Source organism: Erythrobacter sp. SCSIO 43205 (genome assembly GCF_019904235.1).
Lineage (GTDB): Bacteria > Pseudomonadota > Alphaproteobacteria > Sphingomonadales > Sphingomonadaceae > Erythrobacter.
Window position 1 is genome coordinate 3319710 of sequence record NZ_CP063202.1, and the last position, 56957, is coordinate 3376666.

Here is a 56957-nt window from a genome sequence, read left to right on the forward strand (position 1 = left end):
GGTTCGACCAACCTCCTCACCCTCGCCTTTCAACCGCCCTTTCTAGCGGCAACGCTGTGCCTGATCTTTGCGATGATCATTGTTGGTTGGCGCGCGTTCTTACGTTTCGGTCCGGTGACGGCGGGGAAACGCGAGGAAAGCTTCGGCAAATCGCAACTTGTTAAAAACGGCGCTGGCCTGATCGTGCGCGCACGGCGACTACCGTTGCTGGCGAGCCCCTACATCGCGCTCAGCACCCGCAAATTGGGCAGCGCGCTCGGGCTCGCCAAACCCGATGCAGGTGCAATCGATGCCGCTCTGCGGCAGCGGCTGCCCGATGAAGAGCCCTTTTCAAACCGCGTCGCCAATCTTCAAAACGCCAGCCGCGCAGGCGATATCCTGCGCGCCGCGCGCCACCTGAACGAACTCGTCACCAAGACAATGGGGAAATCTGATAAATGAGCACGCCTGAAAACACACAAGCGGCTGCTATGTCTTTAAGCGACCTGCGCGCGCTGGCTGATAACATCCGCGCCGAAGTGGCAAAGGCAATCATTGGCCAAGAGGCGATGATTGACCAGTTACTCGTCGGCATGATCGCGCAAGGCCACGTGCTTTTGGAAGGGCCTCCGGGAACGGCGAAGACATTTCTGGCGCAGGCTTTTTCTACCGCTCTTGGACTTGAGTTTGGACGCATTCAGTTTACGCCCGATCTTTTGCCGGGCGATATTCTCGGCTCGAACCTCTTCAACTTTCAAACCAGCCAGTTCACGCTGACGAGAGGTCCGATTTTCTGTGAGCTTCTGCTCGCCGATGAAATCAATCGCACGCCGCCCAAAACGCAGGCCGCTCTGCTTGAAGCGATGCAGGAACGGCGCGTGACACTGGATGGGGAAACCCACCAATTGCCCTCGCGATTTATGGTGATTGCAACTCAGAACCCGATTGAAAACCAAGGCGTCTATCCCTTGCCAGAGGCGCAATTGGACCGCTTCTTGTTCAAGCTTCTCGTGCCTTATCCCGATGAAGGCGAGGAGGCGCGGATTGTCGCCAATTTCGGTTCGCGCCAAGGACCGCAGCACCCTGCCGACCTTGGCGTAAGCGCGGTTGCCAATGCCGATGTTCTGACAAGCGCCACGGCTGCGCTCTCCCAAGTCACCCTCGCCGATGACATCGCAAGTTATGTCGTCAGGCTTGTGCGGGCGACGCGCGATCACGCAGACCTTACCGTCGGCGCATCCCCTCGTGCAGCCGTCATGCTTGCAGGCGCGGCAAAGGCACGCGCAGCTCTTGATGGGCGCGATTATGTGATCCCCGACGATGTAAAAGCGCTCGCGGTTCCTGTGCTGCGTCACCGCCTGACCTTGAGCCCCGCTGCCGAAATCGAAGGCCGGGATCTGGAGGCTCTTGTTGCAGAGCTGATCGAAATGACTGAGGCGCCAAGATAGGCAGCGCCCCAGCCATGGCCCAATTTACCATCAAAGTGCCCTTACCCCCGCTGGTCCCGACAGAGCGCGCCGCCTGGAGCATTGCCGCGCTCGCGCCTGTCGCGGTGGTGATCGGCGCGCTTTCGCCACAATACTGGGTCATCGCACCGATTTTGGCGGTGGCATTGATCGCGCTCATCATCCTTGATGGCGTTATGGCTGGCCAGGTCGAGCAATGGCACATCATTGCGCCCGCAGACACCGAAGTGGGGCAGCAAACCGCTCTTGACGTTCACGCGCGATTCCTTCGTGGTGGGGGAAGAAGTCACGAAGCGGCTCTCGAATTCGACCCGCGCTTGGGGGCTGATGGCTGCGCGGTGATAAAACTGCTGCCCAGCGACGTACCAAACGAATTTAGTGGCACCGAAAGCGTTTATCCCACACGGCGCGGGACCGCTCCGATCACGCGCGGGTGGTTAAGATGGCGCGGGCCATTGGGACTTGGCGCGCGGCAACAAGCAAAAGAGTTCGCCGAGCACGAGGTCCGCATTTGGCCCGACTTGTCGCCGGTGCGCTCCAAAGAGCTGCAAACTTTCCTCAAAGATGCGCAAAACGGTCTGATTGCGCGGCGCATCAGGGGGGAAGGCACACAGTTTGAAGCATTGACCGAATACGAGCCGGGCATGGACCGCCGCCGCATTGATTGGCGGGCAAGCGCGCGTCACATTGCCCTTTACGCCCGCGAAAATGAGAGCGAGCGCAATAATCAGATCGTCTTCGCCTTCGATTGTGGTCAAGCGATGTGCGAACCCGTCGACGGCTTGCCGCGCATCGACCGCGCGGTGTCGGCTGCGCTGACCTGCGCCTATGTCGCGCTGAAAAGCGGCGATAAAGCCGCACTTTTCGGCTTTGCGCAAAGCCCGCAAGTGATGACCCCATTCGTCTCGGACAGCCGCGCTTTCCACCGCTTGCAATCGGCCGCTGCTGCGCTCGACTATGAACCGGCTGAACCCAATTTCACCCTTGCGCTTGCAACCCTCACCTCCAAGCTTCGGCGCCGCTCTTTGATCGTGCTCTTCTCTGATTTCACCGACCCGACGGCGGCTGAACTCATGGTTGAGAGCATGGGACGGCTGGTCAAAAAGCACCTGCTTCTCTTCGTCACTATCCAGGACAGCGAGCTTGAAACCTTTATCGAGGAAGAGCCCGGCGACATCGCCACCCTCGCCCGCAGCGTCACCGCAGACACTCTGCTGCAACAGCGCCGCATTGTGCTTCAGCGGCTTCGCCAGATGGGCATCGACGTGATTGAGGCGCCTTACGACAAGCTCGGCTATGAACTGATCGACCGATATTACGCGATCAAGAACAGCGAGGCGATCGGATGAAGGCGCCCATTCTCTCGTCCTGGTTTGGCAAGTCTGCCGTTACCGCCCCACCCGACATCGAAAGCGCAGCGCTTCGCTCTGACCGTTTTCGATTGGAGCGTGAAGGCGATTGGCAGCGCCTCGAAGACATCGTCAAGCGCATGGAAAAAGGCGGCCTTCGCAGGATCAGCGACGATGAGCTTTTGGCGCTCCCTACGCTTTACCGCACCGCCGCCTCCAGCCTGTCGGTCGCGCGCGAAACATCGCTCGATGCGGCAACGCTGCGCTACCTCGAAGCATTGGTCCAACGCGCCTGGTTCCAGGTTTATGGCCCGCGCAAAGGGTTTTTCGCCTGGTTCAAAGAGTTCATCCTTGGCGGGTGGAGCAGAGCCGTGCGCGAGATATGGCTCGATGTCTGCATCGCCTTGTTCGTAATGGTGGCGGGCACGCTTGTAGGATGGCTGCTCGTCTCGCAGAACTCGGAATGGTATTATCGCCTTGTGCCGGGCGGCTTTGCTGACACGCGCGTTCCCGGTGCAAGCCGAGAGGTTTTGATGGACACTCTCGGCACAGAAGACAGCGCCGACCGCCTTTCGATCTTTGCCGCCAGCCTGTTCAGCAACAATGCGGGCGTTGCCATCCTCGCCTTCGCGCTTGGCTTTGCATTTGGTATCCCATCGCTGCTCTTGCTGGTGCATAATATGGCGCTTCTGGGTGCGATGATGTGGCTGTTTGTGGGAGCCGATCTTGGTGTCGAGTTCACCGCCTGGCTGAGCGTGCATGGAACGACTGAGCTTTTCGCCATCCTGCTAGCTGGCGCAGCCGGGCTCCATATCGGGAGGTCCATGGCATTTCCCGGCGACAAATCCGTGCTCGAGGCAGCGTCCGCGAGCGGCCGTCGCGGTGCAGTCGTGATGGCGGGCGTGGTCTTTATGATGGTGATCGCAGGGCTCTTGGAAGCCTTCCCGCGCCAACTCGTCGGCAGTGTCGAGGGGCGCTTTACAATTGGAGGCGCGTTCCTCGTCTTCTGGTTGACCTACTTCTTCCTCTATCGCCCGGCGCGTGCGGAGGACGGGATATGAGCGCTGCCACTTCGCTTCGCGGGCTCACCAATCGCCCGAAACAGGAGCGCTATCTTGTAACGCCGGAGGGGATTGAGATACCCATCATGCTCGCCTCCAAGGGCAGCCGCTTGGGCGCGATCATTCTCGATTTCCTGTTCTTTTTCGTCGTGATTTATGCCGTCGTCTATTTCCTTATCTTCGTTGGCGGCGGCGTGTTCGATGCCGTTGGTGACTCAATGGAAGGAGCAACGGGAGCATTTGAGTTTCTCTACATCCTCTTCATCCTGTTCCTCTTTTTCATGCGCTATGGCTATTTTATGGCGATGGAGTTGGGCCCAAGAAGCGCCACGTGGGGAAAGCGCATTGTCGGGATCAGGGTCGCGGCAAGGGACGGCGGGAGGCTCACCCCGGAGGCGGTGATCGCGCGAAATCTCTTACGCGATATTGAGCTGTTTATGCCGCTTGTCTTCCTCATCTTCGCCCCCTCCGGCGAGCAGGGCAATTATGGGATCGCAGGTGCGATCTGGTTCGCCATTTTCATGTTCTTCCCCTTCTTCAATAAAGATAATTTGCGCGCTGGCGATATCATCGCGGGCACTTGGGTGGTCGAAGCGCCGCGTACAAAGCTTGCCGAAACTCTCTCGACCAGCGGCGCTGCTGCCTCGGCTGGATCGAGCACGCTCACTGGTGCGAAATACGAATTCGGAGAGGCCGAGCTTTCGGTCTATGGCGAGCACGAATTGCAAGTGCTCGAACGCCTGCTGCGCGAAGACAAGGACGACGCGCTTGGACCTGTGCACGAGACAATCTGCCGCAAGATCGGTTGGGATCCGGGCGCAGGTGATGAAAGAGCGTTCCTTGAAGCCTTTTACGCGCAGCTTCGCGCCAAACTTGAAGGCGATATGCGCTTTGGCAAACGGAAGGCGAACAAACACGCGTGAGGTGGTTTGCTCATGATTTTTGATCGACGCGAGGTTTTAGGCGGCGCATTGGCCCTAGGCGGTTTGGTTGCGAGCGGTTGCTCTGCGCGATCAATGACGAGCGATGCACCGGACTTCGCGAGCCGACTCAGCGCCATCGAAAGCGCCAGCGGCGGCACTTTGGGGGTCGAGTTTTTCGACACCGCCAGCGAACGCTCGGCCGGAATCAATCGCGATATGCGCTTTGGGCACTGTTCCTCTTTCAAGCTTTCACTTGCGGCGATGATCCTTGCCCACGATGCAAGCGGTGAGGACAGCGCAGACCGCCACATCACATGGACCAAAGACGATCTGATGTTCGTCTCTCCCTTCACCGAAAAGCGCGTTGATGAAGGTGCGACCCTGCGCGAATTGGCTGAATTCACGCAGAAATATTCCGACAACGCGGCAGCCAATATCCTCCTGCGTGAGCTTGGCGGGCCAGCGGCGCTAACCCAGTTCTGGCGCTCGATCGGTGATGATGTGAGCCGCCTTGATCGCACCGAGCCTGCTCTAAACGCAGTGCCTCCGGGGGAACTGCGCGACACCACCACGCCTGCTGCCATGGCGAGGACCGTCGCGGCACTTGCTTATGGTGATGTGCTTCCACAAAATCACCGCACAGCCTTGCGGCAATGGATGATCGATACACCGACCGGATTGCGGCGCGTGCGCGCAGGGCTGCCAGATGGTTGGGTGGCTGGCGACAAGACCGGCACGGGCCTGATGGCGGATACCGCTGGCATCTATGTCGATATCGGCTTTGTCGAGCCACCGGGCGCTGCGCCGATCACCTTTGCGACCTATTTCCGCCCGCCGGGCAGCGACAACTCATTCGACCGCGCGCACGAAGCGCCCTTGGCGCAAGTGGGTGAGGTGCTGGCTGAGTTTGCCACGACTTAGGTCAGCCTTAGTGATCCGGGGTGGCTGAGGTTCCAGCCTCTTCCCCGCCAAAAATCGCCACTTCATTGAGCCCCTCGCTGTTCGCGCGGCCCCGGTACATACCGGCGGTGTTGAAGCTGAAGATCGTGTGGCCTTGTGGGGTTGCGAGTATGATACCGCCATCGCCGCCGAGTTCTTTGACTTCTTCCATCACGGCATCGGCCACACGCTGAGAGGCGGCTTCGCTGATGATTGCGCGCGGATCACCCGGATTAGCGAGCAGATCAAGCGCAGTCTGGGTCGCGCGTAACCCTGTGCAAATCTCCTGCGCTACGCCGACGCGGATGAAGTACTCCCCCCATCCCGTCGCTGACACCGCACAACTGCGATTATCCGCATAAGTCCCGGCGCCAATCACAGGCGCATCGCCGATCCGGCCCCAGCGCTTGCCCGTCATCCCTCCGGTCGAGGTGCCAGCAGCGAGATCGCCGTTCTGGTCGAGCGCCACCGCGCCGACCGTGCCAAATTTCAGATCCACATCGAGCGCAGAGAGCTCGCGCGCTTTCATCCGCTCAAGGCTTTCGCGGCGGCCCTCGGTCGCGAACCACTCAGGCGGCGTCACTTCAAAGCCCTGCCGACCGGCAAATTCTTCTGCGCCCTCCCCCATCAAAAACACGTGCGGGCTGTCGGTGCGCACTTTGTCGGCAAGAAGGATCGGATTGCGAACCGTCTTCACCCCAGTCACAGCGCCCGCACTGCGATCGCGGCCATCCATGATCGAGGCATCGAGTTCGTTTTTGCCTTCCCAAGTGAACACCGCGCCGCGCCCTGCGTTGAAGAGAGGATTATCCTCCATCGGGATAATCGCCGCTTTCACCGCATCCATCGCGCTGCCACCGTTTGCGAGCACCTTTTTGCCTGCATCCAATGCCTCTTGCAGCGCCGCCTCATAGGCCGCGCGTTGCTCTGGCGTGATGTTCTCCGGCAAAATCGTGCCCGCCCCGCCGTGGATCGCAATCGACCATTTAGGCGCATCAGCCTCCATATGGTCATCGGCAAAAGCGGTCGTGGGAACGAGCAGAGCGAGCCCTGCGGCGACAATTGAAAGCATTGCGTTCTTCATGGCTTGCATGGCTACCCATTTTGCGCGCATCACGCCAGATGAGAAAATTGAGAGAGGACGACACACATGAGCGAATTTGGAGCGACGACCACCACTGACGAAGTTCTTGAGGACAAAGATCTGTCCGGCAAGACCGTGTTCATAACTGGCGGCTCATCGGGTCTGGGTCAGGAAACGGCCCGCGCCATGGCTGCGAAGGGCGCTCATGTCATTATCGCTGCGCGCAATCCCAAACAGATGGAAGAGGCAGTTGCAGCCATCAAATCAGACGTGCCGGACGCAGAGCTTGATACGCTCACCTGCGACCTTGCCTCTTTGGAAAGCATCAAAGAGGCCGGCAAACAAGCCAATGATCGCTTCGAGAAAATTGACATCCTTATCAACAATGCAGGCGTGATGGCGTGCCCGAAGATGGAAACCGCTGACGGGTTTGAAATGCAATTTGGCACCAATCACTTGGGCCATTTTGCGCTGACTAAACATCTTATGCCTCTGGTTGAAGCGGGAGGGGACAAGCGCATCGTCAACCTGTCGAGCAGAGGTCACCATTTCGCGCCAACAGACCTTGATGACCCCAATTTCGAGAAAAGCGAATACACGCCATGGATCAGCTATGGCCGGTCCAAAACCGCCAATGTTCTGTTCACACGCGGGCTTGAGGATCGTTTTGCTGACAAAGGCATCCATGCCTACGCTGTGCATCCTGGCGGCATACAAACCAATCTTGGCCGCCATCTCACGCAAGAGGATATGGCGTTCTTGCGCAAGCGGATGGAGGAACAGGCCAAGAAAGCTGGCAAGACCTCTTCGTTCAAATCCATTCTCGAAGGCGCGGCGACCCAAGTTTGGGCAGCGACCGCGGCTGAGCTTGAGGGCAAAGGCGGCGTGTATTGCGAGGACTGTAATGTCGCCGAAGTGGACGACACATCGACCACCGGCGGAGTGCGCAGCTATGCACTCGACAAAGGCGAAGCCGACCGCCTGTGGGCCCTTTCGCAAGAGATGACAGGCGAGACATTCGACTAGCTTTAATCGGCCACACGAAAGCGCGATTTTACATTTTACAGGTCTTTACTCGCGCGATTTTACAAATTGCCCTATACGGCCCTCAGGACGCAATGCACCGCCGCATCGAAAGAGTGCGGGATGCAAAAGACCAGCGTGAGCGCGAGGGGCGCGCGCGTTGCTGGGGCGTCCACCTTTGAGATTGCTGTCATGAAACTGCGGTGGGCTATTTGGCTCAACGCAAGGTGGAAAATTGGACAGCTCGCAAACTCGAAGAGCTGAGCACTCAGCTGCTCGAGACTTCGGGTCGCACGTTGCGGCTATCGGGTCGCGATGGGAAGGGGCGTGCCGGAAAACCGGTGCGTCCCTTCTTCGTCACGCCCCTCTCATTCCTTCAAAAACTCGCCGAGCAATTGGAGGCAATCTTTCGCCTCACACGTTGGCACAATCGCCATAAAGACGTGCGGCGCGCCTTCATATTCATAAAGCTTTGCATCGACACCTGCATCGACAAGTTTGCCAGCGAAGGTGCGGCTGTCGATGATGAAAAGGTCATGCCGCCCGGTCCAAATCCGCGTGGGCGGCAGGTTCGCGAGCTCTTCTTTTGATGTGTAAAGCGGGCTGAATTGCGGGTCGGCTGGATTTCCTTCGCCCGCAAAAACCTTGCCACAAGCGCGCAAGGTGCCGATTTTCAGCATGATGTCGTGTGGCTCAACATCCTGCATGGCCGGGTCAGCCATGGTCAGGTCCAACCAAGGCGCAAACAATGCCAGTTTTCCCGGCTGCGCCCCGCCCGCCCCTGCCAGTCTCAACGCAAGGCTAAGCGCCATATGGCCGCCTGCGCTATCACCGTTGAGAATGATCTTGGCCGGGTCATGGGATGCGGCGATTTTAGCAAAAGCTGCGTCGGCAAGCTCATCCTGGCGCGTGTGCGGGCTCTCGGGCACGACTTCGTAAAGAGGTGCTGAAACGCTGACCCCCAGCCTTTCAACCATTGCCTCAATCAGTGGCCAGTGCTCTTTGAACATCGGCAGGACAAAGCCCCCACCGTGGAAATAGAGCATATGCCAATCACCCGTACCAGATTTGGGGTGAAGGGTGATGACCTGCTGTCCCGCCGCTTCCCATTCCTCAACGCGAAACTTCTTCCGAAAGCCCTCCGGCACGGGCGCGTCCTTGGGAAGATTTCGGTCAAACAAGAACGGCTCCACATCCCTTGCGTCATGCGGAAATACGCTTGGCCGCTTTGACATCAGCCATTTGACGCCGCGCATTAACAAGCTCGGCTTTGGGCTGCGCAATTGGGTTGTGGCACTGGTCAGCATTTCTCTCTCCCTCAAGGGGGTGAGAGTGGCGCGGCTGACCTTTAAGTCAAGAGGGATTGATCGCGGTGATCAGGCCGTGAGTGAGCCATTCGCCCAGCATGGAACCAGCGCGCATGGCGGCGGTATGGATGGCCTCAGGGGTAGGATTGTCCTCTTCGCCAAGAAGGACGGCGATAAGTTCGCCATAACTCGCGCCTTGGTGCATAGCGGCGATAGCAGGGGCGTGATCGGCTTCCACCAGAACGAAAGTGGGCTTCTCTCCCTCGCGCGATGCGATGCAGGCTTGCGGGGTATCAAGCGTGATCGCCTCCGCTTTTTCAGGAAGTGCGCGCCAGATTGCCTCCAAATTGTGTGAGACGAGGCGCACCGCCAAGCGCGGCTGAAATCCAAAGCGTAAGTTCGCCCAGTCATCCTCGCCGAAATCAGCACTGATGCGCGCGAAATCCTGCGTGGAAAGAGGCGCGCAATCAGGTGCGGTTGCAAGTTCAAGCATCGCCCATTCGAGCCACGCAAGCTCTGCGACTTCGGGATTGTCGTTGAACATTTCAGCGCAAGTTTGATCGAAGCCAGCCCCCGCTGCATCAATGGTCCAACCGCGCGGTGGATGGGCGATGGCGTGATTAATCGCAGCGCGGGCGAACGTTTGTCCGCCCAGATAAAGCGCGGTGCGCTCATATGTCTCGCTCAATGCGCCCATCAGGGCGGAGCGATAATTGCCGCGATAAACCGCCATCCCCTCAGCGTGGCGATTGCCCCAGCCTGTGGGCGCGGGCGCATTTTCATCGAGGACGTGCTCGAGAAACGCCTCTTGCCGCTCTGCCAATGTACTCATGCTGGCTCCAGTATACGCCCTGCGATGTCACGCGCGCGGTCAAGCTCGGTCAGGAGTTCGGGCAATGGGGGAATGTTCTCATCCCGCTCAATCATCACGGCGGGCAGATGCGGGAGCATTTCAAGGGCCTTGGCATAAAGCGCCCACACAGGCTCAATCACCTCACGGTCGTGTGTGTCGATGATGATATCGCGCTCCGGCGTCGCGGGATCATGGCCTGCGAGGTGTATCTGGCGCACTCGTTCCAGCGGGAGGCCGGCAAGATAATCCTCAGCCGAAAAGCCGTGGTTCTGGCTCGACACATAGATATTGTTCACATCGAGCAGCAGATAACACCCCGTGCGGCGCGTCATCTCCGACAAAAACTCCCACTCACGCATCTCATCTTCAGGAAAAGTGAGATAGCTCGATGGGTTTTCAAACAGCATCGCGCGGCCAAGCGTGTTTTGCGCGATGTCGATATTGTTGCACACCACCTGCAAAGCCTCCCGCGTCAAAGGCATGGGCAATAGGTCATGGCTGTTGTGCGCGTTTGTGCGGGTCCAGCACAGGTGATCGGACACCCAAAGCGGCTCGATCCGCTCCGCCAGTCGCTTCAATTTCGCAAGATAATCTTCATCCAGCCGACCGGCCGAACCAATCGACATGGAAACACCATGGATAATTACCGGCAATTGCGCGCGTATATCCTCAAGGATGCGAAGCTGCCGCCCGCCTTCAATCATGTAGTTTTCGCTGATCACCTCGACGAAATCGACCGGCACGCCTCCGCCCAAAAAGTCGTCGTAATGCGTGCGCCTCAAGCCGAGGCCATAGCCTGAAAACTCGCTAATTGGGTTTGGTTGTGATGCCATCGGATTGGTTCCTAGCAGATTTTGCGCGCGGGCCCATAAGACCGCTCGTTTGCTCTTACTATTCGCGCCGCTTCGTCCCCTCGTTACAGCTCATCCCGGAGCGGCGATGATGCAGACTTCAAAAAAATTTGTAACCCAATCTCATGGGCCCACGAACCACCAGTCAGTTCCGACGCAAACGGAACGCAAAAACCGACATCAGCCAGCTTGCTGGCACCCCCACTGGAGACGTACCCATGAACACCAAATCAATCGCTTCGCTTGCTGGTCTTGCTCTAACCGCCAGCATCGCTGCTGGCATGGCCACAACCCCTGTCGCAGCCCAAGGAGCAAAAGAAAAATGCTACGGCATCAGCCTTGCTGGCAAGAACGATTGCGCAGCAGGTCCGGGCACAAGCTGCGCTGGCACTTCGACCCGCGACTATCAGGGCAACGCCTGGAAATATGTCGATAAAGGCACCTGCACCAGCATCGAGACACCCAAAGGCAATGGCTCGCTGACGCCAATTCGCCGCTAACGGTTTGGTGCGGCTGGGGCCTTACCCCCTAAGCCCTGTCGGTCCCAGCCGTGCCTCCCTTCGCAACACAATCGGCAAGACTGTTGCCTCACACGCGAAAATACCGACACTGTGCTCGCCTCAGGCAATTGGATGAGCGCAAGCTGTCTCTCTCAGGGAGGACGAAATGAACGCAATCACCAGTGCATATGCACGAGCCGTGCAGATCATATCGGGGCCGATATTTGAAAGTATCGCTCTGCTTGGGGTCAGGGTGGCGCTCGCGGGAGTGTTCTGGCGCTCTTACAAAACCAAGGTCGCAGAAGGCACGTGGTTTACGCCAAATGAATTTCTGCCTTTTCTATTTCAGGATGAATATTCAGGCCTGCCCATCCCCACCGACATCGCCATGCCGATGACGATCTATGCTGAGTTTTTCTTACCCCTTTTGCTCTTCGCAGGGCTTTTCACGCGCTTTGGTGCAGCAGCACTCGCTGGAATGGCAATCGTCATTCAGATTTTCATCTATCCCACATCCGCACATTTCTGGGGCTGGGCGCTTGGCATTATCGCAATGGCGTTCATCTTGATCAGCCGCGGCGGAGGGCTGTTCGCTCTCGATCGCCTCGGTGATCGCTTCCTCGGCGAGAAAGCGGCTTAATCGTGGTCGCCGACGAACCCACTTTTGCCCGGCTGATGCAGGCAGCACAAAATGGCGATAAGGCCGCCACCAATGTGCTGCTCTCAGAAGCTGGCCTATGGCTGGAACGCTATTTCAGACGGCGCGTGCCGCCGCACCAGATAGACGATTTGGTGCAGGATGTGCTCATCGCGTTTTATACCAAGCGCGCCACATGGGACGCATCGCGGCCCTTCTTGCCATGGCTTGCAGCAATTGCGCGCTATCGCTGGGTCGATGCCTTGCGCAAAGTCTACAAACATGAGGGCCAGGAACTCATGGATGACGATGCAAGCGAGGATAGCGAGGAAGAGGTGGTGATGGCCCGCGTCAGCCTTGATCGCTTGTTCGGGCAGCTGCCCCCGAAACAGGCCGAAGTGATCGAAATGGTCAAAATCTCAGGCCTTTCGATCAAGGAAGCAGCACAAAAAACGGGCCAGAGCGAAAGTCTGGTCAAAGTGAATATCCATCGTGGCCTTAAAAAGCTCGCCTCGATGGTCGAGAAAGCAGAATAAAATGGACAAGTTCAATTCCCGCGAAGACCTGATTGCAGCGCTGACCGAGGATGTGACCCCGGTCAAACCTGTGCGCCCTGTGCAAGGCGCGGGGCTTATCATCGCAGCGAGCGTTGCGGCTTCAATCGCTTGCATTGTCATCTTTGGCTTCTGGCAAGGCATGATAAATGGCGAGGCCTCGCCCTTCTTCTGGATCAGCAACGGGCTCCTCGCGCTTGTCGGCGCTTCATCCACCACCGCTCTCGTCGCCAGCGCGATGCCACGCGTTGGCGCGCAAAGCTCCCATCACAAATGGAGCCTTGCCATGCTTTCCATTCTTCCTGTCGCAGCGCTTATCGCGTTCATTTCTTTTGAAGCGGGGCACGATCACGGCGCAGGGATGAGCGATGGGAGCCTTCTTTACTGGCACTGCGCAGCCTATGGTCTTGCTGCAAGCGGGCTTGTTGCGATCACGGCAATTGCTTTTCTTCGACGGGGTGCCCCTGTCTCGCTCACCCGCGCTAGCTGGCTGATTGGCTTAACCAGCGGCTCATTGGGGGCGCTTGCGTACAATATCACCTGTCCGATAGATTCTTTGATGCACGTCGGCGTCTGGCACGTGTTTCCGGTATTCGCGGCAGGCATCTTCTGGCGCTATGCCGCGCCGCCACTGATCCGTTGGTGATTATTCGGGAGTGGCTGATCAAAGCCACTTCCAACGCCAGAACAGGAACAGTTGCAGCGCCATAATGCCAAAGCACAGCGCGACGACGATCCAAAAAGCATCGCCGTCCTCGACACCGGGCATACCGCCGACATTTATTCCCATCAGTCCAGTCAGGAACCCCAGCGGCAGGAAGATTCCAGCGACAATGGTCAGCATATAGGTCGCGTGTTCATTCGAAGCCATGCTTCGCGCGCGAAGCTCGTCTTGCAGCACCACAGCGCTCTCCTTGCTGATATCAATATCATCGAGATAACGCCGCAAACGGTCGATGGATTCAGCGATTTCCCGGCGATCATGCTCTTCAAACCACGAAGGGGCATCGCGCGAAATGCGTTCCAGTGCTTCGTGCTGAGGGGCCATGTGCCGTTTAAGCGCCAATGAATTGCGCCGGATTGACGTGATACGCGGAAGGATTTCCTCATAATCCTCCTCGATATCCATATCTTCAAGCTGGTCGATCTGATCGTTCATGGCGACAATGGTGTCGTTCATCCTCAGAACCAGTTGCTCGACAATCTCGGTGATCGCCTTTCCCGCATCCGTTGGCCCCTTGCCCGCATCAAGCAAGGCAACAATGTCGCGCGGTGTTTGCATCGCCTGTTTGCGCAATGTGATCAGCCGCCGCCCATCGGACCACAATTGCAATGAAATCATGTCTTCAGGTTCTGCATCAGGATTGAAATTGATGCCCCTCAACGTCGCCACAAGCGTATCGCCTTCGCGCAGCGCGCGCGGTCTGGTCGCGCTTGAAACCAGCAGCTCAGCAGTTGGTTCGGGAATGCCGAGATCATTTTGAAGCCAAGGAAGAACCTCAGGCGCATCACGGCGTAGATGGAGCCAAAGAATCTCGCCCGCTACATCTGGCTTCCAATTGTCGACGTTATGCCGGTCAATCGGACGCGCGCCGCCTTTTCCATCAAGCACCCTGCCAAAGATCAGCGGGTCGCTTCCTTCATTTGTTTCTGTGTCTTTCAAATCCATTGGCACATCATGGCCGATCCCTGACGACGTGTCATTGCCCCTTCACGATTGCGCGACTATATGAGCCCTCATGTCTGTTAGACCTTGGCGCGATATCGAAAGGCGGGAATGCCGCCAGATCATGGTGGGCGATGTGCCCGTGGGTGGCGGGGCTCCGATCACCGTACAAACCATGACAAACACCCCCACCGAAGATGCGGTGGCAACGCTTGACCAGATCAGGCGGTGTGAAGAGGTGGGCTGCGATATTATCCGCGTCTCGTGCCCGACCGAGGAATCGACCAAGAGCTTCGCCAAGATCACCAAGGCTGCGCGCATTCCGATCGTTGCCGACATCCATTTCCACTACAAGCGCGCTCTGGAAGCTGCCGATGGGGGCGCTGCGTGTTTGCGGATCAATCCCGGCAATATCGGCTCTTCACAACGTGTTGCCGAAGTGGTGCGCGCGGCAAAGGCCAATGGTTGCGCGATCCGTATCGGTGTGAACGCAGGGAGCCTTGAGAAGGACCTGCTGGAAAAATATGGCGAACCTTGCCCAGAGGCACTGATCGAAAGCGCGCTTGATCATATCAAGCTTTTGCAGGACCACGATTTTCATAACTTCAAAGTCGCGGTGAAGGCCTCTGACGTGTTCCTTGCGGTTGCCGCCTATCACGGGCTTGCCGAAGCGGTCGATTGTCCGCTGCACCTTGGCATTACCGAGGCAGGCGGGTTGATCGGTGGGACGGTCAAATCCTCCATCGGCATGGGTTCGCTCCTTTGGGCTGGCATTGGCGATACCATTCGGGTCTCGCTTTCGGCAGAGCCCGAGGAAGAGGTGAAGGTCGGCTATGAGATGCTCAAAGCCTTGGGCCTTCGCACCCGTGGCGTGCGCGTAGTCTCGTGCCCATCCTGTTCGCGTCAGGGATTTGACGTGATCCGCACGGTCGAAACGCTCGAAAAACGCCTTGAGCACATCAAGACGCCGATGAGCCTCTCGGTTCTCGGTTGCGTAGTCAATGGTCCCGGCGAAGCGCGCGAAACGGACATTGGCCTTACCGGCGGCGGCAATGGCAAGCACATGGTCTACCTTTCCGGCGTCAAAGCCCACGCGATTGAGGATGAAGATATGCTCAACCACATCGTGAAGCTCGTTGAAGACAAAGCGGCGGCCATCGAAGCAGGTGAAGCGGTCGCGTTTGATCCGCACGCAGCAGAAGCTGCCGAATGACGCTGCTGCGATGATTAGGGCGATAGTGTCGGGCTGTGCCGCTGCGCTTTTGATCGTTGGCGCAGTGGCTCTTGCGAAAGACGAAAGCGGGCACGACTATCCCGAAGCGCGCCTTTACGATGTCAGCGATGATGCGATGGCAGATGTCGATGCAGCCCTCGCCCGCGCGGCTGAAAACGGGAAACGCGTGCTCATCGCATTTGGCGGCAATTGGTGCCACGACAGCCGCGCCTTTGCGGGTTGGACACAGGATGAGCGGATCGGCGATCTTATCGACGAACGCTTTGAACTCGTCTTCGTCAATGTCGGTATTCCGCAAGAGGGTGATGGCCATAACCAGCACATTCTCAAACGTTTTGGCATGGAAGAGCAGGTGGGGACACCGCTCGTTCTCGTGTTGACCGCAAGCGGCGAAGTGATCAACGCCGACACCGCGCAAAGCTGGCGCAACACCGCCAGCCGCAGCGAAGATGACATTTATAACGAATTGGAAAAGCTGGCTAAATGATCAAAGCCTTCGGACAAAGATTTCTCACAACGGCGCGCGATGGAATTGCAATCTGGTGGATGGCACCAATCATTCCCGCTCTTGTCGTACTCCCTGAATTTGCTCAACACATTGCTGAAATCCAGTTGGGAATGTTCGAGAACGAAGAGCAGGCCAAGCTTGCCTCGGAAACGTCGACTCGCATGAGCTTTGGCTATCTGAAGATAGCCGGTCTGGTCCTCGCATTCCTTGCGACGATCCGGTTTTGGGGCGCGCGCGCTTTTGGCCATCGCTGGTGGGATTTGCGCACAATTGCCTGGTTGCCGCTGCTGATTGCGGTCGTCTTGATAGTCGCAACATCGTTTCCTGGCACTCTTGCCAGCCCGTACATTGGCGAAGAGTACGCAGGATATATCGACATCGCCTTGGCCCTTGCGACCTTGCCGCTTTTCCCGATGCTGGTGCGCGCGCTTGCTGGTGACCGGGAAACGGGGCTTAAACGCGTCTTTCGCACCGGTTGGTTTGCAGCCATTCGTATGGTGCTTTTTGCCGCCGTCTTTTTTGTGCCGCTGCAATGGCTCCACGGTGAACTTCACTCATGGGCGATTGGGGCGAGTGTGACGATGGTGTGGGCATTGATGATCATCGACAGCGTAGTCGTGGGTCTGCTCGCCACCTATGCAGGGACCGCGTTCCACCACGGGTCGAAGCTTTTGAGGGAACCCGTGGGGCCCAACGCTGAGCGAGCGTAGCGCATGCCGGCTAAGCCATGATCGAAGCCTTTCTGCTTGCCCTCGCCCTTGCGATGGACGCCTTTGCCGTGGCCCTGGTTCAGGGCGCGCGCGTGCGGCCCGGCGTAGTCGCAACGCTCGCAATCGCTCTGGCTTTTGGCGTGGCGCAAGGTGTGATGGCGTTGATCGGGTGGGGAATGGGCGAGGCGGTGATCGCCTATATCGAAGCGTTCGACCATTGGATTGCCTTCGCGCTTCTCTCCTTCGTCGGCGTCCAGATGATACGCGCAGACGAGCATGACGAGGCCGCACGCCCGCTTATCGGGTTTGGCCTGTTTGCCGCAGCCATCGCCACCAGCATTGATGCGCTTGCCGCCGGGATCACTCTGCCGACGCTTACCGCCCCCCCGCTGCTCGCCGCCGGATTGATCGGCATAGTGACACTGGTCCTGTCACTTGGCGGAGTACAGCTGGGCCGAATTGCAGGCGAGCGTTATGGTCGGCCAGCAGAAATTCTGGGCGGCGTGGTCCTCATCGCGCTGGGTTGCAAGATTTTGGCGGAGCATTCAGGCTGGCTATAAGAATGCTCCACGTCGTCCACCATCCCGATTACATGGCCCCGCGCCCGGAACGTGGGACGTTCAAATTCGACAAATACTTTCTCGTGATGGAAGAATTGCGTGCATCGGGTGCGCCCATGACCGAACACGCGCCTGACCCTTGCCCGCGCGAATGGCTCGAAGCGGTGCATGATCCTGAATATGTGGATGAGGTGTTCCGCGCACAGGTGCCGCACGCCAAGGAACGCCGTATCGGCTTTCCCGTGACCGAGGCAATCCGCGACCGCGTGCGCCACACCAATGGTGGCACCTGGTTGGCTGCGCAATTAGCCATGCAGCATGGCTATGCAGCGAACAGCGCGGCAGGAAGCCATCATGCTTTGGCCGAGACAGGTGCGGGATATTGTGTCTTCAATGACCTCGCAGTCGCCTCCAACCGCTTGATTGCGCAAGGGGACGCGCGACGCATCGCGATTATCGATCTTGACGTACACCAAGGCGATGGCACCGCCTCGCTCACCGCAGGGCGCGAGGATATTGTGACCTTGTCCGTCCATGCGGAAAAGAACTTCCCGGTGCGAAAAGCGCGGTCAAATGTCGACATCGGATTGCCCGATGGCACAACAGACGCCGCCTATATGGCGGTGCTTGAAAAGTACATCCCGGCGCTGCTGGAGGGGTTCAAGCCTGATTTCGTATTCTATCAGGCAGGTGTTGATCCTCACGGCGACGACAAACTCGGCCGCCTTGCGCTCAGCGATGAGGGCTTGATCGCACGCGACAGATTTGTCGTGCAAGAGGCGCGCAAACGCGGGCTTGCCATCGCCTCTGCCCTTGGCGGGGGATATGGCACCGATCAACGCGAAGTCGCCGCGCGCCATGCCCGATCCATGATCGCCATGTCGCAAGAGAACGCGAAGTTTAAAACGCCTTAAACCTTTGAGGCGTAAAGGCCGCCTCTATGATTGGACGCACACTCGCCTTAGCCGCCGGGGTCTGCCTTTTCGCAGCGCTTGTCGCTGAAGGGTCGAAGAGTGGCGAGCCTTCAACAGGTGAAAGCTGGGTGCCAAGGCAAGAGGCCGTCGCAGCAAACATTGCGCACAACACCGCACAGGCCGGCGGGCAAAGCGCCAACAGCGATTGGTATTCGGGAAGCCATACGCTCAAGCGCGCCTATGACGGACATTTCTATGCTGAGGCCAATGTCAACGGCAGGTCTATGCGCATGATGGTCGATACCGGCGCAAGCGTCATCGCACTCACCGGGGCAGATGCGCGCGCTGCCGGGATAAGCTGGAGCCTCAACGAAGTTCGCCCTATCGGACGCGGCGCAAGCGGCGATGTCTACGGCGTAGTGCGCACGCTTGAAGAGGTCGAAATCGGCGGTTTCACAAAACACAATGTGCGCGCGATTGTTGTGCCCGAAGGACTAGATGTCTCGCTTTTGGGGCAATCGTTCCTCGGCGAGATAGCTTCGGTCGAAATCCAAGGCGATCAGATGCGATTGAGCGGCGGCTGAGGCCCTTCCTTTTCTACCCCTTTAACCCCAGGTCAGGGTGAAAGTACAAATCGATGTAATCCGTCAAATAATCGCACCACTCAAACTCGCGCAGAGGATAGTATGTGCGGCCCTGGGTCACCTCAAACCGCCAGCTTTTCGTCTCATTGCACACCCTTTGCGCATCAGGCGCGCCGGTCATTTTGATCGTGCCTTCGAAATCGAAATAATCGCGACCGATTTCGGTGATGAAGCCTTCAAGCTTTAGACGACCACCATCCTTGCCCCTTTGCCCGGCGAGCAGCATCCAGTGACCGCCCTGTGTCACCGCCACCCAAGCGGGACCGCGCTCATCCCAATTGATCCATTGCAGCGTCACACCCTCGTTTTGCATCAGGCGCACCATGCCCAGTTGATCGTAAATGCGAGTGGGTTCTTTTGGAATTTGAGCCGTTTCGACAGTAATTGTATCGGGCGTATCCGTGCGGCTGCTGCGCGCGATCGCCAGTTCGCTTGTCTCAGGCAAATTAAAAGCCAATTCAGGCGTTTGATCCCCCAAATCACTTTGCGCGAGCGTGCCAGTGGCTCCTCCCAAAAGGCAAAATCCGGCGAAAAAGGCCGCGAGGCGTGATAGACGGCGCATGGACAGTGTCTCCCCTGATTCGAGGCACTTTATAGACATCTTGCCGTCCAAAGGATGAACCAGACGCCATGACTTTGCATGAAACCGATTATCTGGTCATTGGCGCTGGCGCTGTTGGCATGGCGTTTGTCGATACGCTGCTCGACGAAGACGCGGATTGTCACATCACCATCATAGACAAGCACGCGCGTCCCGGCGGTCACTGGAACGATGCGTATTCCTTCGTGACGCTGCACCAGCCAAGCGCGACCTATGGCGTGAACTCAAAGGAGATGTGCCCTGACCGAAAGGACACTGACGGGCACAACAAGGGGCTCTACCCGCTTGCCAAACACGCTGAAATCCTTGCCTATTACGGGCAATTGATGACCGAGCGTTTTGTGCCTTCAGGGCGTGTGACCTACCTTGCGCTAACCGAATATCAGGGCGGCGGCGATGGCAAGCATCAAGCGCGCAGCATCCTTGCCGGCGAAGAACATGAATTCAAAGTCCGCCGCAAGCTCGTCGATGGCACATGGTTCAAGACCAGCGTTCCTTCGACACATAAGCCGGCCTTCGACATCGCACAGGGTACGCACTTTGCCATTCCCGGCGACTTGCCGCGCCTTTGGATGGATACCGAAAACCTGCCCCGGCATTATTGCATTATCGGTGGCGGCAAGACCGCAATGGACACCGCCGTGTGGCTGCTTGAGGCAGGTGTTCCAGCGGACAAGATCGACTGGGTGCGCCCTCGCGATAGCTGGATGTTCAACCGCAGGCTTTTGCAACCAGCTAAACACGCGATCGAAGACCTAGTGCAGTTTCAGATCGACCTTGTCGAATGTGCCAACGGGTCGGAAAACGGTGATGAGATGTTCGCGAAACTGGGCGAGCGCGGGACGATGCTGCGCCTTGATGAAAACGTGATGCCCAAGATGTTTCACTTCGCGGTAATCTCAGAAGGCGAAGTCGCGCTTCTGCGACAGATCACCAAGGTTCACCGGGGCAAGCGAGTGACCGCGCTCGAAGGTGACGCGATGATCTTGGGTGACGAACGGGTCGCATTGCCCGAAGGCACGCTATTTATCGATTGTACGGCAAGCGCGGTTCCCTTTGAACAACGCGACAAAGGGCGCCCCTTTTTCGATGGTGACACGATCACGCTGCAGATGACGCAGGTTCCTTTAATTCCCTACAGCGCAGCGCTCGCCGCGTTTATCGAGGCAAACTTCGACACCGATGAGGAAAAAAACAACCTCACGCCGCCAGCCCCGCTCACCGATACGACTGACACATATCCTTATGCGGTGATGGCCAATTTGATGAGCACAGCGATCCTTTCAGGCAATGAAAAAACCAATGCCTTCAACGCGAAGAGCCGCCTACACCCCACCGGACCAGCAATTGCGGAAATGATGGCAAAGGGCGACCCGAGGCTGGCCGCGCTTGGCAAAGTCGGTCCGAAAATCCAGGCCAATATGCCCGGTGTCATAAAATTGGGCATCGCTGCCAAAGCCATTCACGAAGGCACGTAAGGCGGACTAAAAAGGGATTCACGGGAACGTCATTATCGGTTAGGTAGTAGTCTAGTTATGAAGCGCCGCGACCTTCTTAAAAGCTCTTTGACCGCTGGCCTTGCGCTGGCTGGGTCAGCCGTGGTGCCTGCGCTTCCGGCGAAACTCGCGGCTCAACCTCGAACGGGAACGCCGCGCGACCGGGCTTTGTTCAACCTCGCAAAGCGCGAGCTTGACCGCGCGGGCGATGCGATCTGGCGACGCGATATTGTCGGCATTTGCGATTATGGCGTGCACTCCGCGCGCCAGCGTTTCTATCTTATCAATATGGGCCGCGAAGAAGTGCGGACCATGCACGTCAGCCACGGCTCAGGCTCCGATCCTGAACATGACGGCTGGCTCAACCATTATTCCAATGTCGAAGGTTCAAACGCGAGCAGCAAAGGCGCCTATGTCACGTGGGAGTGGTATCAGGGCAAATATGGCACATCGGTGCGCCTTGGCGGTCTGGATGAAACCAACGATGCTGCGCTGCGCCGCTATATCGTGATGCACCGCGCTGCCTATTCGGAGCCCTCGCATCTTCAACGCTGGGGCAAGATGGGTCGCTCGAACGGCTGTTTTGCCTACGGGACTGCCGATTTTCGAGAGATTTTGATGAATTTGTCAGGCGGGCGTTTGCTTTATGCCGACAGCTTGGGGCTCCAACATGACGGCGCGATGCTGACCCGCGAAGAACAATTGGCGCTGGCTGGTTCTGGGACCAATCCGAACACACAAATGCTTTCCGCCGACCACCGTACGGACGCACAAAGGCGCATTCCGGGAGCTTTTTAACGCGGCCTAGCTGGCGCGTGGATCATCCTCGATCACGATCACTTCATCATCGCTCTCGCCTGAACGGTTTTGCACGCGTGGTTTGTCGAGGCTCGCCAGAACGGGCCCATCGCGGCCATAGATGTCGTCGAACTGGCGAAGATTACCGTCAATATCCACGCCCATGGTGAAATATGTGATGTAAGCTTCCCATGGGCGCTTGTTCTCGACCTTGGTGTATTTGCCCGAAGTTGCGATTTCGACCGCCTCTTCCTTGCTCGCACCTTTGCCAAGGATTGCCATGGTGATCGCCAGCTCCAAGGCGCGCTCTGTGCGGATGCAGCCATGCGACAATGCGCGCATATCGTTGTTGAACAAATGGCGCGACGGCGTGTCATGGAAGAAGATCGCGTGGCGGTTGGGCATCTCCAGCTTCATGCGGCCAAGCGAATTGGTGGGTCCGGGTTGCTGCACAACACTGATGTAGCCATTGGCGCCTTTCGTGGCGACATAGCCTTTGCTGCGCGCCCAGGCCGGATTGCCAAGAACCCGCGCGCCCAGCCCTTCGCCTTTCACTATGGATTGAGGCACGGTCCATGTCGGGTTGAACACAACGCCCGACACGGTTTCAGCGAGTTGCGGCGTGGCGGTACGACCGGGTTTGCCGACAATCGTGCGATAGGTGCTGATAATCTTGTCAGCGACCGTCAGGCGCAGCTGATATTCGGGCACATTGGTAATGAGATATTGCCGCCCCAAATCGCGCGCGAGCCAGCGCCAGCGGTCCATGTTGGCGCGGATGAGCTTGCGCTTGGCGGTTTGCTCCAGAGGGGTCGCGGCAAGCTCTGCCTTCAAAGCCGCATAGTCGGGATGAGTGGGATTGAGCGCTGCGAGCGTTCCGGCAATGTCGCCGCTTGCAACCGCTTGGGCCAGAAGGTCGCGTGAGCGCAGGCGATTGCGATCAGGGTCAACGACAAACCACTGCACCCGCGCCTCTGCCGGAGTGCGGCCATCGCGAAGATCTTCGACCAGCCATACAAAGGTTTTGGAGGCAAGGTTGTCGAGCGCGTCAGACGGGCCCTGTGCCATAAGCTCTCGCAAAGCGGGCGCATCATAATCGGCCGGGTCGAGGCCGTCTGCTGCGATCCCCTCGATCACATCAATCAGCGCGGCAACCTGTTTGACTTGCCACGTCTCGACCATGGGTCCGGGAGGGGCAAGGTCACCTTGAACCAGCGGTTCGGAAACCATTTGCGGGAAAGCTTCGTCAAAGCTTGCACCGCTTGGGGTTTGGGAGGGGTTCGAAGCCACTGCGGGCGCAGCTTCCCTTGCGGCTTGTTCCTGCGCAGCAACACCGCCTGCAAGCGCGCTTACACCCGCAAAAAGGCCCGCTAAAATGCTTATGCGCCTGCTCATAATGTCCACCCGATAAATCCTACTCAAAGCGAGCGATATTCTGCCCCGGTCAGGGTAAAGATATCGCCTATTTCCACCCTGATATCAATCACGAGAACTTAGCCTGCGATGAATTGGCGGGAAAACTGGTCCTCAACGCGGGCTCAGACTAGAAACCGGTCTTGCCATGAACAGCGATTCTTCACCCTCTTCCTCGCTTTTGCCGATCGCCGCTGCTGCGCTTGGCATTGCGTTCTTGTCGTCGATGGACGCCTTTATGAAGGAAGCTGCGCTCTTAACCGGCACTTACACCGCAACGATGGTACGCTCGCTGATCGGCCTTGCGATTATCGTGCCGTTCTGGCTGTGGCGCTGGACGGGGTGGCCATCGCGCAATGCGATGAAGCTGCATCTCGAACGCGGCTTCATCAGCGCGTTTATGGCGCTCTCCTTCTTTTATTCAATCACCAAACTCCCCCTCGCCGAAGCCATCGCAATCAGCTTCATTGCCCCGCTTATCGCGCTGTATCTGGCGCGTGTTTTGTTAGGCGAGGTGATCCGGCCAGCGGCGATTTTTGCCAGTGTTTTGGGATTTGTCGGCACCATCGTGATCGTCAGCGGCAAAATGGGCCAAGGCGATTTTGATAAAGATGCAATGCTTGGCGTTGGCGCGGTTTTGTTTTCAGCCATGCTCTATGCCTACAATTTCATAGTCATCCGCAAACAATCACAGGCCGCAGGGCCGCTTGAAATCGCGACATTTCATTCAGGCATTGGCGGGCTCATTTTCCTGATCGCTGCCCCTTTCTTTGCAACACCTGTCGCAGAGGATGCGTGGTTACCCCTGGCCGCCGCAGGCTTGCTTACCGTAGGCGGTGCTTTGGCGCTTGCCTGGGCCTATGCGCGCGCCGAAGCGCAAGTTCTTGTGCCGATTGAATATTCTGGATTTTTATGGGCGAGCGCGCTTGGCTGGATGTTCTTTCACGAAGCGGTGACCTGGCCCACTCTGGCTGGCACTGGCTTGATTGTCACAGGGTGTCTGCTCGCAACCCGCAGAGGCAAACGGGCAAAAATTGCTCCCGCTTAGCCGGTTCAATTTGGAACTTTTCCCCCTGAAGCAGCGTCCTTGAAGTAAGGGAGTTTTCTACCCACTTTGAAACGGACCATTTTTAAGGGGATCAACGCTTATGACAGCCACCGGCAAAGACAATCTTTCCACTCGCTCCACCCTCGATGTGGGCGGAAAGACGTTCACCTATTACTCGCTCGATAAAGCGGCTCAAAGCCTCGGCGATGTCTCGCGCCTCCCCATTTCGATGAAAGTGCTGCTGGAGAATTTGCTGCGTTTTGAAGATGGCGGCTTTACCGTTGGACGCGACGATATTCAGGCGGTTGTGGACTGGCAAAAGAACCCTGTCACAGGTGGCGAAATCCAATATCGTCCGGGCCGCGTGCTGCTTCAGGATTTCACCGGTGTGCCCTGCGTCGTCGATCTGGCGGCTATGCGCGATGCGATCAAGAAGCTTGGCGGAGACACGGCCAAGATCAACCCTCAGGTGCCTGTGAACCTTGTTATTGACCACTCGGTCATGGTCGATGAATTCGGCCACCCGCAAGCGATGGAAGCGAACATGGCGCTCGAATATGAGCGCAATGCAGAACGCTATGATTTCCTCAAATGGGGCGCGCAGAGCTTTGAAAACTTCTCCGCCGTCCCTCCGGGCACAGGGATTTGCCACCAGGTCAACCTTGAGCACATCGCCAAGGGTGTCTGGGCAAGCGCAAATGAGGATGGCGAATGGGTCGCTTACCCTGACACCTGTGTTGGCACAGACAGCCACACGACCATGATCAACGGGCTTGGCGTGCTTGGCTGGGGCGTTGGCGGGATTGAGGCAGAGGCCGCCATGCTGGGCCAGCCGATCTCAATGCTGATCCCCGAAGTCGTCGGCTTCAAGCTCACAGGCACGATGGCCGAGGGCGTGACTGCGACCGACCTTGTTTTGACCTGTGTTCAAATGCTGCGCGAAGTGGGCGTAGTGGGCTCTTTTGTCGAATTTTACGGCGAAGGTGTTGCCAATCTCACTCTCGCGGATCGCGCGACAATCGCCAATATGGCGCCTGAATATGGCGCAACCTGCGGCTTTTTCGGGATCGATGACAAGACCATCGATTATATGCGCCTTACCGGCCGGCCTGAGGAAACCATCGCCCTTGTCGAAGCCTATTCCAAGGCACAAGGCTTGTGGTTTGACCCGGCAAATGAGCCGGTTTTCTCCAAGACGCTTGAGCTTGATGTGAGTGCGGTTGTTCCCAGCCTTGCCGGGCCCAAACGCCCGCAAGATCGGGTGACGCTGCCGATGGTGGATGAGCTGTTCAACGAAGACCTCGCCAAAATCTATTCCAAGAGCGAACCTGCTCGCGTGGACGTTTCGCTTTCCGATCACGACATCGGGGATGGCGATGTGGTGATCGCGGCTATTACCAGCTGCACCAACACATCGAACCCGGATGTGATGATTGCAGCAGGGCTTGTTGCGAAAAAAGCGAACGAGCTGGGCCTTCGCCCCAAACCATGGGTGAAGACCTCGCTAGCCCCCGGCTCTCAAGTGGTGACCGATTATCTTGAGAAATCAGGGCTTCAGGATGACCTTGATGCGATTGGCTTTGACCTTGTTGGCTATGGCTGCACGACTTGTATCGGCAACTCTGGCCCACTCGCACCCCCTATCAGCGATGCTATCAACAAAAATGACATCGTTGCAGCCAGCGTTCTTTCAGGCAATCGCAACTTTGAAGGCCGCGTTTCCCAAGACGTGCGCGCAAACTTCCTGGCCTCCCCCCCGCTGGTGGTGGCCTACGCCCTGAAAGGCACAGTGACCGAAGACATAACTGAAACGCCGATCGGCCAAGACCAGAACGGCAATGACGTCATGCTCGCCGATATTTGGCCTTCCAATGCCGAAATCGCAGAGCACCGTGCGGCCAATATTGACCGTTCCATGTTCGAGGCGCGCTATGCTGACGTGGAAAAAGGCGATGAGCACTGGCAAGCGATCACGGTCGAGCCATCCGACACCTATCAATGGCGCGCAGGCTCCACTTATATCGCCAATCCGCCCTATTTTGAGGGGATGGAGATGACACCTGCCCCTATTACTGACATCGTTGATGCAAAACCATTGGCGATCCTTGGCGATAGTGTGACGACCGACCACATCTCGCCCGCTGGCGCGATCAAAGAGGATTCTCCTGCCGGTGAATACCTTAAGAGCAATCAGGTCGCAAAGAAGGACTTCAACTCATACGGCTCGCGGCGCGGCAATCATAACGTCATGATGCGCGGCACCTTTGCCAACATCCGCATCAAAAACGAAATGGTCCCCGGTGTCGAAGGCGGCGAGACGACTTATAAAGGCGAGCGGATGCCGATCTTCGATGCGGCCATGCGCCATAAGGAAGATGGCACGCCGCTGATCGTTGTGGGCGGTAAGGAGTATGGCACCGGCTCCTCGCGCGACTGGGCGGCGAAAGGCACCATCCTTCTTGGCGTTCGAGCGGTGATCGTGGAAAGCTACGAGCGTATTCACCGTTCGAACCTTGTCGGCATGGGCGTGCTTCCGCTCCAGTTCAAGGATGGCGACACGCGCGAGACGCTCGCTATCAATGCTGACACGACCTTCTCGATTAAAGGGCTTGCTAGCCTGAAACCGGGTCAGGACGTCGAAGTTCAAGCCACGCGCGATGATGGAACCCAGTTCACATTTACCGCATTGTGCCGGGTGGATACTGAGAACGAGATGGAGTATTACCGCAACGGCGGTATTCTGCATTACGTGCTTCGCAAACTTGCGGCGCAATAAGAAACTGAAAGGATCGAGCGATGGTCAAAATGCTTTGTTTAAGCCTTTTTGTCTCGCTCGTCCTGTGCGCTTGCACGCCGAGCGACAATGACAGCGGCGATCAACCAACGCGTGCACCGTTCGGATATGAATTTGCCTGAAACCTTGTGGCGGCCCAAGTGACCGCCTGATCGCCAGACCGCGTAATCGCCAGCCATAAAGAAAGGGCGGCTCCCGTAACCGGGATGCCGCCCTTCTTTTTGCCACCCCGGTTGGGGGAAGAGCTTAGACTTGTGCGCCCTCAGCGCCCTTTGCCTTCTTTGCGCCAAAGGCACGGCGGCCAAGGATCGCGCTGGCAGCAAGGCCAAAGAGGATCATCATCGGCGGTGCCGGGACATCCGTGCCGCCATTGCTACCACCGTTGCTGCCGCCGCTGGTCGAAGAACTCGACGATGAGCTGGAGCTCGATGAGGACGAAGACGAAGACGAACTGCCGCTGGTCGTAGAACTGCCGCTCGTTGAAGAGCTTCCGCTGGTTGAAGTGCTGCTGCTCGTTGAGGAACCGCTGGTCGAAGTGGAGGTCGTTGCGCCTACACCAGAGGTGCTGGACCCACTCGAAGAGCTTGAACTGCTGCTTGAGGAGGAGCCAGAACTTGAAGATGAGCCACCATTGGTGCCGCCATTCGAACCGCCCGAGCTGCTGCTTGAAGACGAGGAACTGCTGCTCGACGAGGAGCTTGAAGACCCTCCATTAGAGCCGCCGTTCGTGCCGCCATTAGAGCCGCCGCTCGAACCGCCTGAACTGCTGCTCGACGAGCTGGAGCTGCTGCTTGAAGACGAGCTTGATGAGCCGCCGTTGCTGCCCCCATTGCTGCCGTTATCGCCGCCCGAAGAGGACGATGACGAAGAGCTCGAAGAGGAGGACGAGCTGGAGCTGGACGAACCGCCGTTTGAACCACCGTTCGAGCCGCCATTGCTGCCCCCGTTGGAACCGCCCGAACTGCTCGACGAAGAGCTGGAGCTGCTGCTGGAGGAGGAGCTGCTCGAACCACCGTTAGAACCGCCATTCGATCCGCCGTTCGACCCGCCGTAGCCTCCATTGGAACCGCCGTTGGAACCTCCATTGCTTCCGCCCGAAGAACTGGACGAGGAGCTCGAAGAGGACGAGCTGGAACTTGCAGACGAACCGAAAGACGAACTGCCACCCGATGCGCCGCCGCTCGAAGAAGAACTGCTGGAGCTTGAGCTTGAGCTGGAAGACGAAGAGCTTCCGCCAAAGCTGCTGGAGCCTGACGAGCCTGAACCCCCGCTTGATGTCGATGTGGTCGAACCGCCGCCCGAAGAAGACGAGCTGCTCGAAGAGGAACTGCTTGATGACGAGCTAGACGATGACGAAGAACCGCCACCGGTGCTGGTGCTCGATACATTACCAGAGGTGCTGGAGATATTGCCCGAACTTGTGCTGGTGCTCGACACATTGCCCGACGTGGTCGAAGTGCTTGTGCTTGAGACATTACCCGACGTCGTGCTGGTGGTGCTTGAGACATTGCCCGAAGTAGACGACGTGCTCGATACGTTTCCTGAGGTGGTCGAGGTGCTCGACACATTGCCTGAGGTCGTGGAGGTTGAGACATTGCCAGAGGTCGTCGAGCTTGTGCTCGATACATTGCCAGAGCTCGTGACATTGCCAGAGCTGGAAACGTTGCCTGAACTCGACACGTTGCCTGACGTTGTGCTCGACACATTACCCGACGTAGTGCTGGAAACGTTACCCGAAGTGGTGCTCGACACATTGCCGGAACTCGATACGTTACCAGAGCTTGATACGTTGCCGGACGTGGTCGTTGTTGTCGTCGTGGTTGTTGTGCTGGTCGGCGTGCTGCCACCTGAGCTTGTAACGCCAGATGTGCTTACATCGCCCGATGTACTTGAGCTGGAGCCGCCCGTGCTCGAACCGCCAGTACTGGTGCTGCCACCGCTCGTGCTGGTGCTCGAACCACCAGAGCCGCCTGAACCGCCGCTTGATGAGGTGGTGCTGATATTGATGTCGCCCGATGACGAACCGCCACCGCCAAAGAAACCTCCGAAAAAGCCCCCGCCAAAACCGCCGCCAAAGCCGCCGAAGCCACCGCCTACTGCGATAGGGCCGCCAAAGCCGCCACCGCCGCCGCGAATGGGGGGCAAAGGTGGCAGAGGTGCAGGCGCATAGGCAACCTGCGCAATTGGTGGGCATTCCTCGTCATCGAAATAGGCCTCAACCGCGCCTTGTGGGACGGGGCCAGCGTTCGCCACCACGCCGCGGCTGTCCAATGGACGATAGCCGCCTGGCACAGGCTCGCACTCAATCTGACGCTCGACGATGCGACGACGGCGATCAGGATCCTGAATGAAACGATCGCGATCGGTCTTCACATAGCGCGGTTCGCCTACAACGCCTTGCGTCTTGACGTAGCGCGGCTCAGCAACCGGAAGCGCCTTGGCATCTGCTGGTGCGCCCTTCATTTCTGAAGCGAACGCAGGTGCAGAGGTGTTCATCGGCTCGGCCATGCGAACCGCCCCACCTTGCAGAAGCGCTACTCCAGCGACAGTAGCCGCGAGTTTAGCTGATACCATTTTGATCGACATAGACCGGACCTTAGTTTTTGCCTGTAGGTGCACACAACGCGCACTTTCAGTTTCGGCTATGATCAAATGATATTGAAATTGCGTTCACCGCAATCGGGTTAACCATGTCAGAAAGCTGTAAGCAGGGTCAAAGGACGTAAAACAGCCCCCTTTTCCGGTTCACTGTCCCGTTTTGATACCAAAAAGCGGCCTAAAATTAGTCGTTTTCGTCAAACAGACTGCTTTGAGAGCCGGGTTTCGAGAGAATCGGTTTGTCCATTTCAAGATGCTCCCAGCCTGCATCATTAAGCATACGCCCGCGCTCCGTGCGCGCGATGAGGCCCAGTTGAATGAGGTAGGGTTCGATCACTTCCTCGACCGTATCGCGTTGTTCGGCAAGCCCTGCTGTGAGCGCTGCGGCACCCACGGGGCCGCCTTTATAAGTGGTCGCGATCATGGTGAGATAGCGCCTGTCCATCGCGTCCAGCCCCAGCCGGTCGATCTCCAACCGGGTCAGCGCATTATCGGCGATCTCCCGCGTGACGGTGTTTTCGCCCGCCACTTGCGCAAAGTCGCGCACGCGCCTGAGGAGGCGGCCCGCGACCCGGGGGGTCCCGCGCGAGCGCCTTGCAATCTCGCGCGCGCCTGCGGGATCTATTTTGAGGCCCAGCAGGTTGGCGGCGCGCGTCACGACCAGATCAAGCTCATCATGAGAGTAGAATTGCAAGCGCACCGGAATACCAAAACGGTCGCGCAATGGCGTGGTAAGAAGACCTTGGCGCGTGGTTGCGCCGATTAAAGTAAAGGGCGGCAAGTCGATGCGAACACTGCGTGCAGAAGGCCCCTCACCGATGATAATATCGAGCGCGCGGTCCTCCATCGCGGGGTAAAGCACTTCCTCCACCACCGGGTTCAATCGGTGGATTTCATCGATGAAGAGAACGTCATGCGGCTCAAGGTTGGTGAGCAACGCAGCAAGGTCCCCGGCCTTGGCGATAACGGGACCGGAAGTTGCCCGAAAGCCCACACCCAGTTCGCCCGCAACGATCTGAGCCAGAGTGGTTTTGCCCAGCCCCGGCGGCCCGTGGAACAGCGTGTGATCCATAGCCTCCCCGCGCGATTTGGCGCTCGCGATAAAGACCGAGAGATTATCCTTAGCCGCCTCCTGACCGATGAACTCGGCGAGGCGCTTAGGGCGAAGCGCGGTATCCGGATCGCCGGGCTGAGCGTCGCCGGAATGGATGGGTGGGTCGGTGTCGGTCAAAACGGGTTCACCGTATAGCCGTCTTGTTGCAGCAGCGCATGGGCGGTCATAGCGGAGAGCTCAAGCTCCACCCCTTCGATAAATTCTTTTGCATCAACGCCGTATGCGGCTGCGCTTTGACCGCAGATCACAAAGCGAATGCCTTCGGCCAACATCGCCTTGACCATCGAGTCGGACGCATTGGGCGCCATGTCGCGGGCCTCTCGCGCATCATCGGTGACAAGGTCGAATACCGCTCGCCCGTGGATTACGACCACAAGGCTGATGTTTTCCGCAGGCACGCCAGCGGCGACGTGCATATTGTAAAACCGCGCAGGGGTCGCAAGGCGACGGTTGAGTATGCCGTCCTCCGCCTGCTGAGCGACATCATAGGCGATGGCAAAGCTAGCGCCTTCGGGAAGCGGGTTCATTCCCTCGACTGGCGCGTGTTCGCCAAACTCGGCAAAGACAGGACCCGGTTTGAAGGCAGAGAGATCGGGAGACTGCGCTGAAAGCGGCGCGGCCGCCAAACCAAGTGCGGTTAATGCGATAAAGCTACGCATGAATGTCTCCTTGCTTACCCACTGTATCACCCGGCAGCCTTCTTTAGAGCCACACGAATGAGGTCGCCCTCGGGTGCGTCTTCGCCCAGTTCCGCCTGTGCCTTTGCCACCGCTTGCGCTGCAATCGCTGGCTTGAAGCCGAGGTTCTCAAGCGCGCTCACCGCATCGGCGCTTGCGCTGCCGGCTGGACTGATGGCGCTGGCAGGAACGCCGGCCATTCCGCCGCCGGGAAGCGCGCCAGCCTTGTCTTTCAACTCATTGACGATCCGCCCTGCCAGTTTCGGCCCCACCCCATTGGCACGCGCTACACTTGCGGCATCTCCTGCTGCACAGGCATCGCGCAGTTCTCCGGTGGAGAGCGCAGACAGGATCGCAAGGCCCACTTTGGAGCCGACGCCTTGAACCTGTGTCAAAAGGCGAAACCAATCACGCTCGGCGCTTTCGGCAAAGCCAAGCAGGCGCATATCATTTTCGCTGACCTGCATATCGGTGTGGACGGTGCACGCCTCGCCCACTTCGCCAAGCGCGGATAAGGTGCGCGCGGAGCAGTGGACGAGATAGCCCACCCCTTGCACATCAACGATGGCCCAATCCTCGCCCACGGAGTCCAGCCTGCCCGATAGCTTTGCAATCATGCGTCTTCCTTTGCGCTACCGCTTCGCTGCTTGAGCGCGCTTTGTTCTTGAAGGAAACACGGAACCAAGGCCAGAGCCAACTCGCCGTTTTGCTCATTTGAAACTCTCGACAAACAGTGCGCACCCGTTATTGGCTGAACCATATGAGCTACAACACCTTCGGGCGGGTCTTCCGCTTTACCACTTGGGGAGAAAGCCACGGGCCGGGTCTTGGCGCGGTTATTGACGGCTGCCCGCCGAATATCCCGCTGACCGAAACGGACATTCAGCCCTATCTCGACGCGCGCCGTCCGGGGCAGAGCAAATACACAACCCAGCGTCAGGAAGCGGATCAGGTGCGCATCCTGTCTGGCGTCTTCACCAATGATGAGGGTGTGCAAGTCACTACGGGCACGCCGATCCATTTGATGATCGAGAACACCGATCAGCGCTCCAAGGACTATTCAGAAATCGCCAAGGCCTATCGCCCGGGGCACGCCGACTACACCTATGATGCCAAATACGGCATTCGCGATTATCGCGGCGGTGGGCGGTCGAGCGCTCGGGAAACTGCGGCGCGCGTGGCGGCTGGCGCGGTTGCGCGTAAAGTCATCCCTGAGGTCACAATCACCGCTTTTCTCTCGGAACTTGGCGGCGATGGGATTGATCGGGACGCGATCAATTTCGACGAGATCACCAAGAACCCCTTCTTCTGCCCCGACAGCTGGGCGGCGAAGCGTTGGGAAGAATTGGTCGATAATACGCGCAAATCGGGCTCTTCTTTGGGCGCCGTAGTCGAGTGTGTTGCCGAGGGTGTTCCCGCAGGCTGGGGCGCGCCGGTCTATGCCAAACTCGACAGCGAACTGGCGGCTGCGATGATGACGATCAACGCGACCAAGGGCGTAGAGATCGGCGATGGCTTTGAAGCGGCGCGCCTGACAGGCGAACAAAACGCCGATGCGATGACGCCGGGAGAAGACGGCAAACCCATCTATGCCAGCAACCATGCAGGCGGCACTGCTGGCGGCATCTCAACCGGGCAACCCGTGGTGTGCCGCGTGGCTTTCAAGCCTACCTCATCAATCCTGACCCCCGTGGACTCGATCACATCGGACGGCGAGGCGACGCAGGTACGCACCAAAGGCCGCCACGACCCCTGCGTCGGTATTCGCGGCGCTCCGGTGGTCGAGGCAATGATGGCGCTGGTGCTGGCAGATCAAAAGCTGCTGCACAGGGCGCAGATGGGGTAAGCGATAGCGCACAGGGGCACGCTGAAATAGCGTAAAGGATCGCGAGATAGAGCAGGCTCACTGATCTGGCCGCGACCGCAAGGATTTGCCCCCTTGCGCCGCGCCCCATTATGAGAGAGAGCACAAGCGACATGGACACCCCTCTCTCCGCGCCGGAAGAGCGCATTAATCCCGATGACCCCCGTGATCTGGCGCGAAAGCTCGCAAAGTTTCGCACGCCTCGCCTTAGCCGCAGCGGGTGGGAATTGGCTTCCACACTTGTGCCGTTTGTAGCCCTGTTCACCGCAATGCTCTTCGCGGTCGAAGCAGGGTATTGGGCAGCGCTCTTGCTCGCGCCCGTCGCAGGACTCTTGCTCCTGCGGCTCTTCATCATTCAGCATGATTGCGGGCATGAAGCGTTCTGGAAGAACCGCCATACGAACAATTGGGTGGGCCGCGCCATCGGAGTGCTGACGCTCACGCCCTATGACTGCTGGCGACGCAGCCACGCGCTGCACCATGCGTCGACCGGCAATCTTGATGCGCGCGGCTTTGGCGATGTCGATACGCTGACGGTCACCGAATATATGGAGCGCGGCAAACTGGGCCGGCTGTTTTATCGTCTCTACCGCAACCCGGTGACATTGCTTGGCTTGGGGCCAGCATACCTCTTCCTTCTGCGCCACCGCCTCCCCATCGGCTTGATGCGTGCGGGCACGATTTATTGGGTTAGCGCGCTTGGCACCAATCTGGTGACTGCGATCATCCTTGGCCTTCTCGCCTATACCTTCGGGATTGCCGTCACCTTGGCGGTTTTCCTGCCTGTGCTGATGATTTCCGCCTCGGTTGGCGTGTGGCTGTTCTATGTGCAGCATCAGTTTGAGCACACCCATTGGGACAAGCGGCCAAATTGGGAGTTTCACGAGCACGCCCTTAAAGGCAGTACCCATTTGCATATGCCAGCGGTCTTGCGCTGGTTCACCGGCAATATCGGCATCCACCACGTCCACCATCTCATGGCGCGCATCCCGTTCTATCGCCTGCCTGCGGTACTGAAGGCCTATCCGGAACTCAGTGAAATCAACCGCATCACCCCGCGCCAGACGCCGCGTATGTTTATTTTGACCCTTTGGGATGAGAAGAAGCGCGAACTTGTGAGCTTTCGCGAGGCAAAACGGTCTTACATCTCAGGGCAGTAAAGGCGTTGTATTAGCCACTTGGTAACCATACCCTAGTAGCCCATCCTCGAGGCTATTTGGGGACCCAAGCGCGTGCAGACAATCAAGGGATTTGACGGGCTTCGCGCAATTTCCGTGATCTTTGTGATCCTGACGCACCTTGGCGTCTATACGGTCGCGAAGTCTCATGGTGTCCTGAGCGACAACGCTGCGCCTATCGTCAGCGGGACAACTGGGGTGCAGGTCTTCTTCGTCCTCTCCGGCTTTTTGATCACCAGCCTGCTGATAAAGGAGCACGAGGCATCGGGCACAATCAGCCTCAAGGGGTTCTATATCCGCCGCGCCTTTCGCATTTTGCCGCTGTATGTCCTGTGCCTTGCCTTGACGCTGGTGATCGACCTGTTCGTGTGGGACGTGGCGAGCGCGCCTTCGCTCATATACGCCGCTCTCTTCAATACCAGCTTTATCCCGCGCGAGGATTATTCGCAAATATTGGGGCACACATGGTCGCTTTCGGTAGAAGAGCATTTTTATGTGCTTTGGCCCGCCGCGCTCCTTTTCGCCTACCGTTTTAACTACGCGCGCGCGCTGCTGCATCTTGGTGTAGGGATCGTCATCACGCTAATCCTTTATGCGGCCACTATCCGTCTGGAGGAGATCAATGATGCCTATTTCGTCGGGCGGTGGAGCGTCTTTGCCGGGGCATGGATAGCCTTTGGTTGCATCGCTGCGATTGTGATCAATGGGCCTTACAGGCGCGCCAACGTATTTCTTGCCTCGCGCGCGGCGTTGTTGATCGGGGCAGCCCTGTTTTTCCACTCGCTCGTGCTCGGCATCGTGCCAAAGCCGCTGGACGAGCTCTTGCGCGTCATGGGCGTTGTGCTGATCGTGTGCTGGATTGTGCGCAATCAGGCATCAGCACTGGTGAAAGCGCTTGAGTACGAACCGCTCGCCTATACGGGAAAGATTTCTTACGGCCTTTATATGTGGCAGGGTCTGATGCTCTCTACGGGGCCAGAGCGTGCCGCGGGACAAGTTTGGCCGCTTAATCCCGGCTTGGGCTTATTGCTTTTGTGTGTCGTTGCGCCCTTGTCGTATCATTTCTTCGAAAAAAGGTTCCTCGCCTTATCGGCTCGGTATCGCCACACGGCATTGCACCACAAGGTTGAAGAGCGTGCCGCCTCCGCAGCGCCCCTCAAGTCGTAGCTGAAGCTTCACTTAAACCAGACAACAATCGCCTTTCCCGATTATTATAATCGGATTTCTCCCCTTTGATTTTTCGTATTCACGCCCAAATGCACGTGTACCGGGTTTATACCCGTCCCTTAGTAAGAGGCATTCGGCACCCCCCTACCCCTCAAAGCCGGATAGCCTTTTACCCCTAACCCCCGCGCCCATCACTGGGCACCAATGGGTTTACGGGACCGGAAGCTGCCACCCCTCCCCCCCCCTCGCGGCTTCCGGTCCCACTTTTTTCGGACAAAGGTATAGAACGTGAGCCGACCTCACGCTGAGCGAGAGTTTGTGGCGCGGATTGCCGTTTGATCGGATTTGACAATCAATCTCGACATATTAATTGATTGGACCGATTGAAGCATCGCCATCATTATGTCTCCATTCCCTGCCAAGCAGCGAAAGTGACGGCCCCTTTACAGTGAGGAGAGTCCCATAAGAGCAGGAACCGTTCGAAGAGGAGACAAGACAATGGACGCTAAAACAGGTGAAATGAGCGGCTGCCCATTCCATGGCGATGGACCTTCCCGTACGCTTCTGGGTCGTCAGAACAAGGATTGGTGGCCTGAGGCGACCGACTTGTCGCTGCTGACTGAACAGGGCAAATCCGCCAACCCTTATGGCGAAGACTTTGACTATGTCGCCGCCTTCAACGCGATTGAATACAACGCGCTGAAAGCTGATCTGACCGCGTTGATGACGGACAGCCAGGACTGGTGGCCGGCCGATTATGGTCACTATGGACCCTTCTTCATCCGCATGGCTTGGCACGCAGCGGGCACCTATCGCACCGGCGATGGCCGCGGTGGTGCGGGCAGCGGACAGCAGCGTTTCGCGCCTTTGAACAGCTGGCCCGATAACGGCAATCTCGATAAGGCGCGCCGCCTGCTTTGGCCGATCAAACAAAAATACGGCAAAGGCATCAGTTGGGCTGACCTTTACATCCTTGCCGGCAATGTAGCGATTGAGAGCATGGGCGGCCCCGTGTTCGGTTACGGCGGTGGCCGGGCCGACGTTTACGAACCTGAAATGGTTTACTGGGGCACGGAAGAGCAATGGGTCGACCAGGGCGTCGAAACCCGTATCATCCCCGATGAAGGCAAGGCTTTGGAAAATCCATTGGCTGCCATTCAAATGGGCCTCATTTACGTCAATCCCGAAGGTCCGGGCGGCAATCCTGATCCTCTGGAATCAGCGCGCGATATGCGCGAGACATTCGCCCGCATGGCAATGAACGATGAGGAAACCGTGGCGCTGACCGCAGGCGGACACGCCTTTGGTAAAGCGCATGGTGCCGAGCCAACGGACAAATTTGGCGGCGCTCCTGAAAGCGAGGCCCTGCATCTCATGGGCTTTGGCTGGATGAACGATGAAGAGGAAATCGGCAAAGGCCACATCACCACATCGGGCATCGAAGGTTCGTGGTCGAACAATCCGACATCGTGGAGCCACGATTATTTCCGTCTGCTGTTCAAATATGACTTTGAACTCGTGAAAAGCCCAGCCGGAGCGCACCAGTGGACCCCGATCAATCCGGATCCGGAAGACATGGCTCCTGATGCGCGCGATCCTTCGAAGAAGGTGCCGACCATGATGACGACCGCCGACATGGCGCTCAAAATGGATCCGGATTATCGCAAGATCTCTGAGCGGTTCCACGAAAACCCCGAAGAGCTTGACGATGCCTTTGCGCGTGCATGGTTCAAATTGTGCCACCGCGATATGGGGCCAAAGGTCCGTTACCACGGGCCGGAAGTCCCTGAAGAGGACCTTATCTGGCAAGATCCGGTTCCCGCTGGCACTGCGCCATCGGATGCTGACGTGAGCGCGTTCAAATCCGCAATCTTGGACAGCGGCCTTTCGGTCAGCGAGCTTGTGAAAGCGGCCTGGGCTTCGGCCTCCACCTATCGCAATTCCGATCACCGTGGCGGCACCAATGGCGCGCGGGTACGGCTTGCTCCGCAAAAGGATTGGGCCGCGAACGACCCGGAAGAACTGGCAAAGGTTCTGGCCAAGGTGGACGATCTTCGCGGATCGATTTCGATGGCTGACGCAATCGTGCTCGCCGGGAATGCTGCGGTTGAAAAGGCTGCGGCGGATGCTGGTTTCAATGTCACTGTGCCGTTCACCGGCGGACGCGGCGATGCGACCGATGAGATGACCGATGCGGAAAGCTTTGAGCCGCTGGAGCCAGTTGCCGATGGTTTCCGCAACTATCTCAAGACGAAAGCCAATGTGAAAACCGAAGATATGCTGATCGACAAGGCGCATCTTCTGGGCCTTTCGATTTCGGAAATGACCGTTCTTGTCGGGGGCCTGCGCGTCCTTGGTGCGAACAGCGGCAATCGTCCGCACGGTGTCTTTACCGATCGCGTTGGCCAGCTCACGCCTGATTTTTTCACCAATCTTCTCGATATGGGCACCAAATGGGCTCCGGTCGATGGATCAGGCGATGAAGAATATGTCGGCAGCGACCGCAAGACCGGGGAAGAGAAGTTCCGTGCCTCGCGCACTGACCTTATCTTCGGCTCAAACGCGCAGCTTCGCGCACAGGCCGAAGTTTACGCGCAAAGCGGAAGCGAAGAGAAGTTCGCGAACGACTTTGTCGCCGCCTTCACCAAGGTGATGAATGCAAACCATTACGCCTGAGTGAAGCCGTCAAACCCATAGCCCTGACCTTCATAGTCCGAAATAGGTCTAGGGTCGCAAAGGGGCCCCCGGTGGAAACGCCGGGGGCCTTTTTTCGATCATGCCAAATGGGAACCATTGATGCCGGACCTTTGTAACCTGTGCATCCCTTCAACAAAGAGGCACGATCCCCATGGCCGACACAAACACGTCCCCTGCAACCACCACCGATTCTGGCGCTCCCGTTCAAAGCGACGAACATTCGCTGACTGTCGGGCGCGATGGGCCCATCGTGCTCAACGATCATCATCTACTTGAAGAGATGGCACAATTTAACCGGACCAACATCCCCGAACGCCGTCCCCACGCGAAGGGTTCAGGCGCTTTTGGCACGTTTGAAACGACCGCCGACGTTTCGAAATACACCATGGCCAAGCTGTTCCAGAAAGGCGCGAAGACCGATGTCGCCATGCGGTTTTCGACTGTAGCCGGTGAACGGGGGAGCCCCGACACATGGCGCGACCCGCGCGGGTTTTCGGTCAAGCACTACACCGAAGAAGGCATCTTCGACATGGTCGGCAACAACACACCGATCTTCTTCATTCGCGACCCCATGAAGTTCCAGCACTTCATCCGCAGCCAGAAACGCCGGGCCGACAATGGTCTGCGCGATCACGATATGATGTGGGATTTCTGGACGCTTTCCCCAGAGAGCGCCCACCAAGTGGCCTATCTCATGGGTGATCGCGGCGTGCCGAAGAATTGGCGCGAAATGAATGGCTATGGAAGTCACACCTATATGCTCATCAATGAAGATGGGGAGCGCTTCTGGGTCAAATTCCACTATCACACCAATGTCGGCGATGAAGGCGGTAATGCACATTTCACCCAGGACGAGGCGGTAAAAAAGGCGGGCGAGGACAGCGATTATCACCGCCGCGACCTGTTCAATGCCATCGCGGAGGGCGATTTTCCAAGCTGGACCCTCAAATGGCAGATCATGCCATTCGAGGATGCCAAGACCTATCGCATCAATCCGTTCGATCTGACCAAAACCTGGCCGCATGAGGATTATCCGTTGATGGAAGTCGGCACGCTGACCCTCAATCGCAATCCGACCGACTGGCATATGGAAATCGAGCAATTGGCGTTTGAGCCGAACAATATGGTGCCGGGCATTGGCCTGTCACCGGACAAGATGCTCCTCGCCCGCGGTTTTTCCTATGCCGATGCGCACCGGGCGCGGCTGGGAACCAATTACAAACAGATCCCGGTCAATAAGCCGGTTAATGAAGTGCACTCTTATGCGCGCGGCGGCCAAATGCAGGTCGAGAAGCGTGAAGACCCTGTCTACGCTCCCAATTCCTATGGCGGACCGGCGGCTCAGACGAAGATCGGCAATGAGGCCACGTGGGCGGCTGATGGCGATATGGTGCGTGCAGCTTACACCTTGCGCGAGGACGACGACGATTGGAGCCAGGCGCGCGCCCTTGTGATGGAGGTCATGGATGACGAGCAACAGACACGCTTCGTCTCAAACGTCTCTGGCCACCTTGCCGATGGCGTAAGTGAGCCGGTTCTGAAACGCGCTTTTGAATATTGGCGCAATGTCGATCAAAGCATTGGTGACCGCATCGAAAAAGCGGTTCGCGACCAGATTGGCGGCGAATCCAATGCTCCCGGTATGATGTCAGCGAAATCGATCACAACGCGCGAAGATGTACCAATGCCAGGCGAGCTCGATGCGCACGCCGAAGCGGCGGAGTGAAACGAGACGTAGCGACGCTTTGCACAGTCTAACAACTGGCACACAAAAAGCCCCCGATGGCACGTCCATCGGGGGCTTTTTCATGCGTCAGAACGCCCGGCGGCAGGCGCGCATGATTGAGGTGTTGCCATTGGCGGAGGCGCATTTCTTCAACACCGATTGCGCGCGGCAGGCCAACATATCGCCTTCGTCGCAAAGCATCCCGGCGACGTGCGCGGCTGAGGAATACCGTCCCTCGCTCGCACGTTGCAAAACGCTATGCTCCACGGTTTCGGGCTTGCAATAGGCCGCTTCATCAGCCTTGAAACACAATTGCGCATCGAGCCATTCCGCCTCGCCTTTGGAGCTCGCGACGACCTGACCATCGCGGTACATATCGGAAAGCGTGCGACACGAAGCGGTCAAAGCGCCTTCATAACAAGCGCGCGTATAAAACTTGGCAGCGCTTTCATAGTCGGGCGAAGGCATACCAGACCCGCGATAGGCAGCGGTCCCTGCATTGTTACACGCCTGAATATCGGGGTCATTGTCACGCAAGCAAAGCGGTCCCAAAAGCTCAATCGCGCGGCGCCCATCCGTGCGACCGGCCCGCCCGTTGATCAGCCATGATCCAAGGTTATAGCAAGCATCGTTGCTTTTAAGCTCGCACGCTTTTTCCATCCACGGAACCGCAGCGAGAGTACTCTTGGTGCGGCCAAACTTGCCTTCGTTCTCGATAATGCCGCGGTTGAAACACGAATCTTTCTGGTTGAGCGCACAGCCACGCTCATAAAAAGACGCGATATAATCGAACGCCGAAGGATCATTGCGATCAGCGAGGCGCTCTCTTGTGCGGGCTGCTCTAAAACAGCTTATCGCATCCTGCCCGTCGCATCCACGAGCGTAAAAGGCTTGGGCGCGCCGGGGGCTTTTCTCGGCCCCCTCTCCTGCTGCGATCATGTCGCCAGCAATCCGGCAATGGTGCGCGCGACCAAGTTCGCATCCCTTGAAGCGAAATTCGAGTGCGCGGGCGAAATCTTGCGGGAGTACGCTGTCGCCATTGTAATAAGCAGCAGCGATGGCCGCACATGATGACGCAGTCCCTTGCGCGCAGGTGCGTTGGAACAGCGGCATGGCCTCAGCCCGGTCCTGAGGCGTCCCGACACCGGAATTGAGGTTGTACGCCAAAGCATTGCACCCGCGCTGGCTACCAAGATCGCAGGACATGCGCGACCAGCGATAGGCTTGGCGCGGATCAGTGGGCAGTCCGCCCAATCCGCGTTTGTAAGCAAAGCTCAATACCCACGCAGCCTCTGGATCATCACCTTCAGCCGCCCTGCGGACTTCGGCGATACTGTGCTTTTGCAGCACGCGGCGCGTCAAATCGCCGGTCGAGGTGGCTTGCAAATCGCTTTCACTGAAACTGCGCCATTCAGGCGTGTTGGATTGAGCGAACGTTGGCAAAGACGCGCTAATGCCAACTCCAATCATGGCCGTCAGGGCCGCGATTTTGAGTTTCATCTTCATGGGGTAGAGTTCCTGTGTTCTTGCTTTTGATGACATGGAAAAGACATACGATTCCTCGCCTTGCGTCAAACGGCCAGATTGAATTGGGATTAAAGCCAACCTGCCCCCTTTAGCTCGCTCACCTGAGCGCGCGCGACTGGCGCTTCGAGGCCGCCGGGCAGGACCAGTCGCACATTGCGCCCTTCGCGCCGCACATCTTCAACCGCGAGACGCGCAACCCACCAGCTGCGATGGACCTGCCGGCCCTCGATCTCGCTCACATGGACCATCGCATCGCGCAGCCGCATCAGGACAAGCTCTGAACCGAGCGCCGTGTGGACGCGCACATAGTGGTCCTCCATCTCAAGAGCGATAATATCGCTGCCCAAGGCGGGAGGAAGCGCATCGAGGAGAGGGTTCGCCCTCACTGCGGCACTGGCGTCTGGAGCGCGTGGTTCGGGCGCCTCACTTGCCCCTTTCCGCGTGGGCATGGACGTTGCGTGCGCGCCTTTCTGGCTGAAGCCAAGCAGGTTGAAAATAAAGGTGACCGCGCCGCCCACGATCAGGACGTAGAAATAGCTGGTCAGCGCAATATCAAGACCGGGCCAGCGAAACGGATCGTGCAGATTTCCAAGCGCGAGAACCGCCACGGTCATCGGTAGGGAAGCGAGCAAAACCCCCGCCAGCCAAAGCCCAATGCGCGGCAAATGCAACTCGCGCTCACCCCAATCGACGAGCTTCTCGACCGGGCGATAGCACGCATAGCCGACATAAGCGAAAGCCAGCCAGCTTACGAGACGCACGCCAAGCGATTGATCGATCGTCCCAAACGGGCCCAACACGCCAAGGAACAGGCCGATCACAGTCATGACCGCAAGATCAGTCAGCAGCCCGCGCACAAAAGCTGCTTTGCGCGAAAGCTCTTGTGGCTGTGCCATATTGCCGGACGTGCTCGTCATGGTGAGCGGCAAAATGCCTGCCCGTTCGCGCTTCGTAAAGTGGCAAGGCGCGAAAATTCCCTGATGTTCGTGCCATTTCGCGCACATCCGCTCCCAGATGCGCAATGCGTGTTGCTGGCGAATGGGCATCGGCCAGTTTGGGTTTCAACACAGACCCATGAAGGAAACCAAGCCATGACCACTGCAACTTTTCCAAACCCGATCCAAGCCTTCCAGCGCCTCAACCAGCCATCAGGCGTGATGCAATTGGGAGCCATAACAAGGGCGCTTGTGCTTTTGTCTGGCGTGACCATGACAGCCCTTTGCGTGTTTGCGATTGTCCGCGCACTGCTTGGGCTTACCGGCGACCTGCCGCATCTCACTAATGCAGCGGTGATGTTCCATGTCACAACCGTCATTCCATGCGTGCCGCTTGGCTTGTATCTGCTGCTCGCGCGCAAAGGCGATGCGATGCACAAGGCGCTGGGCAAGCTCTGGATTGCCTTGATGGTTATGACCGCAACCTCCACCCTCTTCATTCACGAGGGGATGGCCCTTTCGTGGATACACATCTTTGTACCGCTAACCTATCGCGCTTCATGGATCATCGTCAGCAGCGCGCGCAAAGGCGACATCAAACGCCACAAGGCCGAGATTGTCAGCCTGTTTCTAACCGCGCTGATGATCCCCGGCATCTTCGCAATCGCGCTGCCGGGTCGTTTGATGAATGTGATGCTGATGGGGTGAGGCCACAGTGTTCAGCCAGACCGCTTCAACACCAGATAAAGCGCGCCCTCTCCGCCATGGCGGATGTGGGCGCGCCTGACTGCCGCGATGGAATCGGCGTGGCGGCTAACCGCCAGCCAATCGAGCAGCTTTGCCCGGATGGCGCCGCGTTTACTCGCCCGATCAGCAGGATCAACCCGGCGCTCCCTGCCCGCCACCACCAACACCACCCGCGCGCCCATCATGCGCGCCTGATCAAGGCCCGACATGATCCGGTCATAAGCCCGGTCGAGATTGTGGTCGTGCAGATCGAGTGTGTAGTCAGGCGTGATCTGACCTGATTTCAGCTTGCGGTTCCAGCTGCCATCGAGCTGACTTGAGGCCATTGCACGTCTTGCAGGTGCCGGGGAATTTGCGCGCTTCAGCGGGCGTGTGGCAACAGGTTTTGGCTTGGGAGCGGGCTTGGGTGCAGGCGCGGCAGGCGATTGCGCCACTTCCTTCACCAAAGGCGCCTTCTTCCCCGGCACCGTTTTACCGGGAAGGGGCGTAACGCTCGATGCGAGGCGGGCCCAGGCGCGCTGCTCAGGCTCTGAAAGGCCGCGCGGATAACTCATAGACGCAAACTCATCGACCTGAGTTCAGCCGCGCAACGGTGCCCTTGGGAAGGAACACCAACGCCGTCCCGCGCCCGCTCATGCCGCCTGCAATGCGTCGCGCGTCTTCGCCAGCACCCCAAAAGGTGTCAAAGCGGTTCGCGCCCTTGATCGCGCCGCCTGTATCCTGCGCAATCCAGAGCCCGTCGGCTTCATTGCGGTCAAGATCGAGCCAGACCGGCGCACCCAGCGGGACAAATGCAGGGTCCGCCGCAACCGACGCCTCGCGCCGCACTGGCACACCCAATGCGCCAAGCGGGCCATCGCCCTTTAGCTCGCGAAAGAAAATCCAGCTTTTGTTCTCGCGCATGAGCGCGCGTCCCTCGCGCGGGTTTTCGCGGATATAAGCCATGATCCCTTGCATCGATCCGGAATATTGCCCCGGTCCATCGCCAAGCAGGCCACGCTCGCGCATCAACCCGCCAATCCCGGTGTATCCACGCCCGTTTTGCCCCGCATAACCGATGCGGATAATCTCACCTTCAGGAGTGCGGATGCGGCCCGACCCCTGGATTTGCAGGAAGAAAAACTCCACCGGATCAGCGGCATAAGCGATGACCGGAACCCGTCCTTCCAGCGCGCCATCTTCGATCTCTGCGCGTTCATAGTAAGGCACAAAATCGCCATTGGGCAATTCACGTCCCAATGGCGCGCGCCCGGTGCGTTCTGATAGCGGAGTGCTCGATGGCCAGCCGCGCTTAAGGTCGCTCGGCATGGCGTAAACTGGGACATATCCGGGGCGAGGTGTACGCGATCCAGCGATTTCCGGCTCGAAATAGCCGGTTGCAAAGGCTTTCCCATCTCCGATGCGAGCGGTTTCGAAATAAGTTTGGAAAAAGCCAAGGCTGTCGCTCATCGGCCATTGATAGGCCGCCTCACACGCGGGACGCCAATCAGCGCCAAAGGAAAGGCCGCTTTTGTCTTCGCGCCGTAGCAGCTGCGGACAGCTTTCGATAAAACCTGCCAACGCCGTGCCGGCATCGCGCGCGCTGATACCCAATTGACCGACACTAGGGCCGCGCACAACGCCTGCAAAAGCCGCGCTCGACGCCGTTATTATAGGGGGCGGAGTGCTGACAGCAGGGCGCGGGGCGTTCGCTTCGGGCACGAGGCGAAAGCAGCCCGAAAGAAGCACTACAGATGCAAGCGCAAACAGCGCAGCTTTCACGGAATTTGAGTTGTGAGACGGCCTGTCAGGACCAGTAAGCCAAATTGTATCACCCGGCTTTATCGCGCCGACACCCAATAACCCTGAGCGCAGCCCCCGCACCGTTAAGGCCCTCAGCCCTGATCGGTTTCGTCGAGAACCCAGTTTGGATCGCGCGACGACACATCCCGGCTAAAGGTCCAGATGTCGCGGCTTTCAATGGCGTCATCGAGGCTTCCTGCAACAACATTGCCATCCTTGTCGCGGGTGACAGCGGCGATGTCTGCCACAAACAAAACCGCAATCCGCGCAACTTTGGAGAATTTCGCAGTCTCAAGCGTTGCCGAATGGACGCGGGTTTCTTCGATGCGCACCAGCTTGTTATCGAGCGTGAGCCCTTCGGCCTCGCGCTCGTCAATAGCCGCAGCAAACCCTGCGTAAACGTCGTCATCGCACAGATCACGAAGCGTGTCCTTATCGCCTTTCCAGAATGCTTCGAGGATCATCTCATATGCGCCGCGCGCACCTTCGACAAAGGCACCCAATTCAAACGAGCGGTCTGCTGCCATAATGTCGCGAACGCCGCGCTCTGTCGCAGGCTGAACCCCTTCGAGTTCCACCGGACGCGGCTGCGATGCCTGCGCTGCACCCATCGCAGCAGGGGCCTTGTGCTGAGCATTTTCGCTCGGCTCGAAACGCTGTGGGATCGATTCCTCTTCGTGTTCTGCCCGGCGCCCAAGCACCGAATAGAGGCGCAGCCCCAAAAAGGCGGCGATCATGGCGAGGATGACGATTTCTAGAATCACGTTAGTTCCTTGTTTGACCGAATCTGGCGTTGGCCTTTGCAAACAACCCTATCAGTAGTGACTGAATTGAATGTGTATGCCAACACAAGATACGACCCGCATTGGCGCAAGATGCGCCGGAGAGGTCAGCTTGTTTGTCATACATAGGTATAAAATTCAATTCGCCAACGCCCTGTCGCCTTGCGATGAGTGCAATTTCGGCTGCAAAATACCACATCTCATCACTAAGCCAGGCGGTTGCCTGACGTGTTAGAGCCCATTGCCTGTCAGCGTGGCCCCTGCTAGGCGCGCTCGTGATTTTTTCGCCTCTCATTGAGGCAGGGTTCAGACATTCAATCGAAAGACGCACAAGACCATGGCCGAAGAAGGCGCAAATCCAGGTGACGTACTCACCAACCTCGACAACGCTGCTGCAGGGGACGCTGATAAGCAGCCCGCTGCCGGGATCATCACGCAATATGTAAAAGACCTTTCGGTCGAAAACCCCAATGCGCCTGATGTCTATCAATGGACAGAACAGCCTCAGGTAGACGTTCAGTTCAACATCGGCGCTGATGCCAAAGGCGAGGAAGTCAGCGAAGTTGAGCTTAAGATCAACATTACCGCATCGACTCAGAAAGGCCCCGCTTACATCATTGAGCTTTCTTATTGCGGCCTTGTTGGCATTCGCAATGTGCCCGATGATCAGGCGCACGCTTTCATGTTTGCTGAAACTCCGCGCATTCTCTTCCCGTTTGCCCGCCGCGTGATCGCAGATGCGGTGCGCGATGCAGGTTTTCCGCCGCTGATGGTTGAGCCAATTGATTTCAACGGCCTTTACATCCAGCAATTGCAAGCCAAGCGCGCACAAGAAGGCAATGTGACGACGCCGGCACCGGGCGCTGGCGCGTAAGGCCTTGCTTCGCTGGCCGGTGACCGCATAGCTTTGCGCCCATGAGCCTGCTCAAAAACGTCGGCACCATTGGGTCTTTGACCATGGTCAGCCGCATCGCCGGGATGGCGCGCGAGATGATTTTCGCGCGCGTTCTTGGCGCAAATGCTGTGACCGATGCGTGGTTTCAGGCTTTTATCATCCCCAACGTTTTTCGCCGCCTGTTCGCAGAAGGCGCGTTTTCGGCAGCCTTTGTGCCGATGTTTTCGAAGCGTCTGAACGGCAAAGACGACCCGGACGAAGGTTTGGAGGAAGCAAAAAGCTTCAGCAACGATGTGCTGAGCGTCTTTCTGCCCGTGCTGATCGCTCTGGTCGCCGTGTTCGAAATTGCGATGCCGGGTGTTATCTGGCTCCTTTCTGAGAAGCCGATTGATCCCGATACTTATCCGCTCGCGGTCGATTTTGCGCGGATCATGTTCCCCTACATCATCCTGGTGAGCTTGGTGACGCTCTTCACAGGGATGCTCAATTCCGTGTCGCGCTTTGCGCCCGGCGCCGCCTTTCCGATACTTCTCAATATCGTTTTGATCGCCGCGCTTTTGGCTGGCGAATGGTTTGCGCAAACGAGCGGAGCAAGCGTCGAGCAGGTCGCTTACGGCATTGCATGGGCGGTGACAGGCGCAGGGGTGATGCAGCTCGCATGGCTCTATTATTGGACACGGGTTGAGGGGTTCCGGCCAAAGCTTTTGTGGCCGCGCATCACGCCTGAGGTGAAGCGCCTGTCGATCATCGCCCTGCCCGCAGCGATTGGGGGCGGCGCCTATCAGATCAACACTCTGGTACAGCTCTATTTCCTCAACCAGCTTGAGGATGGATCGGTCAGCTATATGAACTACGCCGACCGCCTCAACCAATTGCCGCTTGGCATTATCGGTATCGCGCTTTCGACCGCAATCCTGCCGACGCTCTCAAAGTTTGTGGGAGGCGACAACAAGGAAGGCGCGGACCGCATCCAGTCCGACGCGATTGAGCTTGCCATGCTGCTCACCATACCTGCCGCTGTGGCGCTGGCGATCTGCGCCGAAGCTTTCGTCACCATGATCTTTGCAGGCGGACGCTTTGATCTGGCCGATGCTGCGGTGACAGGCAATGTGCTGGCGACGCTCGTTCTGGGGCTTCCTGCTTATGTGCTTGTGAAAGTGCTGGTGCCCAATTTCTACGCCCGCGCCGATACGCGCACGCCCGTGGTCGCAGCGTTCATATCGCTGGCTGTGTTTATCGCAGCGACCCTGCTCTTCCTTGATGATTACGGAGTGATAGGCGTTGCCTTTGCCAGCGTCGTTGGTGCGTGGATCAATGTCGGCTTCCTGCTGATCGTCCTTGCAAACCGGGGGCATTATCGCATTCCCGGCGTTCTGTTGCTGCGCATCGCCAGACAAGCCATCGCCGCAGCTGCAATGGGCGCTGCGCTTTATTATGCGAACGGCGTACTCACCGATTGGTATTCCGCCGGGGTCTTTGCGCGGTTAGCCGCGCTTGGCGTGTTGGTTGGCGCTGCTGGGATCGTTTACTTCGGCCTTGCATTTGCCCTTGGCGCGATTGATAGGGCGCGCATCACCGCACTTACGAAAAAGAAGGCCATCTAAACCATGCGTGTCGTCTCTGGCATTCAACCCACCGGAAAACCGCACCTTGGCAATTATCTGGGCGCCATCGTCAATTATGTGAAATTGCAGGACGAGGCGCAGGCAGCGGGCGGGGAGTGTTTTATCTTCCTTGCCGACCTTCACGCGCTTTCGATGCCGCATGATCCGGCAGAGTTGACGCAAAACACCCGCGAGATGGTCGCGACATTGGTTGCGTGCGGGGTAGACCCGGCGAAGACCGTGCTTTTCAACCAAGCCCAGGTGCCAGCGCACGCAGAGCTCCAATGGCTCCTCAATGGCACAGCGCGCATGGGGTGGCTCAACCGCATGACGCAGTGGAAGGACAAGGCGGGTAAGAACCGCGAGGGGCAATCCATCGCGCTCTTCACTTACCCCGTGCTGCAAGCCGCCGACGTGCTTCTTTATCAGGCAACACACGTCCCCGTGGGTGAGGATCAGAAACAGCATCTGGAATTGGCCCGCGACATCGCGCAGAAATTCAACAATGATTTCTGCCCCGAAGACGCGCCGCTCTTCACTCTGCCAGAACCCTATATCCCGCCAGCGGCTGCACGCATTATGTCCTTGCGCGATGGCACAGCCAAGATGAGCAAGTCCGACCCGTCCGATATGAGCCGTATTTCACTCACCGATGATCCTGACACGGTGATGAAAAAGGTGAAAAAGGCGAAGACCGATCCAGAGCCCCTGCCATCGGAAGAGGCAGGGCTTGAGGATCGCCCCGAAGCGAAGAACCTTGTGGGCATTTACGCAGCGCTGGCCGGCAAAACTTCGGCTGAAGTGTTGAGCGAGCACGGCGGGCAAGGGTTCGGCGCGTTCAAACCGGCGCTGGGCGAAGTGTTGGTGGAGACGCTTCGCCCCATCAATGCGCGCTTCATGGAATTAAAAGACGATCAGGAGGCGCTCGATGCCATTCTTGCGCGCGGCGCAGCGCAAGCGCGCGAGCGTGGCATCCCGACATTGAACGCAACCTACAAGGCGTTGGGCCTTGTGCGGGGATAAGGTGCGCGGCTAACTCGGCGTACGCGCCTAATCCAGCCCACCTTCAAGAGTTCACGTTCAAATCCGGTTCAGCCCGCATCGCTATTTTCGTGCGCGTAAACAGCTGACCTGCGAGATAAGGGGTTCCATCGTTCAGAGTGCATCTGAGCGAAAGCGCGAGGGCAAAGCAAGAGATCAGCATTTTATGGACTGATAGCCGTTGGGCCATGGGTGAATGCGCCCTTCCCACTGGCGATTTTGTGAAGGATATGGCATGATCCATTCTGATATGACCTCTGGCACCACAAACACGCGATCATCGTTCGCGACCCGGCTTTTGCGTCCTGCTGCCAAACTTGGCCTCGCAGGCGCTCTCGCGCTTGGCCTTGCGGCGTGTTCGACCAATACGTTCAAGGCCGATGTTTCGCGCTTTCAGGCCGAGCTTCCTGCGCCACAAGGGCAAACATTCGCGGTTGTCGCCGATGATCCGGCGCTCGCTGGGGGCCTTGAATTTTCGCTCTACGCTGACCTCGTCGCTGAAGAAATGGCCAAGCTTGGCTATGTTGAGGCTGAGCCAGAGGCGGCAACCATGCTCGTGCGGTTCGACTATGGCGTCGACAATGGGCGCGAACGTGTGCGCACCACCAACACCGGCTTTGGCCACTTTGGCCCGTGGGGCCGCTTTGGTGGCTTCGGCTTTAATCGCGGCTATGCCTTTGGCTTTTACGATCCATGGCTCGCCGGACCAGAAGTGCGCAGCTACACCGTGTACGTAAGCGACATTGATCTTAAGATCGACAACGCCGTCACCGGCGAACGACTGTTCGAAGGCCAAGCGCAGGCTGCCTCGCGCTCCAACCGCTTGCAGCATCTTGTCCCCAATCTGGTCGATGCAATCTTCACCGACTTCCCCGGCAACTCTGGAGAAGTCCTGCGCATCACTATTCGCGACGATGGGAAAAGCGTAAAACCAGCCAAGTGATGAGCGTTCTTGATACCTACCCGTGGACGGGACGGAAAGGCGGCGGAAGGGATCAGCGCCGCCTTTTTGATTCAACGCCCCCTGATCTCGCATATCAAACCCGGTTCAAAGTTTCATGAACAGCCTTCGTCTCGCTCTTACTGTTTGCACCGCAAGCATGGTGGCGGTGATTGGCGCATCCAGTCCGGCGAGCGCTTTGCAAAGAGGCGCGCAAGTTGACGCGCAGCGAAGCACAGAGGTTTTCGTTGATCTTGGCAGGTGGGTCATCTTGCAGAACGAGGCGCAGCGCAGTTGCGAGCTTCGGCTTAACGATGGCGGACCACATATCCTGCGCTATCAGATGAAGGATGGCCAAGGTGCCACTCTCTCGCTTGAGCCGCGTTCAGGTCGATATTTCGGGGGCATGATCGGCAATGTCGAATGGGCGTTTGATGAGGCACGCTTTGCCGGGTTTGGCTCTGGCGGCGGTTTTTCCCTTGGCGCGAGCTCGCGCGATGTTGTCGCTGGCTTTCGCGCAGCCAGAGTGCTGAGCGTCAGCCAGGGCGGGCAACCAATTGCGCGCATTGACTTAACCACCAGTTCGGCAGGCTATCGCCTCCTTGAACAATGCGCCGAGCAATGGCGGTATATCCCGTGGTATCAGCGCGAAGCGTATGCGCAGTACCGCGAATTGCCCGAAGCAGCGCCATCACGGCGTGGCAGGATGATCGCTGGCCCATCACGGCCCGAACCACGTTCCGGTTCGGCTGGAAACGTGCGCGGGCGGCCCGGCGGTGTTGCCCCGCCGCTCCGGCCAGCGACTGATGCGCGCCCGATCAATTCATCCGACTGGATCAGGGCGGATGACCGGCTCCCATGGCCCTCGCGCGGTTTTGCCCCCGGTCAAGGCGTGCTGCGCTATACCCTTCTCGTCAACGAAAACGGGCGCGCGGAAGATTGCGATGTCGAAGACAGCACGGGTTCGCGCAAATTGGACCGTCGTGCGTGCAAATTGCTCGAAGAGCGCGCCCGCTTCGAGCCGGCGCGCACGGCCACCGGCCAAGCGGTCAAGGCACGCTACACCTCTACCGTCAAATTTGCCGGGGATTAGGCCCGGCTAAAGCTCTTTATGACCGCCGGTTGAGCCAAAGCCGCCATCGCCGCGGGTCGTGTCGTCGAGCTCGTCAACTTCTTCCCAGACGCCTTGCGTGACAGGGGCTACGATAAGTTGCGCCACGCGGTCGCCGCGCTCGATCTTAAACTCGTGGGTTCCATGATTGATCATGAGCACTTTAAGCTCGCCGCGATAATCGCTGTCGATTGTGCCTGGCGTATTGGGCACAGTTACGCCGTGCTTGAACGCAAGGCCAGAGCGCGGGCGAACCTGTATCTCATAGCCTTCGGGGATCGCCACGCTGAGCCCGGTCGGCACTGCTTTACGGTCCCCTGGCGCAATCGACATATCTTCGGATGCCACCACATCCATGCCCGCAGCGCCATCGGTCGCATAAGCCGGCAGGGGAAGGTCGACGCCCGTTGGCAGGCGCTTCACTTTGATTTGCACTTTATTGGTCACGGCGAGTATCAGCCCTTTGCTGCCAAAGCATCAGCCATACGGTTCACCAGCGCCATTGCAACCTCGCCCTTGGGCATTTGATCGAGGCTTTCCACGCCCTCGCTCGTGATGATGTGCACGGCGTTGTTATCTCCGCCCATCACATCGCCTGATACGTCATTGGCGACAATCCAGTCGGCGGCCTTGCGTTTGCGCTTTTGCTTGGCGTGGTCGATCACCGCATCGGTTTCAGCAGCAAAACCCACGACCAATGCCGGGCGGTTGGTGCCAGCCGCAACATTGGTCAAGATGTCCGGGTTTTCGGTCAGCATCAAAGCAGGCGGGGCAGAGCCGCGCTTCTTGATCTTTTCGTCGCGATATTCCTTAGGCCGCCAATCGGCGACCGCGGCCACCATTACGGCGACATCTGCGGGAAGTGCACGTTTGACCGCAGATGACATTTCCTCCGCGCTTTCAACATCAATCCGCTTTACCCCGGCAGGCGTTTTGAGGAACACAGGGCCCGCCACCAGAGTGACATTTGCGCCCAAAGCAGCGGCGGCAGCAGCAATGGCAAAGCCTTGCTTTCCGCTTGAGCGATTGGCGATGTAGCGCACCGGATCAATCGATTCCCACGTCGGACCGGCAGTGACAAGCACATGGCGACCCGCGAGCGGTTGATGCGCTGCGTCCGCAACGATCCCGGCGATCTCTTCTTCATCCGCGGCAATCGCTTCCATTGATGCGGGTGCAGCAGCCTTCGCTGTGACTTTGGTATCCTCGCGCGCTTCGACAAGGTCGGATGCCTTGTCGGAAAGGCCCTCTTCTGCGGCGTCAGGCGCAAGGCGGCGCTCATCAACCTCGTGATTGATCGCATCCTGATCGACCGGAGGCGCGGCCTTGCCTGCCCCCTTCTTCGCAAGCGGGGAGCCTGCGAGGTTTGGATCAAACTCGATCTCTTCTTCGGGAAGTTCTTGCAGAAACTCTTCTGGCACCTCGGCTTCGCCAAGAGCGTGGAGTTCCGCCTCAATCTCTTCGGCACTGCGTTTTTCAGTAGAGCGCGGGATAATGCGTGAAAGCAATCCGCTGAGCCCACCAGACGATGCTGCTTCGCTTTCATCCTCAGGCTCAAGCGCTTCGACTTCGGCAGGCGGCAGCGTCGTCGCGGGCGCAGGCGCCTCTTCCTCGACCTCAATCCCAAAGTGCTCAGCAATCGCGCGCCAGATTGCAGGGGGCTCGGGCAGGCGGCCATAGCCAAATTCACCGCACGCCATCATCCCTTCGTCGGGGTGGAGCACATGAACGCCATTGTCGCGCAATGTCGCAACATTGCGCACGGTGGAGGCGTGCTCCCACATCTTCACGTTCATCGCAGGCACCGCCAAGACGGGCTTGTTCGTGGCCAGCAGCAATGTGGTCGCAAGGTCATCGGCAACCCCTGCCGCCATCTTCGCCATGAGGTCAGCCGTCGCCGGGCAAACGACCACAAGATCTGCCTCGCGCGACAGTTCGATGTGGCCCATCTCCACCTCATTCTTGAGGTCGAAGAGCGAGGTGTAAACTTGGGATTCGGACAGGGCCGCAAGTGACATGGGCGTTACGAACTGCTGCCCGCCTTTGGTCACAACCGGAGTGACCGATCCCCCGCCCTTGCGGATGAGGCGCACCAGCTCAAGCGATTTGTAAGCCGCAATACCGCCGCCCACCACGAGGAGAATCTTGGGTTCCTTGACGCTCACAGCTTGTCCATCGTCCTCAAAATGTAGGTTTTCTACACCCATCTAACCACCTCAGTGCTGATAGCCAAGTATCCGGGTCAAGTATCCGGGCCAACTCTGCGGCCCAACTCTGCGGGCCAGCCTTGCGCTGCGATGATTAAGATTGCACTTATGTCCTTGCCCCCTGCGATTAAGCGACAAAACTGCGATCAAGCGAGAAAACAATGGGTGCAAGGGGCGCTGAGAGGGGATTTACGACATGAAATTGGCACTCAAAGTGATTTTGAGTTTCGGTGGGCTTTTGCTGGTCTTTATAGGCTTTGGCTTTCTCACCGATCCGGTGGCCTCAGGCGCGGACTTCGGGCTCGCCGTCGAAGGCGCGCATGGCCTTACCTCGGTGCGCGGCGATATGACTTCGTTCTTCACGGTTAGCGGGGCGTGTTTGCTTTGGGGCGCATGGGGTGAAAGGCGCGATCCTTTGATCATTGGCGGCGCGCTGATGCTTGTGGTGCTGCTCGTGCGGGTAATCTCGCTGTTTGAATATGGCACCTTTGACGGGTTCGAGACGCCTATGGTGTTTGAAGGAATAGTGGGCACGCTCGGCCTGATTGCGGCAAGAATCCTGCCGGCGAGGGATTGAGCGCGCGGGCTAAATGAGCCCGGCCACGCTTGCGCCCCAAACAGCGCCAGCACCAACCAGCCCTGCGACGAAATAGCCGAGCCAGCCGCCGCTCTGTCTGGATGCGTCCTTGTCGCCGATACGTCCCATGAGCTTGACCTCTGGCAAGGGAGGCGCTTCGGGCGCGCCGCCTTTGGGTGGGAAGCGGTCTTCGATACGGCGGATAAGGTCGGGCAGACGAAGGAAGGTTTGCGCGTCCTCTTTCAGGCGCTCTGCCACTGCCGCCTCCGGTCCCAGCTCATCGCGGATCCACGAACGCACATAAGGCGCGGCGGTATCCCACATATTGATGTCGGGATTAAGCTGTGTTGCGATGCCTTCGACCATCACCATGGTTTTCTGCAAGAGCAAAAGGTGCGGCTGGGTCTGCATATCGAAATCACGGGTGATCGCGAACAGGCCATCGAGCATCTGACCAACTGAGAGCTCTTTTACAGGCTTGCCACGCATGGGTTCGCCCACTGCGCGAAGGGCGGTCGCAAACTCGCCTACCGAATGATAGCTTGGCACATATTGCGCCTCGAAATGAATTTCCGCGACGCGTTTGTAATTGCCAGTGGTCAGGCCGTAGAGAATTTCAGCGAGCCATTGCCGCGCGCGCCGGTCGATCCGGCCCATAATGCCAAAATCAATCGCAACGATGGTGCCATCGTCCTGCACGAACAGGTTCCCTTGGTGCATATCGGCGTGGAAGAAACCAGCGCTGATCGCTTGGGTCAGGAAGCTGATCACGAGACGCTGGGACAATTGTTCGAGATCATGGCCAGCAGCGATCAATTCATCACGGCGCGAGATTTTGATCCCGTCAACCCATTCAACCGTCATCACCCGCCCATTGGTCCGGTCCCAGTCAATCGCCGGGATGCGATAGCCATCAACCCCGCGCATATCCTCAGCCAGTTCCGATGCTGAGGCCGCTTCACGGCGCAGGTCGAGTTCAGAATTGGTCCACCGTTTGAAATTGGCAATCGTCAAACGCGGGCGAAGGCGCTGTGCCTCGCCTCCCATCGCCTCTACGTGAGCTGCGGCCCATTCATAGGTTTGAATGTCCTTGGCAAATTTCTCACGGATACCGGGGCGAAGGACTTTGATCGCGACCTTTCGCCCGTCAGTGGTCACACCTTTATGCACCTGAGCAATTGATGCAGCGCCCACCGGGTCTGGATCAATCTCGGAAAACAGCGCTTCCAAAGGCTGGCCAAAGGAGCTTTCAATCGATTCGCGGATAAGCGCAAAATCGACCGGCGGCAGATTGTCCTGAAGCTGCAAAAGATTGTGCGCGGCCTCTTCGCCCACGAGATCGGGACGGGTCGCGAGCGATTGCCCCAATTTGATCGCCGCAGGGCCAATTGCGCGGAAAGCGCCAGCGTAATCACGCTCCCCCTTTTTGGAGGTGAACGTCGCAAGTCGCGCGATCTTTGCCAAAGTCTTGACTGGCGCTGGCGCGTTAGGGTCTTCCTCAATCCCGACAAGCGCACGGCGGCGCGCAAGGGTGATGCCCCATCTTGCAAGACGGAAAAGGTGCGTTGCTGGTTTGGTCATTGGGCTGGGCGGTTCACTTGAACTTAGACCTTCCACCCCGAATGGATGGCAACCGCGCCGCCCAGAATGATCTCGGCCTTGGTGTTCACAAAGCCCGCCTCGCGGATCATCGCCTCGAATTCAGGCGCGCGGGGGAATTTGCGGATACTTTCCGCCAGATAGCGATAGCTCTCTGTATCGCCTGCAATCACCTGCCCCATGCGCGGCATGATATTCATCGAATAAAAGTCGTAGATTTCGCGGAAGCCCGACCAGTCAGTGACCGAAAACTCCATACAGTAAAAGCGGCCACCGGGGCGAAGAACGCGCAGCGCTTCCTTCAAGGCCTTGTCCTTATGGGTCACGTTCCGGATGCCAAAGACAATGGTGTAGGCGTCAAATGTGTTCGCCGGGAAAGTAACCTCTTCTGCATTTTGTCGAGAGAAAACCAAGCTGCCTGCGCCCGGAGCCTCGCTGCGCTCCATCGCGCGCTCTGCGCCTACGTCGAGCATTTCCTGATTGATATCGGCAACCGTCACATTCGCGCCGCGATCGGCCATGCGAAAGGCAATGTCGCCCGTGCCGCCTGCCATGTCGAGGATGTTTTCGCCCGCTTGCGGCTTCACGCGTTTGACAAAACGATCCTTCCAGCCGCGGTGCATCCCGAAACTCATCGCATCGTTCATGATGTCGTATTTCTTGGCGACGGACGAGAAAACCTGCCCCACACGGCGGGTCTTTTCCTCTGGGGTTACATTTTCATAGCCGAACGAGACGGTTTCAGATGTGCTTTCACTCATACCGGGAGCCTTAGAGGGAATTGCGGGGCACGCAAAGGGTGATTAGGGACGTCTTTCATGCGTGCGGTCAGCCCATCCGGACTGACCTTGGGCCGAGCCACCCACGCCCTTCCACCCTTCCACCCGGATTATCACTCCGGAGTACGATCCGGGTGGAAGGGTGGAAGGGCGTGGGTGGCTCGGCGCGAGCGTTAGCGAGCCCAAACAAACAATGCCTGAATTACCTGAAGTCGAAACAACTGTCAGAGGACTTGCAAAGTTCCTTGATGGCGCGCGGATTGAGCGGGTGGTGCTCAACCGTCCCGATTTGCGCCGTCCTTTCCCCGAGGATTTGGTGCAGGTGATGACCGGCGCAACCATCACCAGCCTCTCGCGCAGGGCGAAATACGGCCTTTTCCATCTCGACCGCGAGCAGTCGGTGATCTTCCATCTTGGTATGAGCGGGCGCTGGCGGATTGATCCAGAGGAACCCGACAAGCATGACCATATGGTGTTGGAAACCGCGCACAACCGCTT

At 58.2% G+C, this 56957-nt stretch carries 55 protein-coding genes (2 of these 55 cut by a window edge); 36 read left to right on the plus strand and 19 right to left on the minus strand.

The window, feature by feature from the left end; translation table 11 throughout:
- The 6 genes in view from INR77_RS15530 to bla are tightly spaced (at most 29 nt apart) and all read left to right on the plus strand, a layout consistent with a single transcriptional unit that may run on beyond the window.
- On the plus strand, positions 1-441 hold the end of the coding sequence (locus tag INR77_RS15530; RefSeq protein WP_223071883.1) for a DUF4350 domain-containing protein. 849 nt of this gene lie to the left of the window's left edge; 441 of the gene's 1290 nt are visible here — the last part of the coding sequence; its start codon lies beyond the left edge, outside the window; its stop codon occupies positions 439-441.
- Positions 442-470: 29 nt separating this feature from the next.
- On the plus strand, positions 471-1427 hold the full coding sequence (locus tag INR77_RS15535) for a MoxR family ATPase (protein ID WP_223073613.1): 957 nt from the start codon (positions 471-473) through the stop codon (positions 1425-1427).
- A gap of 14 nt (positions 1428-1441) precedes the next feature.
- On the plus strand, positions 1442-2794 hold the full coding sequence (locus tag INR77_RS15540; RefSeq protein ID WP_223071884.1) for a DUF58 domain-containing protein: 1353 nt from the start codon (positions 1442-1444) through the stop codon (positions 2792-2794).
- Complete coding sequence (locus tag INR77_RS15545; protein WP_223071885.1) at positions 2791-3855, plus strand: stage II sporulation protein M; 1065 nt, start codon at positions 2791-2793, stop codon at positions 3853-3855. The genes INR77_RS15540 and INR77_RS15545 overlap by 4 nt, the downstream gene beginning before the upstream one ends.
- Complete coding sequence (locus INR77_RS15550; protein WP_223071886.1) at positions 3852-4778, plus strand: RDD family protein; 927 nt, start codon at positions 3852-3854, stop codon at positions 4776-4778. The genes INR77_RS15545 and INR77_RS15550 overlap by 4 nt, the downstream gene beginning before the upstream one ends.
- Positions 4779-4790: 12 nt before the next feature.
- A complete protein-coding gene (bla, locus tag INR77_RS15555) occupies positions 4791-5699 on the plus strand; it encodes a class A beta-lactamase (protein WP_223071887.1) in 909 nt (302 codons plus the stop codon).
- 7 nt (positions 5700-5706) lie between these two features.
- Here the strand turns inward: bla and INR77_RS15560 are convergent, their stop codons facing one another.
- Positions 5707-6801, minus strand: coding sequence for an isoaspartyl peptidase/L-asparaginase family protein (locus tag INR77_RS15560; protein WP_370632245.1), 1095 nt, complete (start codon positions 6799-6801; stop codon positions 5707-5709).
- Between the two features lie 66 nt (positions 6802-6867).
- Here INR77_RS15560 and INR77_RS15565 point away from each other — a divergent pair, with 66 nt between their 5' ends.
- On the plus strand, positions 6868-7827 hold the full coding sequence (locus INR77_RS15565) for an SDR family NAD(P)-dependent oxidoreductase (RefSeq protein WP_223071888.1): 960 nt from the start codon (positions 6868-6870) through the stop codon (positions 7825-7827).
- Positions 7828-8192: 365 nt separating this feature from the next.
- Here INR77_RS15565 and INR77_RS15570 read toward each other — a convergent pair whose 3' ends face one another.
- From INR77_RS15570 to INR77_RS15580, 3 genes are read right to left on the minus strand one after another with little or no spacing between them, the layout of a single operon-like run.
- Positions 8193-9131, minus strand: a complete 939-nt coding sequence (locus tag INR77_RS15570; RefSeq protein WP_223071889.1) for an alpha/beta hydrolase fold domain-containing protein — start codon at positions 9129-9131, stop codon at positions 8193-8195.
- Between the two features lie 46 nt (positions 9132-9177).
- Positions 9178-9963, minus strand: coding sequence for a DNA-binding domain-containing protein (locus INR77_RS15575; protein WP_223071890.1), 786 nt, complete (start codon positions 9961-9963; stop codon positions 9178-9180).
- Entirely contained in the window at positions 9960-10817 is an 858-nt protein-coding gene (locus INR77_RS15580) for a DUF692 domain-containing protein (RefSeq protein WP_223071891.1), read from the minus strand. The genes INR77_RS15575 and INR77_RS15580 overlap by 4 nt, the downstream gene beginning before the upstream one ends.
- Positions 10818-11053: 236 nt before the next feature.
- On the opposite strand from INR77_RS15580, the gene INR77_RS15585 reads away from it, so the two are divergent.
- From INR77_RS15585 to INR77_RS15600, 4 genes are all read left to right on the plus strand, one after another.
- Positions 11054-11335, plus strand: coding sequence for a DUF2282 domain-containing protein (locus INR77_RS15585; RefSeq protein ID WP_223071892.1), 282 nt, complete (start codon positions 11054-11056; stop codon positions 11333-11335).
- A gap of 166 nt (positions 11336-11501) precedes the next feature.
- Entirely contained in the window at positions 11502-11975 is a 474-nt protein-coding gene (locus tag INR77_RS15590) for a DoxX family protein (RefSeq protein ID WP_223071893.1), read from the plus strand.
- A 2-nt stretch (positions 11976-11977) separates the two neighbouring features.
- Positions 11978-12508 (plus strand): sigma-70 family RNA polymerase sigma factor, encoded by a 531-nt coding sequence (locus INR77_RS15595; protein WP_223071894.1) that lies wholly within the window; start codon positions 11978-11980, stop codon positions 12506-12508.
- 1 nt (position 12509) lies between these two features.
- Positions 12510-13172 carry a DUF1109 domain-containing protein gene (locus INR77_RS15600; RefSeq protein ID WP_223071895.1) on the plus strand — a complete coding sequence of 221 codons (663 nt, stop codon included), beginning with the start codon at positions 12510-12512 and terminating at the stop codon, positions 13170-13172.
- Positions 13173-13190: 18 nt separating this feature from the next.
- Here INR77_RS15600 and INR77_RS15605 read toward each other — a convergent pair whose 3' ends face one another.
- The gene (locus tag INR77_RS15605; RefSeq protein ID WP_223071896.1) at positions 13191-14195 is read right to left on the minus strand and encodes a zinc transporter ZntB; all 1005 of its coding nucleotides are present in this window, start codon (positions 14193-14195) and stop codon (positions 13191-13193) included.
- A 70-nt stretch (positions 14196-14265) separates the two neighbouring features.
- On the opposite strand from INR77_RS15605, the gene ispG reads away from it, so the two are divergent.
- Genes ispG through INR77_RS15635 form a run of 6 tightly spaced genes read left to right on the plus strand, consistent with a single transcriptional unit; the run spans position 14266 to position 18702 of the window.
- Positions 14266-15405 carry a flavodoxin-dependent (E)-4-hydroxy-3-methylbut-2-enyl-diphosphate synthase gene (ispG, locus tag INR77_RS15610; protein WP_223071897.1) on the plus strand — a complete coding sequence of 380 codons (1140 nt, stop codon included), beginning with the start codon at positions 14266-14268 and terminating at the stop codon, positions 15403-15405.
- A gap of 10 nt (positions 15406-15415) precedes the next feature.
- Entirely contained in the window at positions 15416-15913 is a 498-nt protein-coding gene (locus INR77_RS15615) for a thioredoxin family protein (protein WP_223071898.1), read from the plus strand.
- A complete protein-coding gene (locus tag INR77_RS15620) occupies positions 15910-16644 on the plus strand; it encodes a hypothetical protein (RefSeq protein ID WP_223071899.1) in 735 nt (244 codons plus the stop codon). The genes INR77_RS15615 and INR77_RS15620 overlap by 4 nt, the downstream gene beginning before the upstream one ends.
- 17 nt (positions 16645-16661) lie before the next feature.
- On the plus strand, positions 16662-17204 hold the full coding sequence (locus INR77_RS15625) for a manganese efflux pump MntP family protein (protein WP_223071900.1): 543 nt from the start codon (positions 16662-16664) through the stop codon (positions 17202-17204).
- Positions 17205-17206: 2 nt separating this feature from the next.
- Positions 17207-18118 (plus strand): histone deacetylase, encoded by a 912-nt coding sequence (locus INR77_RS15630; protein ID WP_223071901.1) that lies wholly within the window; start codon positions 17207-17209, stop codon positions 18116-18118.
- A 26-nt stretch (positions 18119-18144) separates the two neighbouring features.
- Positions 18145-18702, plus strand: a complete 558-nt coding sequence (locus INR77_RS15635; protein ID WP_223071902.1) for a TIGR02281 family clan AA aspartic protease — start codon at positions 18145-18147, stop codon at positions 18700-18702.
- Between the two features lie 13 nt (positions 18703-18715).
- Here INR77_RS15635 and INR77_RS15640 read toward each other — a convergent pair whose 3' ends face one another.
- A complete protein-coding gene (locus tag INR77_RS15640) occupies positions 18716-19324 on the minus strand; it encodes a hypothetical protein (RefSeq protein WP_255573830.1) in 609 nt (202 codons plus the stop codon).
- A gap of 68 nt (positions 19325-19392) precedes the next feature.
- Between INR77_RS15640 and INR77_RS15645 the strand changes: the two genes are divergently transcribed.
- The gene (locus INR77_RS15645) at positions 19393-20841 is read left to right on the plus strand and encodes an NAD(P)-binding protein (protein ID WP_223071903.1); all 1449 of its coding nucleotides are present in this window, start codon (positions 19393-19395) and stop codon (positions 20839-20841) included.
- A gap of 57 nt (positions 20842-20898) precedes the next feature.
- Positions 20899-21657: a murein L,D-transpeptidase catalytic domain-containing protein gene (locus INR77_RS15650; protein ID WP_223071904.1), complete on the plus strand. Its 759-nt coding sequence runs from the start codon at positions 20899-20901 to the stop codon at positions 21655-21657.
- 6 nt (positions 21658-21663) lie between these two features.
- On the opposite strand, the gene INR77_RS15655 is transcribed toward INR77_RS15650, so the two are convergent.
- Positions 21664-23052 (minus strand): L,D-transpeptidase family protein, encoded by a 1389-nt coding sequence (locus tag INR77_RS15655; RefSeq protein WP_223071905.1) that lies wholly within the window; start codon positions 23050-23052, stop codon positions 21664-21666.
- Positions 23053-23218: 166 nt separating this feature from the next.
- Between INR77_RS15655 and INR77_RS15660 the strand changes: the two genes are divergently transcribed.
- The 4 genes from INR77_RS15660 to INR77_RS15675 all read left to right on the plus strand — a co-directional run bounded on the left by INR77_RS15660 (position 23219) and on the right by INR77_RS15675 (position 29082).
- Entirely contained in the window at positions 23219-24118 is a 900-nt protein-coding gene (locus INR77_RS15660; protein WP_223071906.1) for a DMT family transporter, read from the plus strand.
- A 100-nt stretch (positions 24119-24218) separates the two neighbouring features.
- Positions 24219-26894: an aconitate hydratase AcnA gene (gene acnA, locus INR77_RS15665; RefSeq protein ID WP_223071907.1), complete on the plus strand. Its 2676-nt coding sequence runs from the start codon at positions 24219-24221 to the stop codon at positions 26892-26894.
- A gap of 388 nt (positions 26895-27282) precedes the next feature.
- Positions 27283-27966 carry a hypothetical protein gene (locus INR77_RS15670; RefSeq protein ID WP_223071908.1) on the plus strand — a complete coding sequence of 228 codons (684 nt, stop codon included), beginning with the start codon at positions 27283-27285 and terminating at the stop codon, positions 27964-27966.
- A gap of 18 nt (positions 27967-27984) precedes the next feature.
- Positions 27985-29082, plus strand: coding sequence for a hypothetical protein (locus INR77_RS15675; protein WP_223071909.1), 1098 nt, complete (start codon positions 27985-27987; stop codon positions 29080-29082).
- 612 nt (positions 29083-29694) lie between these two features.
- Here INR77_RS15675 and ruvB read toward each other — a convergent pair.
- The 3 genes from ruvB to ruvA are packed head-to-tail and all read right to left on the minus strand — an operon-like array spanning position 29695 to position 31918.
- Positions 29695-30741 (minus strand): Holliday junction branch migration DNA helicase RuvB, encoded by a 1047-nt coding sequence (gene ruvB, locus INR77_RS15680; RefSeq protein WP_223071910.1) that lies wholly within the window; start codon positions 30739-30741, stop codon positions 29695-29697.
- Positions 30738-31283, minus strand: a complete 546-nt coding sequence (locus INR77_RS15685; RefSeq protein WP_223071911.1) for a DsrE family protein — start codon at positions 31281-31283, stop codon at positions 30738-30740. The genes ruvB and INR77_RS15685 overlap by 4 nt, the downstream gene beginning before the upstream one ends.
- Positions 31284-31309: 26 nt before the next feature.
- Positions 31310-31918: a Holliday junction branch migration protein RuvA gene (gene ruvA, locus INR77_RS15690; protein ID WP_223071912.1), complete on the minus strand. Its 609-nt coding sequence runs from the start codon at positions 31916-31918 to the stop codon at positions 31310-31312.
- 143 nt (positions 31919-32061) lie between these two features.
- On the opposite strand from ruvA, the gene aroC reads away from it, so the two are divergent.
- The 5 genes from aroC (at position 32062) to INR77_RS15715 (ending at position 39933) form a co-directional block, all read left to right on the plus strand.
- Positions 32062-33147, plus strand: a complete 1086-nt coding sequence (gene aroC, locus INR77_RS15695) for a chorismate synthase (RefSeq protein ID WP_223071913.1) — start codon at positions 32062-32064, stop codon at positions 33145-33147.
- 131 nt (positions 33148-33278) lie between these two features.
- Positions 33279-34325, plus strand: coding sequence for a fatty acid desaturase (locus INR77_RS15700; RefSeq protein ID WP_255573831.1), 1047 nt, complete (start codon positions 33279-33281; stop codon positions 34323-34325).
- 72 nt (positions 34326-34397) lie between these two features.
- A complete protein-coding gene (locus INR77_RS15705) occupies positions 34398-35510 on the plus strand; it encodes an acyltransferase (RefSeq protein ID WP_223071915.1) in 1113 nt (370 codons plus the stop codon).
- 498 nt (positions 35511-36008) lie between these two features.
- Positions 36009-38186 carry a catalase/peroxidase HPI gene (gene katG / locus INR77_RS15710; protein WP_223071916.1) on the plus strand — a complete coding sequence of 726 codons (2178 nt, stop codon included), beginning with the start codon at positions 36009-36011 and terminating at the stop codon, positions 38184-38186.
- Between the two features lie 172 nt (positions 38187-38358).
- Positions 38359-39933, plus strand: coding sequence for a catalase (locus tag INR77_RS15715; protein WP_223071917.1), 1575 nt, complete (start codon positions 38359-38361; stop codon positions 39931-39933).
- A gap of 87 nt (positions 39934-40020) precedes the next feature.
- Here the strand turns inward: INR77_RS15715 and INR77_RS15720 are convergent, their stop codons facing one another.
- Entirely contained in the window at positions 40021-41439 is a 1419-nt protein-coding gene (locus INR77_RS15720) for a tetratricopeptide repeat protein (RefSeq protein WP_223071918.1), read from the minus strand.
- 89 nt (positions 41440-41528) lie between these two features.
- On the minus strand, positions 41529-42377 hold the full coding sequence (locus INR77_RS15725) for a LytTR family DNA-binding domain-containing protein (protein WP_255573832.1): 849 nt from the start codon (positions 42375-42377) through the stop codon (positions 41529-41531).
- A gap of 174 nt (positions 42378-42551) precedes the next feature.
- Here INR77_RS15725 and INR77_RS15730 point away from each other — a divergent pair, with 174 nt between their 5' ends.
- Positions 42552-43103, plus strand: a complete 552-nt coding sequence (locus INR77_RS15730) for a DUF2306 domain-containing protein (RefSeq protein WP_223071919.1) — start codon at positions 42552-42554, stop codon at positions 43101-43103.
- Positions 43104-43114: 11 nt separating this feature from the next.
- Here INR77_RS15730 and INR77_RS15735 read toward each other — a convergent pair whose 3' ends face one another.
- From INR77_RS15735 to INR77_RS15745, 3 genes are all read right to left on the minus strand, one after another.
- Positions 43115-43696 carry a Smr/MutS family protein gene (locus tag INR77_RS15735; protein ID WP_223071920.1) on the minus strand — a complete coding sequence of 194 codons (582 nt, stop codon included), beginning with the start codon at positions 43694-43696 and terminating at the stop codon, positions 43115-43117.
- A 10-nt stretch (positions 43697-43706) separates the two neighbouring features.
- On the minus strand, positions 43707-44903 hold the full coding sequence (locus INR77_RS15740) for a murein transglycosylase A (RefSeq protein ID WP_223071921.1): 1197 nt from the start codon (positions 44901-44903) through the stop codon (positions 43707-43709).
- 113 nt (positions 44904-45016) lie between these two features.
- Positions 45017-45688: a Tim44/TimA family putative adaptor protein gene (locus tag INR77_RS15745; protein WP_223071922.1), complete on the minus strand. Its 672-nt coding sequence runs from the start codon at positions 45686-45688 to the stop codon at positions 45017-45019.
- 355 nt (positions 45689-46043) lie between these two features.
- On the opposite strand from INR77_RS15745, the gene secB reads away from it, so the two are divergent.
- The 5 genes from secB (at position 46044) to INR77_RS15770 (ending at position 51279) form a co-directional block, all read left to right on the plus strand.
- Positions 46044-46580, plus strand: coding sequence for a protein-export chaperone SecB (gene secB, locus INR77_RS15750; protein WP_223071923.1), 537 nt, complete (start codon positions 46044-46046; stop codon positions 46578-46580).
- Between the two features lie 41 nt (positions 46581-46621).
- A complete protein-coding gene (murJ, locus tag INR77_RS15755; RefSeq protein ID WP_223071924.1) occupies positions 46622-48205 on the plus strand; it encodes a murein biosynthesis integral membrane protein MurJ in 1584 nt (527 codons plus the stop codon).
- A gap of 3 nt (positions 48206-48208) precedes the next feature.
- Entirely contained in the window at positions 48209-49228 is a 1020-nt protein-coding gene (trpS, locus tag INR77_RS15760) for a tryptophan--tRNA ligase (RefSeq protein WP_223071925.1), read from the plus strand.
- Positions 49229-49481: 253 nt separating this feature from the next.
- Positions 49482-50189, plus strand: coding sequence for a DUF4136 domain-containing protein (locus INR77_RS15765; protein WP_255573833.1), 708 nt, complete (start codon positions 49482-49484; stop codon positions 50187-50189).
- A 115-nt stretch (positions 50190-50304) separates the two neighbouring features.
- The gene (locus INR77_RS15770) at positions 50305-51279 is read left to right on the plus strand and encodes a TonB family protein (RefSeq protein ID WP_223071926.1); all 975 of its coding nucleotides are present in this window, start codon (positions 50305-50307) and stop codon (positions 51277-51279) included.
- Positions 51280-51285: 6 nt separating this feature from the next.
- Here the strand turns inward: INR77_RS15770 and dut are convergent, their stop codons facing one another.
- The gene (gene dut / locus INR77_RS15775) at positions 51286-51744 is read right to left on the minus strand and encodes a dUTP diphosphatase (protein ID WP_223071927.1); all 459 of its coding nucleotides are present in this window, start codon (positions 51742-51744) and stop codon (positions 51286-51288) included.
- An 8-nt stretch (positions 51745-51752) separates the two neighbouring features.
- On the minus strand, positions 51753-53504 hold the full coding sequence (locus tag INR77_RS15780) for a phosphopantothenate--cysteine ligase family flavoprotein (RefSeq protein ID WP_223071928.1): 1752 nt from the start codon (positions 53502-53504) through the stop codon (positions 51753-51755).
- A 196-nt stretch (positions 53505-53700) separates the two neighbouring features.
- Between INR77_RS15780 and INR77_RS15785 the strand changes: the two genes are divergently transcribed.
- Positions 53701-54081, plus strand: coding sequence for a hypothetical protein (locus INR77_RS15785; protein WP_223071929.1), 381 nt, complete (start codon positions 53701-53703; stop codon positions 54079-54081).
- A gap of 9 nt (positions 54082-54090) precedes the next feature.
- On the opposite strand, the gene ubiB is transcribed toward INR77_RS15785, so the two are convergent.
- Positions 54091-55662: a 2-polyprenylphenol 6-hydroxylase gene (gene ubiB / locus INR77_RS15790; protein ID WP_223071930.1), complete on the minus strand. Its 1572-nt coding sequence runs from the start codon at positions 55660-55662 to the stop codon at positions 54091-54093.
- Between the two features lie 23 nt (positions 55663-55685).
- Complete coding sequence (locus INR77_RS15795; RefSeq protein ID WP_223071931.1) at positions 55686-56441, minus strand: class I SAM-dependent methyltransferase; 756 nt, start codon at positions 56439-56441, stop codon at positions 55686-55688.
- A gap of 211 nt (positions 56442-56652) precedes the next feature.
- Here INR77_RS15795 and mutM point away from each other — a divergent pair, with 211 nt between their 5' ends.
- A protein-coding gene (mutM, locus tag INR77_RS15800) for a bifunctional DNA-formamidopyrimidine glycosylase/DNA-(apurinic or apyrimidinic site) lyase (RefSeq protein ID WP_223071932.1) crosses the window boundary here: on the plus strand, positions 56653-56957 show its start. Its footprint extends 511 nt past the window's final position; 305 of the gene's 816 nt are visible here — the first part of the coding sequence; its start codon is at positions 56653-56655; its stop codon lies off the right edge, out of view.

Bases quoted from the DNA above. Each gene is read 5' to 3' on its own strand.
- INR77_RS15535 (WP_223073613.1), top strand. From the start codon at position 471: ATGTCTTTAAGCGACCTGCGCGCGCTGGCTGATAACATCCGCGCCGAA.
- INR77_RS15540 (WP_223071884.1), top strand. From the start codon at position 1,442: ATGGCCCAATTTACCATCAAAGTGCCCTTACCCCCGCTGGTCCCGACA.
- INR77_RS15545 (WP_223071885.1), top strand. From the start codon at position 2,791: ATGAAGGCGCCCATTCTCTCGTCCTGGTTTGGCAAGTCTGCCGTTACC.
- INR77_RS15550 (WP_223071886.1), top strand. From the start codon at position 3,852: ATGAGCGCTGCCACTTCGCTTCGCGGGCTCACCAATCGCCCGAAACAG.
- bla (WP_223071887.1), top strand. From the start codon at position 4,791: ATGATTTTTGATCGACGCGAGGTTTTAGGCGGCGCATTGGCCCTAGGC.
- INR77_RS15560 (WP_370632245.1), bottom strand. From the start codon at position 6,801: ATGAAGAACGCAATGCTTTCAATTGTCGCCGCAGGGCTCGCTCTGCTC.
- INR77_RS15565 (WP_223071888.1), top strand. From the start codon at position 6,868: ATGAGCGAATTTGGAGCGACGACCACCACTGACGAAGTTCTTGAGGAC.
- INR77_RS15570 (WP_223071889.1), bottom strand. From the start codon at position 9,131: ATGCTGACCAGTGCCACAACCCAATTGCGCAGCCCAAAGCCGAGCTTG.
- INR77_RS15575 (WP_223071890.1), bottom strand. From the start codon at position 9,963: ATGAGTACATTGGCAGAGCGGCAAGAGGCGTTTCTCGAGCACGTCCTC.
- INR77_RS15580 (WP_223071891.1), bottom strand. From the start codon at position 10,817: ATGGCATCACAACCAAACCCAATTAGCGAGTTTTCAGGCTATGGCCTC.
- INR77_RS15585 (WP_223071892.1), top strand. From the start codon at position 11,054: ATGAACACCAAATCAATCGCTTCGCTTGCTGGTCTTGCTCTAACCGCC.
- INR77_RS15590 (WP_223071893.1), top strand. From the start codon at position 11,502: ATGAACGCAATCACCAGTGCATATGCACGAGCCGTGCAGATCATATCG.
- INR77_RS15600 (WP_223071895.1), top strand. From the start codon at position 12,510: ATGGACAAGTTCAATTCCCGCGAAGACCTGATTGCAGCGCTGACCGAG.
- INR77_RS15605 (WP_223071896.1), bottom strand. From the start codon at position 14,195: ATGGATTTGAAAGACACAGAAACAAATGAAGGAAGCGACCCGCTGATC.
- ispG (WP_223071897.1), top strand. From the start codon at position 14,266: ATGTCTGTTAGACCTTGGCGCGATATCGAAAGGCGGGAATGCCGCCAG.
- INR77_RS15615 (WP_223071898.1), top strand. From the start codon at position 15,416: ATGATTAGGGCGATAGTGTCGGGCTGTGCCGCTGCGCTTTTGATCGTT.
- INR77_RS15620 (WP_223071899.1), top strand. From the start codon at position 15,910: ATGATCAAAGCCTTCGGACAAAGATTTCTCACAACGGCGCGCGATGGA.
- INR77_RS15625 (WP_223071900.1), top strand. From the start codon at position 16,662: ATGATCGAAGCCTTTCTGCTTGCCCTCGCCCTTGCGATGGACGCCTTT.
- INR77_RS15630 (WP_223071901.1), top strand. From the start codon at position 17,207: ATGCTCCACGTCGTCCACCATCCCGATTACATGGCCCCGCGCCCGGAA.
- INR77_RS15635 (WP_223071902.1), top strand. From the start codon at position 18,145: ATGATTGGACGCACACTCGCCTTAGCCGCCGGGGTCTGCCTTTTCGCA.
- INR77_RS15640 (WP_255573830.1), bottom strand. From the start codon at position 19,324: ATGCGCCGTCTATCACGCCTCGCGGCCTTTTTCGCCGGATTTTGCCTT.
- INR77_RS15645 (WP_223071903.1), top strand. From the start codon at position 19,393: ATGACTTTGCATGAAACCGATTATCTGGTCATTGGCGCTGGCGCTGTT.
- INR77_RS15650 (WP_223071904.1), top strand. From the start codon at position 20,899: ATGAAGCGCCGCGACCTTCTTAAAAGCTCTTTGACCGCTGGCCTTGCG.
- INR77_RS15655 (WP_223071905.1), bottom strand. From the start codon at position 23,052: ATGAGCAGGCGCATAAGCATTTTAGCGGGCCTTTTTGCGGGTGTAAGC.
- INR77_RS15660 (WP_223071906.1), top strand. From the start codon at position 23,219: ATGAACAGCGATTCTTCACCCTCTTCCTCGCTTTTGCCGATCGCCGCT.
- acnA (WP_223071907.1), top strand. From the start codon at position 24,219: ATGACAGCCACCGGCAAAGACAATCTTTCCACTCGCTCCACCCTCGAT.
- INR77_RS15685 (WP_223071911.1), bottom strand. From the start codon at position 31,283: ATGCGTAGCTTTATCGCATTAACCGCACTTGGTTTGGCGGCCGCGCCG.
- ruvA (WP_223071912.1), bottom strand. From the start codon at position 31,918: ATGATTGCAAAGCTATCGGGCAGGCTGGACTCCGTGGGCGAGGATTGG.
- aroC (WP_223071913.1), top strand. From the start codon at position 32,062: ATGAGCTACAACACCTTCGGGCGGGTCTTCCGCTTTACCACTTGGGGA.
- INR77_RS15700 (WP_255573831.1), top strand. From the start codon at position 33,279: ATGGACACCCCTCTCTCCGCGCCGGAAGAGCGCATTAATCCCGATGAC.
- katG (WP_223071916.1), top strand. From the start codon at position 36,009: ATGGACGCTAAAACAGGTGAAATGAGCGGCTGCCCATTCCATGGCGAT.
- INR77_RS15715 (WP_223071917.1), top strand. From the start codon at position 38,359: ATGGCCGACACAAACACGTCCCCTGCAACCACCACCGATTCTGGCGCT.
- INR77_RS15720 (WP_223071918.1), bottom strand. From the start codon at position 41,439: ATGAAGATGAAACTCAAAATCGCGGCCCTGACGGCCATGATTGGAGTT.
- INR77_RS15725 (WP_255573832.1), bottom strand. From the start codon at position 42,377: ATGACGAGCACGTCCGGCAATATGGCACAGCCACAAGAGCTTTCGCGC.
- INR77_RS15730 (WP_223071919.1), top strand. From the start codon at position 42,552: ATGACCACTGCAACTTTTCCAAACCCGATCCAAGCCTTCCAGCGCCTC.
- INR77_RS15735 (WP_223071920.1), bottom strand. From the start codon at position 43,696: ATGAGTTATCCGCGCGGCCTTTCAGAGCCTGAGCAGCGCGCCTGGGCC.
- secB (WP_223071923.1), top strand. From the start codon at position 46,044: ATGGCCGAAGAAGGCGCAAATCCAGGTGACGTACTCACCAACCTCGAC.
- murJ (WP_223071924.1), top strand. From the start codon at position 46,622: ATGAGCCTGCTCAAAAACGTCGGCACCATTGGGTCTTTGACCATGGTC.
- trpS (WP_223071925.1), top strand. From the start codon at position 48,209: ATGCGTGTCGTCTCTGGCATTCAACCCACCGGAAAACCGCACCTTGGC.
- INR77_RS15765 (WP_255573833.1), top strand. From the start codon at position 49,482: ATGATCCATTCTGATATGACCTCTGGCACCACAAACACGCGATCATCG.
- INR77_RS15770 (WP_223071926.1), top strand. From the start codon at position 50,305: ATGAACAGCCTTCGTCTCGCTCTTACTGTTTGCACCGCAAGCATGGTG.
- INR77_RS15780 (WP_223071928.1), bottom strand. From the start codon at position 53,504: ATGGGTGTAGAAAACCTACATTTTGAGGACGATGGACAAGCTGTGAGC.
- INR77_RS15785 (WP_223071929.1), top strand. From the start codon at position 53,701: ATGAAATTGGCACTCAAAGTGATTTTGAGTTTCGGTGGGCTTTTGCTG.
- ubiB (WP_223071930.1), bottom strand. From the start codon at position 55,662: ATGACCAAACCAGCAACGCACCTTTTCCGTCTTGCAAGATGGGGCATC.
- INR77_RS15795 (WP_223071931.1), bottom strand. From the start codon at position 56,441: ATGAGTGAAAGCACATCTGAAACCGTCTCGTTCGGCTATGAAAATGTA.